Source organism: Bacillus sp. B2-WWTP-C-10-Post-4, from assembly GCF_009183805.1.
Lineage (GTDB): Bacteria > Bacillota > Bacilli > Bacillales > Bacillaceae_G > Bacillus_A > Bacillus_A cereus.
On sequence record NZ_WEII01000043.1, the window covers coordinates 1 to 43,181 of the forward strand.

The window sequence follows — 43,181 nt, forward strand, 5'->3', positions numbered from 1 at the left end:
ATACTTCTCTTCGTGACAAAACATCCAGTTTTCCCAATTTTCAGGACCCGCGTAACTCTCTATCATTTTCACTACATCCCCCTCTTCTAAGCGAATTGGATTAGGATAATTGCTAACATGTGATTTTATAACGATATATTTCATAACAACCTCTAATAATCAGAAAATTAAGTTATAATATCATTATAACTTAAAGAGGAGGAATGCACGCATGTACTACAACACTTCATTCGAAAACGATCAACCTGTAGGCCGTCTATAAACTAAGACGGGCTTATAACACATACACTATGCCTCGTCTTAGGGAACTCATATTACCCTAAAAATAGACGGAGGTACTTCAAATGAAACAAACCATTTTAGGAGCTATATGTTTATCACTAGCAGCAAGTATATGGGGCGGTATGTATGTTGTTAGCAAATACGTACTCGATTTTATCCCACCACTAACACTCGTTTGGCTACGCTTTATCATTGCTTTTGTTGTTTTGTATGGCATTTTGAAACTAGCTGAGAAAAAGCAAAAGAAAAAAGTAACCATTCGCAAAAAAGATTGGCTCCTCTTCGCTTGGATAGGATTTATTGGATATTTCATTTCAATCACATGCCAATTTATCGGAACAAAATTATCCGACGCTCATACAGGCTCGTTAGTTACATCAGCTACGCCTGCATTTATGGTTATATTTGCAGCGCTCATTTTGAAAGAAAAACTAACCGCTCATAGACTTTTATCTACTATAATAGCGACAATCGGTGTCATTATCGTAATCGGATGGGATATTGAAATTGGCTCCTATTTTATCGGAACAATCATTTTAGTTGGAGCCGCTATTACGTGGGCCTTACTATCTATTTATGTAAAAATCGCTTCAATCCAATTTTCATCCTTAGTTATTACAACGTATGCCATATTCTTTTCACTCTTTTTTATTACACCTTTTATGATAGGAGAACTACAAACATCCTCTATCGGAACAGTAAATACGTACGTAATATTAGGCGTATTATACTTAGGAATCGTTTCAACAGCAGGTGCCTTTTTCCTTTGGAATAAAGGATTAGACTTAATGGATGCAAGCATCGGTTCCTTATTTTTCTTCTTCCAACCTATCGTTGGATCATTACTTGGTTGGCTCTTATTAAATGAGACATTAAATAGTAACTTTTTCATTGGTGGTATTCTCATTATATGTAGCGTTTTCATTACTACTTTTGAAAAGAAATAAAAAGCAGGCAGAGATTCTTAGTCTCTGCCTGTTCGCATTATTGGATCTTGGTCGTGAAAACCAATACAAATCGGTATATTACTTTGCACTTCACTACGTACACTTATAAAACTACACAGCGTTTTAGCAATTAAATATAAAGTTACACCGACTGCTTTTTCACTTGTGTCAAAGCCATTTCCATTATACATATCTGCTAATTCTACAGACCCCGGCCCCTCAATATTATATGTCCATTCAGATGCCCAATCATCGTCCTCTTCTTCAAGTGGAATATATTCCTCACAAATATAAAACTGACTATCCCATTCGTTATCAAGGTCATACTCAAAATAAATCGCTTTTGATTCTTCATTAGTAGCCATTTCTACAGCTGCATCCAAACCTACTCGAATACTTTCCTTATATGACTCTATATCAATTGCTTTAATTCGTTCTGCATATTCTGCAGACGCTAACATGCTACAAATTTCAAAATACTTCGCTTCTATTTGCTCTACTGCTAACGAAAAGACATCCTCTTGCATCTCTTCTAAATACTGAAATATATCCACACTAAACACTCCTCACTCTTTACGCACTCCAATGCGATGGACGGGATAACATTTTCGGTAATTTCGTATGCTTATCCCCTTTCGCTGCGTTAATTTGAACTTGCGTCAGAAAAATACTATTTGTAAAATCAGCCCCGCGAATATCTGCATCTCTTAAATCTGCTCCGATAAGATCTGCTCCTCTTAAATTTGCTCCATTTAAGTTAGCCGCAATTAAGTAAGCACCCCTTAAATTTGCACCTTGTAAATTTTTCTTTTTCAAATTTGCTCCCATAAGATCTGCTCCGCGGTGAATGATTCGTTTCTTACGTGCAGTATTCATTTCCTTCCATACTAATTCGCTCGTTTCTAAAAGAAGAATGTTCACCTCTGCCCTATGCATTGGAACATTTATTTTCATTAACTCATCTGGATTTAAATTCGAAAGTCGCTCTGTCTCCTCAATTGCGGTCTCCAGCTCTTTATGAATTGGCTGTGTTGCCTTTAAAAGAATCGCTTCATTCAAATACCAAAGCATTTCATGAAGTTGATGCATAACCGGAAAAGCATCGTACATTTTTCTTGCATGCTTTGCATCTTTCCGCCAATCAATCCCTTTAAACGTACCCTGAGAAATCTTCTGCCCAGCACCGAAACACTCAAATACTGTACAACCTTTATAACCTTTTCCTCTAAGATTTTTATGTATACTACATTTAAAATCTGATTGTAAGTTAGAACATGGTTTACCACCATCTTTATTCACTGCAAAATCTACCGATGCTGCGAACGGTAATGCAACGCAACATAGACCAAAGCATTTTTCGCAGTTTGCTTTTAAATGATCATTATGATTAGTCAAAATCTATACCCCCTGTTGTCTTTTGACTATTTCATAATATTCCAACTGTAATAAATAATCAATTTTAAAATAAACCAGCATCTTTCGTTTCAATTCATAACTTTATCATTCGATTTCCTTTCAATTGAAAAGGACTATTTCTATTTAATGAATTATAATTAAATTATAAATTTTCTAACTAAAAGGAGACTTATTATGGCACTAGAAATGAAAACAAACTGTCAAATTTGCGATCAATCGCTCGAACAAGATTCTGAAGCATACATTTGTGTATATGAATGTACATTTTGCGCACCATGTACAGAAGAAAGACATAACGTTTGTCCAAACTGCGGCGGCGAATTAGTACGTAGACCGAAAAAGAAATAATAAAAAGCAAAGCGATATCGCTTTGCTTTTGTTTAGGCATCTGAAATTATATATTTAAAAACTTCACACAAACAGGCTCTGGCACAACAACATCAGATTGTAAAAGTGTTAACTTACCTGTAGATTCATCTCTTGAAAATAACACAAGATTATGTGACTTTTCATTTGTAGCAACAAGAAACTTTTCAGTAGGATCTAATACAAAGTCCCTTGGCCAATTTCCTTCTGTAGATGTATGTTCCACAAATGTAAGCTGGCCTGAGTTTTGATCTACGCTATAAACAGCGATACTATTATGACCACGATTACCTGCATATACAAAGCGGCCGTCAGAAGAAATATGGATAGCACTGCCTTGACTATTTTCATCAAATTGTTCTGGAAGAGTAGAAATATACTGTAATTCTGTAAAGGATCCTTCTTCCGAGTTATATGTTAGCGCAATAACCTCTGAACTAAGCTCCGTCATTACATAAGCGTATTTTCCATTTGGATGAAAAGCAATGTGTCTTGGTCCACTTCCCGGATTCACAGACAGGCTATTCACTTCTATTAATGTACTATCTTTTACTTCATACGTAATTATTTTATCTATCCCTAAATCAACGCCCACTACATATTTTTCATCAGGAGTGTACCCCGCGTAATGTGCATGTGGTTTTTCTTGTCTTTCTTTATTCGGACCTGAACCTTCATGTGCCATAATAGATGAAGCAGGATTTACAGTTCCATTTTCTTCATTTATTTCAAAAGACTCAATTGTTCCTTTATGGTAATTTGCTGTAACTACTGTATGATTTCCACTATCAACACTAATATGACAAGGAGAAGCCCCTTCTACTACTTGTCTATTTTTCGCTTTTAGTTCTCCAGTATGACTATCAATGGAATAAGCAGCTACACCGCCAGATTCGCCTTCCTTAACAACAGAATAGAGATATTCATTATTTCGGTTAATCGTTACATATGTAGGGTTATCCAGCTTAGCAGTAAGTGTTACATTACCAATTTTTTTTGCTTCCGTGTCTAAAATAAACTTATATATTCCTTCGCTATTTTCTTTCGTGTAAGTCCCAACATATCCGATAAACTCTTTGTTATCCTTCATTTTCATAACCCTCTCTCCCTATATTTTTCGTTCATCATACTTTTTAAAATATTTTATGTTGAAAGAGTATCCTAAAAAATCGGAGTACCCCTTTATACGTTACCATATTTTCTTGGTAAATAGCTTTTAAACCCACTTTTTTTGATACGCTGCTATACTTTCATATTCTTCTTCCAATTGACGGGACAAACGGATATAGATTGGCGTTAAATCTTTATATTTTTCCACACTTTCCATGTTTGGCTCATGATGAAAATCTGCACCTACCATTTCAGAAACTACGGATAATGTATCTATTTCACCTAAACTATATAAACCGAGGATTGCAGCTCCTAAGCAAGAGCTTTCGAAACTTTCCGGAACATATACGTCTTGATGGAAAATATCCGCCATCATCTGTCTCCAAAGTTCCGACCTTGCAAAACCGCCTGTCGCTTGAATTTTTTTCGGTTCGCCAATTAGTTCTTTTAAAGCGAGAAGAACTGTATATAAGTTATAAATTACTCCTTCTAAAACAGCACGTATCAGATGTTCTTTCTTATGATGCAATCCGAGTCCAAAGAAAGATCCTCGCGCATTTGCATTCCATAAAGGAGCCCTTTCCCCCGCTAAATACGGGTGAAATAATAAACCGTCAGATCCCGGATTCACTTTTGCTGCTATTTCAGTAAGCACCTCATATGGATCTTTTCCTAAGCGCTTTGCAAGTTCAATCTCTGAAGTGCCCAATTGGTCACGAGCCCACCTGAAAATCATACCGCCGTTATTAACTGGTCCACCGATTACCCAATGGTCTTCAGTTAACGCATAACAAAAAATTCTACCTTTTGGATCTGTTACAGGACGATTTGTTACAGCACGTATCGCACCGCTTGTACCAATTGTAACAGCCACAACGCCAGGATCTATTGCATTTACACCTAAATTAGATAGTACTCCATCACTCGCTCCTACTACAAAAGGCGTAGAAACAAGTACATTCATCTCTTTGGCAAACTCTTCATCTAATCCTGTTAAACTGTGCGTTGTTGGAACAAGCTTTGAAAGCTTTTCATCTGTAATTCCCGCTACATGTAAAGCCTCTTCATCCCACTTTAAAGATTTTAAATTGAACATTCCTGTCGCTGATGCTATAGAATAATCAATTACATATTCTTTATATAACTTGTAAAAAACATATTCTTTAATAGAAATAAATTTATAACTTTTTGCGAATAACTCTGCTTGCTCATTCTGTAGCCAAACTAATTTCGAAAGTGGTGACATCGGATGAATTGGTGTCCCAGTACGAAGGTAAATTTCATGACCATTCATATCATTCTTTATTTTCTCCGCCCAGCTTGCACTTCTATTATCTGCCCAAGTGATACATCTCGTTAATAGCTCTCCTTTTTCATCTACAGCAATGATACTATGCATTGCCGAACTAAAAGAGACACAAAGAATATCATTCGGCTGTACACTACTTATTCGTACAGTTTCTTTAATCGTATTTATTACTGCATGAAAGATTTCTTCCGGGTCTTGTTCTGCTGTTTCAGGTGTAGGAGAATATAAAGGATATTCAATTCCATGACTAGCAATAACAGATCCATCAGTAGAAAATAGAACTGATTTTGTACTAGTTGTCCCAATATCTACACCAATCATATATTTTGAGCTCACCATCTCTTCCTCCTAACAAAAAATTGCTACAGTATCCCACCATAAAAATACATTCCTTTTATCTATTGATAACGTTGTATGCCACAATTATCTAAATAGAAACATCTTTATCTTAAACAAACATATCGAGTAGTAAAACGCCTCCAAAAGCGATAAATGAAAGTAACGTTTCTAATACTGTCCATGTTTTAAATGTTTCTTTCACTGTTAAGCCTAGGTATTCTTTTACCATCCAGAACCCAGCATCGTTTACGTGAGAAAACATTAACGCTCCTGCACCTGTTGCAATAACGAGTAACTCTAAGTTCACACCTGTCGTATTTTCAACGATTGGCGAAACGATACCGGCTGCTGTTGTTAAAGCGACTGTCGCTGACCCTGTCGCAATTCGAATTAACCCAGCTACTATAAATGCTAATACAATTGGAGATAGAGCTAAATGCTCAGACATTTGAGCAATAGCATTCCCTACCCCACTATCGATGAGAATTTGCTTAAATCCCCCACCAGCACCAATAATCGCAACAATTGAACCAATTGGTAATAAGCTATCTTCTGTTATCTTCTTAATAGCTTTTTTATCGATACCTTGACGAAATCCAAGAAAATAGAACGCCGCAAAACATGCAATCAATAGTGCAATTATAGGACTACCGATTAATGTGACAATCTTCATCAAAGTATTAGAAAGAGGCACATAAGGAGCTGCTGCAGCTAAAACCATTAACATAACAGGTAACAATATAACTAAAAATGAAACTCCTATTCCTGGTAATTTCGTTGATTTTGTATTTACACGAATCAATTCCGGCTCATTTTCAGGAATTACACGTTTGTGAATCCATTTCGCAAATATAGGACCTGCAATAATCGCTGCAAAAAATGTAATAATGAGTGAATACATTAGTACCTTCCCAAGATTCGCTTTATAAATACCAATTGCAACTATGGCCCCTGGATGCGGAGGAACAAGGCCGTGTACGACAGATAGCCCAGCAATTGCTGGTAATGCTATCAATAAAATATTTTGTTTCGTTGTTTTATGAATTGAAATTACTAACGGCAGTAATATTAAAATGCCTACTTCAAAAAACACCGGGATTCCAATAATAAAACCTGCAATTAACATCGCCCATGGTAAGTTTTTTATCCCAAATGATTTAATAAAGAACTCTGCCACTTGCATTCCAGCACCTGACTCTGCCATCATTTTCCCTAAAATTGTACCTAATACTAAAATACCTACTAAATGCCCGAGAACACTGCCGACTCCCGTTTCATAAGCACTCACTATTTTATCCATTGGCATCCCAGACATAATTGCTAAAAACAAACTTGCAATCGTTAAACTAATAAATGCATGCCATCTCCACCACGATACCCCTAAAATAACAATTACGATTGATAATAATGTAATCATTAAAAGGTACATATTCATACGCAGTTCCACCCCTTTATGTAAACCCTTTCAAAATTGCTATACAATTAAGAGAACCTATATAGTTCTTTCATGAGTAAGAATTTATATATCGATATACAAATCATCTTCACAAAATAATAATTTATACAAAAAGAATCTCCCTTATCAGAGATACATGTTAACTCACCTCTCTGATAAGGAGATTTCTCTTCCATAATTATAATGTTATTGTGATAAACGCTTCGCGCGATCAATTTTCCCTTTTTTAAAAGTGAATGACACTTTCTTCTCTTGCTGTTTTCACGTAGTAAGACTACAAACTCAGTATCCACTTTAAACGATGAAGTTACTTAGGATTTGTCTTCTCATGAAAAACAACTTTCGGAAAGCACCTTCACTTTCATAACATTATAATTTAGGCGCTTTCGCCCAATCAGCAGCAAATTTCTCAATACCTTGGTCTGTTAATGGGTGCATAGCAAGTTGTTCAATTACTTTATAAGGGATTGTTGCAATGTGAGCACCTGCCATCGCTACACGAGTTACATGATCTGGATGTCTAACAGAAGCCGCAATAATTTGTGTATCTAGTTGATGAACATCGAATAATTCAGCAATTTTAGCAACTAATAGTACACCATCTTCAGAAATATCATCTAAGCGTCCTAAAAATGGCGAAACGTACGTTGCACCTGCTCGAGCAGCTAAAAGTGCTTGGTTCACCGTGAAAATAAGTGTAACATTCGTTTTCACACCTTTTTCAGTAAGGTAGCGACAAGCTTCTAATCCTGCTAACGTCATCGGAAGTTTAATTGTAACTTTTTCATCGCCACCGTTAATTTTAATCAGTTCTTCTGCTTGGGCGATCATCTCTTCAGCTGTAACAGCATCTGGCGTTACTTCTGCCGAAACAGATTCAACTTTAGGAACTGCCTGACAAATTTCTGCAATACGGTCTTCAAATTTAATGCCCTCTTTTGCTACTAAAGAAGGATTCGTTGTAACACCAGCTAAAACTCCAAGTTTATATGCTTTTTTTATATCCTCAAGATTTGCAGTATCAATAAAAAATTTCATGATTAATTCCCTCCAGTTTTTAAACGTTGATGAGTTACATGTTTAATATGCTTATCCCGTAAAAGCCCGATTGGTGTGGAATGAAGCCCCTACTTATTAAAGTTTCACTTTATTTCTTTTCTACTGCATGTCCGCCAAATTCATTGCGCAGAGCTGCTACAACTTTTCCTGTAAATGTATCATTGTCTAATGAGCGGTAGCGCATTAATAGAGACATTGCGATAACAGGAGTTGCTGTTTGAAGGTCTAATGCTGTTTCTACTGTCCATTTTCCTTCACCAGAAGAATGCATAACACCCTTAATCTCATCCAGTTTTGCATCTTTAGAAAATGCATTTTCTGTTAATTCCATTAACCAAGAACGAATCACTGAACCGTTGTTCCATACTCTTGATACTTTTTCATAATCGTAGTCAAATTCACTCTTCTCTAGAATCTCAAATCCTTCACCAATAGCAGCCATCATACCGTATTCAATTCCGTTATGAACCATTTTTAAGAAGTGACCACTACCAGCTTTTCCAGCATATAAGAATCCATTTTCTACAGCAGTATCGCGGAAGATAGGTTCAACGATGTCCCAAGCTTCTTGATCTCCTCCGATCATGTAACAAGCACCATTACGAGCGCCTTCCATTCCGCCAGAAGTTCCTGCATCCATAAAGTGAATGCCATCTTTCTTTAATTGCTCATATCGGCGGATAGACTCTTTATAATGTGAATTACCAGCTTCAATTAAAATATCTCCTTTTGATAAAAGTGGTGTAACCTCATCAATAACAGAATCAACAACAGCGTGTGGTACCATTACCCAAAGAATTCTTGGTGATTGTAATGACTGAACAAGTTCACTTAAACTAGATGTACCTGTTGCCCCGTACTCTTTCATTTCTTCTACTGCGCTCGTATTTAAATCAAATGCTACTACTTCATGTTTATGATCCATTAAATTTTTCCCTAAATTTAATCCCATTTTACCTAACCCAATTAATCCTACTTGCATAATATAATTCCTCCTCAAATCATCTTTTATTAAAAATCCATATCACTACAATCTGGAATACCTTTCAGCACTGAAATTTTAATATGTACAGAAAGGTATTCACAGTCATAGCTTAAGAATTCAACACATTTTTTGTAATTTGAACAACATTTTCTGTCTTAAATCCAAATAGATTCATGACTTCAGCTCCAGTACCTGAAGCTCCAAATGTTTCAATTGATAGTACTTTTCCTTCTTGTCCTACATAACGTTCCCAACCAAGAGATACACCCATTTCAAGAGATACTCGTTTCGTTATAGAAGACGGAAGAACGGATTCTTTATATTCGTTCGATTGGTGATCGAATAACTCCCAGCTCGGCATTGCAACGATGCGAACAGAAACTTGATCTTCTTCTAATTTTGCTTTCGCACTAGCAGCTAAGGATACTTCAGAACCTGTCGCAATTAAAATCACATCCGGATTTTCATTCGTTTGTGTTAATACGTAAGCTCCTTTAGAGAGATTCTCTATGTTCGCTTTCGTTTCATTAAACACCGGTAAATTTTGACGGCTCAGTACTAAAACGACTGGACCATCCGTTTGCTGTAAAGCATACGCCCAAGCACTTGCTGTTTCATTTGCATCTGACGGACGGATAACTGTTAGACCAGGAATTGCTCGAAGAGCTGCCAATTGTTCAATTGGTTCATGCGTTGGACCATCTTCTCCTACAGCAATCGAATCATGTGTAAATACGTAAGTAACAGGTAACTTTTGCAGTGCAGCCAGTCGAATGGACGGACGAAGATAATCATTAAATACAAAGAATGTACTTACGAAAGGTTTTACTCCTCCATGAAGCGCCAATCCATTCGCTGCAGCGCCCATTGCATGTTCACGTACACCGAAATATATATTTCGTCCAGCATACGATTCTACCGCGTACACAGCTTCACCTTTTATATCTGTCATAGTGGAATGAGAAAGATCTGCACTTCCACCGAAAATAGAAGGAATCGATTTCACATAATAATTAATAGCTTCCCCACTTGCAACACGAGTGGAAATCGTTTTTTCAGTATCAAAAGATAGAATGTCTTTCGCTTCAATTAAAACCTCACCTGTAATCGCTTTTTCTAATTCATCTGCTAGTGTAGGATTCGACTCTCTGTATGAGTTGAACTGCTCATTCCAGTCATTTTCTTTTTCAATACCTTTTTGTTTCAGTTCATTAAAATGAGCTTTTACTTCTTCAGGTACAAAGAAATCTTCCTCATAATCCCAACCATACACTTGTTTTGTCGCTGTCGCTTCTTCTACTCCAAGCGGATTACCATGTGCTTTGTTCGTTCCAGCAACTTTTGGACTTCCATAACCTATAATGGTTCTAATTTCTATAAGAGTGGGTTGATCCGTATTTTCTTTCGCTGATTGAATAGCTTTTGTAATCGCATCAACATCGTTTCCATCTTCAACTCTTACATATTGCCAATGTACAGATTCTGCCCTTTTCTGAATATCTTCAGAGAAAGCAATGCCTAATTCACCATCAAGTGAAATTTCATTTGAATCATACAGTACAATTAACTTGCCAAGTTTCATATGTCCTGCCATTGACATCGCTTCATAAGCGACACCCTCCATTAAGTCACCATCTCCGACTAAAGCATACGTATTGTGATCTATAATAGAGTGACCATCCTTATTAAACTTCGCTGCTAAATGAGCTTCTGCCATTGCCATTCCGACAGCATTAGCAATCCCTTGTCCTAACGGGCCTGTAGTCGCTTCAACTCCAGGAGTATGACCAAACTCAGGATGTCCTGGTGTTTTACTATTTAACTTTCTGAAATTTTTCAAGTCATCAATTGAAACATCATATCCAGCTAAATGAAGTAAGCTATATAACAGACTAGATCCATGTCCCGCCGATAAAACGAAACGATCACGGTTAAACCATTCTGGGTGATTAGGATTGTAATTTAAATGATTCGCCCATAATGCATAAGCCATTGGTGCTGCTCCCATCGGAAGACCTGGATGACCTGAGTTTGCCGCATTAATAGCATCAATCGATAACGTACGAAGTGTATTCACTGCTAATTGATTTATGTTTTGTGTCATAGTAATCGTCCCCCTAAATGCTTTCATTAAAGAAAGTACTTATTTTTCCGTCTCTTGATCTAACCACCATTTAAATCCACTTTCTTGCAACAGTTCATTAGACGCTTCTGGACCATATGAACCAGACTCATATTCATAAAGCGGCAATAAGTTTTCCTCGAACGCTTCAAGAATTGGTTGTACCCATTCCCATGACAATTCAACTTCTCTCCAATGTGCAAAGAATGTAGCGTCTCCACTCACAGCATCATGAATGAGTCTTTCATACGCTTCAGGTACTCCCACATCCGCTTGCTCACAAGTAAAGTTAATACGCATCGGTTCAATTTCTCCATTTTTCAATGGATTTTTACTGTTTAACTGTAATGAAACGTTCTCACCTGGACTAATTTCAATTATTAATAAGTTAGGTGCTGCATTTGGATTACTATCTTGATATTGCTGTTTTAACGTATTTTTAAATTCAATTACAATACGAGTAGACTTTTCTTTCATTCGTTTGCCTGTTCGTATATAGAAGGGAACGCCAGTCCAAAATGGATTATCGATCCACAGGCGAGCAGCAACAAATGTGTCTATGTTAGAAGAAGGATTTACTCCTGGCTCCTCTTTGTATGCTACAACTTGTCCGCCTTTTATCTCACCTGCAGCGTATTGTCCGCGAATGATATGGCTTTGAACGTCTTCTTTTTTCACTTTACGAAGCGTTTCCATTACCTTTCGCTTTTCCTCTCGAATTTCACATGCATTAACCTTTTCCGGCAGATTCATAGCAGTCATCATTAATATTTGTAACATATGATTTTGAACCATATCTCGAATGGCCCCTGCCTGGTCATAATATCCTGCCCTTTCTTCAACCCCAACTGTTTCACTCGCTGTGATTTGCACATTCGCTATATGTTCTTTATTCCAAATTGATTGGAGAACAGGATTTGCAAATTCTAATGCTTCAAGGTTTTGAATCATCGGTTTACCTAAATAATGATCAATACGGTATATCTCGTCTTCTTCAAACGTGCGACTAAGCTTATCATTCAGCTCACGAGCAGATGTAAGGTCGTGCCCGAATGGTTTCTCAATCATCAGACGTTTCCATCCATCCGTTTTATCAAGTCCGCTTTCCTTAATATTTAAAGCAATGGTCTCGAAAAATTCAGGAGCAACGGAAAGATAAAACATTCTATTTCCTTTTATATGTAATTCTTCTTCCCTTTCACGAACGACTTGTAATAACCTCTCATAGTCTTCCGGCTTACTCACATCTAATGGACAATAGCGAAAATTATCTAGAAAACCTTCCAGTTCCGGAGTACCTTCTTCTCTATGACGGGAAAACGTCTCTATTGATTCTTTTATTCTTTCTTGAAAATCTACATGAGATACTTGACGTCTCCCAAGCCCGATAACGGATATTTGCTTTGGAAGCTTTTGATCTCTATATAAATTATATAGTGCTGGGTAAATTTTGCGTTTCGCTAAGTCCCCTGTCGCTCCAAATAAAACAAAGGTCATTGATTCCAATTTCAGTCCCCCTCTTGTTGTATAATCCTTGTCAATATTTTAAAAATGAATTGTACAGAAGCTCATGTTTTATAAAAACAAAGAGTTATCAAATCCCAATTCTTTTTATACCTTTCGCTTTTTAATTGTCCCCAATATTAATAGTGGCAATTCAAAGCATTTCTACCACAACTTACTTATTTATAGAATTTAACGGAACATTTTATATCCGATTACTTTTAGTAATTAAATAATCTTATGTCTAATATATTAACCACATAAATTATTATCGTCAATAAAAATGTCTTGAATTACATACGATTTATTTCGTAATACTTTTCTAAGTGTATTCCTAGTTACCATTCATTTTCAAAGATAATGATCGTTATAATAAATATCATTTTTATCAAAACATTCAATTAATTTAGCGCTAAACTCACGAGCAGACGTTACATTATAACCAAAAGGCTTCTCTATAATAAGACGATTTAATCCTTTTGTAGCTCACAATCCACTTTCTTTCTTTCCTTCATTCATATAAATCTATACTTTTCATATTTCTACTCAAAATTGATAGGCAATACTGTAACACCACATTGTTGCCTATTGTAACCGTTATAACTTTCTTTGTGCTACGAGTGTTATTATAAATCGGCCATAACATGAATAGCAGTACGTACTTTAAAGTGATGTAGGCACTTTAAAATACCTATACTAAGTGAGTAATAATAAACATAATGAATAAATCATGCTGCAAAAATAACATCTACCCTTTCTTCAAAAAGCTTTACAGTAGTTTTTAGAAGTACGTTACATTATTTCATTTCATGCACTTTCCTCTTCTTTATATAAAATTCTCACTAACCAAATTCAAAATATTATACTTATTTTTCGTACTTTGCTATGCTATAACCACAAACAGGAGGTATAAACTATGAAAGCACAAATTATCCATTCTTTTGGGGATTCATCTGTATTTCAATTAGAAGAAGTTTCAAAACCGAAACTTTTACCAGGTCATGTTCTAATCGATGTAAAAGCAACAAGTGTAAATCCAATCGATACAAAAATGCGTAGTGGTGCCGTTTCAGCCGTCGCTCCTGAGTTTCCAGCTATATTACACGGCGATGTAGCTGGTATTGTTATTGAAGTAGGAGAAGGTGTTTCGAAATTCAAATCAGGGGATAAAGTATACGGATGTGCCGGAGGTTTTAAAGAAACTGGAGGTGCACTTGCAGAATTTATGCTTGCTGATGCACGATTAATTGCTCACAAACCTAATAATTTAACAATGGAAGAAGCTGCTGCTCTACCATTAGTTGCAATTACAGCTTGGGAATCTTTATTTGATCGTGCAAATATTAAACCTGGTCAAAATGTTCTCATTCATGGAGCTACTGGTGGCGTAGGACACGTAGCCATTCAACTAGCTAAATGGGCAGGCGCTAAAGTTTTCACAACAGCTTCTCAGCAAAACAAAATGGAAATAGCCCATCGTTTAGGAGCCGATATAGCTATTAATTATAAAGAAGAATCTGTTCAAGAATATGTACAAAAACATACGAACGGAAACGGATTTGAAGTTATATTTGATACAGTAGGCGGCAAGAATCTTGATCATTCTTTTGAAGCTGCTGCGGTCAATGGAACTGTCGTAACTATTGCAGCTCGTTCAACCCATGACCTCTCTCCTTTACACGCAAAAGGACTCTCTCTGCACGTTACTTTTATGGCATTAAAAATATTACATACAGATAAGCGTAATGATTGCGGAGAAATCTTAACGAAAATAACGCAAATTGTAGAAGAAGGAAAACTTCGTCCATTGCTAGATTCTAAACCTTTTACGTTTGATGAAGTTGCACAAGCACATGAATATTTGGAGTCAAATAAAGCAATAGGTAAAATAGTTTTGAAAAACGTTTGGTAACTTTCACTAAATAAAATGTTTGTTGTTGGGAAATAACAGCGAGATCGCTTCGCCTTATCTTTTTCTTAAGAGGCGTGCCACAACCTTAAAAGCTTTCCATCCTTTACAACAAGTAAAAAAATAACAGCTAAATTTTGAGGCGGGGTCTTACTGCCCAGCAAATAGCGGGATAACATTCAAAAAAACCTTGCAGAAAAATTCTACAAGGTTTTTTTCTATAAATACAAATTAATCACTATATTAAAATGAAAGAGTTTGTAATTCATCACAATAATATTAAATATACGCTGCTTTAAAGGCTTGTTGGACAGCTTGTACTTCTAATGAGTCTTTACCATATAAGTTCGTTGCTACACGAATACAAGCTTCTTTTAATTCTTTAAAATCAGAAGTCATATTTAATTCATCCGTATTTGCATAATAGAAAATATCAAACATTTTATCTTCTCCAATGCCATTTACGTTTACTCCATTATGGCTTCCACCACTAGCAATCAAGTAAGCTACTTTATTAATAATGCTAGAGTTCGTGTGTACACCACCATGATCGTGGTCAGCATCAATAGGTAAGTTATTATAATGCCTATAATCCTCTGGATATCTAGAAGAGATAGATGATGGGTTTTTCATATCTCTAAAAATACGACCTGATTGTTCTCCCATTGTCCAATTGAACTTTCCGTTATTGGCATACTTTTCAACGGCTACTCCTAAAATATCAGATAACGCTTCATTAATTGCACCAGCTTCTCCTGCGTACTCAAGTCCAGACTCATTTCTTGTAACTGCGTGTGTAAATTCATGTCCTGCCACATCAAATGCTCTAACAATTGGATCTCCGTATACTAGCATAGCGCCATTACTAAATGCATTAAACCACTGCTTAGGATTTCCTTTATTCGTACCATTTGTGTTCCAACCATGAACGACAGAAATTACTTTTTGTCCGTTATTATCAAAGCTGTTACGTCCATATTTTTCTTGATAAAAATCATATACTTTCGTTGCTAAATAATGGGCACTAACTGCTTTAGGATCTGTAAAATTTGTAGAATTACTTGTTACTAAATCATCGAGATAACCCCATACATTTCTTCTATAATTATTATAATCTTTATAATTAGCAGTATATGTTTCAATTCCCTTACCACGAGAATAATCTGCAAGCATGTACGTTCCATCACTTCTTTGTGTAATTCCAAACGTACGATTAATACCTAAGTCATCTTTTCCTGTACCTGTTAATTTTGAAGGATCTGTTGATTTATTTGATGTCGCAGATTGGACAATACTACTCTCTACTTGTATACCCAATTTTTGAACGAGTTCTTTTAATAGATTACCACCAAAAGCATCAATTAATACTGTACCGGATACATATTCAGGTGTAGATGCACTAAAAGTAATTTGATATGCGTTTGTAGCTTTATTTGTATTTTCATCTACATATACCACTTGTTTAATTTCTGGTTCTTCGATAAATGTTAGATCATTTCCATAGATGTTGAAAAGCTGTTTCTTTGCATCCTCTTCTGATAGAGTAATAGGTTGTTTCAAATCTTCCTGTTGTTGTAAATTTTGGGCACTATCTCCCGAAACGCTCGTAAGTACACCATCATCATTAATATGTGCTGTTAGTTGATATCCGTATACATCACGTCCTTCATACGTTTGTTGAAGACGTACCAATGTAGTACCATCATAAGATTTACGACTTTGCGTAACATTATAATTAACTTTGGATTCCGTATTAACTTGCTTTGATGATAATGCTTGTTCTGTTTTTCCTTTTAGTGCATCCTTTGCTACATTTTCTGCCGAATTTTGAGAAGGTGCTGTTAAATTACCTGTTCGGAACGTATCTTCCTTTGTTTCCACTTTTAAATCTTCTGTTTCCGCATGTACTCCTCCATAAGGCATAATCGCCGATAACACCACTCCTGTAGTTAAACCTACCTTTACGAAATTATTCATATTTTTACCCCTTTATTATCTACTATAGTATACTATGGTTTCGATATAGCTATAGTATACTATGGTTTCGATATAGACTTTGTAAAAGTTGTATATTTTTAATAAAGTGAAACTTTAATCAGTGGGGGTTTTGTTCCTTCCCCACTGATTATTAGTTGAACCAATCGGGCGTTTACTGGCAATTGATCCCCCCTAACTTCTTTGCTTCCGCTGAATTTTGAGGTGGGGGTCTTACCGCCAGTTAATGCGGGATAAAAGGCACCTCTGACGGGGCACCTTTTATTTTCACTCTATTGTACACCATACTGAATATAACTTGGATCGTAGTATATCCATTGATTTGTCCCTAAGCAAAGCCATCCATCTTGCTTACTCCATACTCGATACGATTCACCATGATGTAACTGTCTTATAACATTTCCTTTTAATGATGGAGCGTCACGTAAATTTACATTATCACCAGTAATAGTCGCCACATAATGTTTATACTGAATATAACTCGGATCATTATATACCCACTGATTTGTCCCTAAACAAAGCCATCCATCTTGTTCTCCCCAAACTTCATATGTTTCGCCACGATTCAATTGGCGAATTACACTAGACTGCAAAGATGGTCCACTTCTCAAATTCACATTATCTCCATTAATTATAGCAACCCCGTACACTGGAGTTGCATTATTAGGCGGAGAAACATTCCCTCCACCACTTGCTCCATTCCCTTGTAAAGCTTCTAGTGAAACTGCAGCTGATACATCACAATTTCCTACACCTGAAATTTGTCCAGAATCTGTGTACTGCCATGCTGTCCACGCTGTCCATCCACCAGCATCAGCAGGCGGTGTACTAGAGTATTTAGCAATCCAAAGTGGAATATCACTTAATCCGCTAATTCCGAACTCATTAATATACCAAACTCCTGTATATAACATTACATCTTTTCCAGTAGCCTGTTTCACATAATTTATGAAGCTTCTTGCCCAATTCGATATAGCGCTACCAGTTAAATTACTATTACTCGGATCTTTTGGTGATTCTAAATCCAGAACTGGCATTAAGTCTGTCTGGTTACTTTGTAATATACTCACAAAATATTTCGCCTCTGAAATTGCATCATTTTGTTCTGGATGTGCAAAATGGTATGCACCAATTAATACATTCGCACTTCGGGCTGCTTGTACATTTTTAGTAAAAGTAGGATCAATATAATTTACACCTTCTGTCGCTTTTGCATACGCTGCTGGAATTCCAGATGCCTTCACTGCATTCCAATCAATATTCCCTTCCCAATGAGACACATCAATAAACGTAACATTTGAACTCGATCTGTTTTGCATATAAAATCTCCTATCAATTTTTTTACTTCGTATACATACAATATGTACAAATTTCATAAGAGGACACGACATTTATGCTATAGAAACAAAGAGTAAATATATTTTGTATACAAAATAAAAAAGACCTTGTATTTACAAGGCCTTTTGCAAACTCCCTTTATTTTGTAACAAGTACATATTATAATACAAACCTTGCTCACTTAGTAATTCTTGATGTGTTCCTCTTTCTACTATCTCTCCATCATGCATCACAAAAATTTGATCTGCATCTTGAATTGTAGATAACCTATGCGCAATGGCTATCGTCGTTCTACCTTTTCGCATTTGTTGCAACGCTGTTTGAATAGCCTCTTCTGTTTCTGTATCGATATTAGCTGTTGCTTCATCTAATACTAATACTTTCGGATTCGTTGCTATAGTTCTAGCAAAAGCAATTAATTGTCGTTGACCGCTTGAAAATGCTGCACCTCTTTCTACTACTTCTGTTTCATACTGCTCTGGTAACTTTTCAATAAACGTATTCGCTTGCACAAATCGAGCAGCTTCTTTTACTTCTTCATCCGTAATTTCTTCATTATACATACGAATATTTTGCTTTACATTTCCAGCAAATAAAAATGCATCTTGCAATACGAGTCCTATTTTCTTTCTAATTTCTCGTTCTTCAAATTTTTCTAAATCTACACCGTCTATTACAATATTTCCTGACTTAAGATTATAAAATCGCATTAACAAATTCATAATCGTACTTTTTCCGCTACCAGTATGCCCAACAAAAGCAACCGTTTGCCCTTGTTTCACGTGAAATGATACATTTTTTAAAACGTCACGCTTTCCATCATACGAAAAAGTAACATTTTTAAATTCAATATCTCCATCCACAACTTGAGGATTCTCATTGCCTTTTTGAACCGGTGCTAAATCTTTCTCGTCCATTAAATGAAATACACGTGATGACGAAACAAGTGCCTGTTGGAAAAAGGACAATTTCATCATCATCTCATTTACAGGTTGGAAGAAACGATGTATATAGTTAACAAAAGCATATAAAACTCCTACTTCAACAGGGCTCTTTAAAGCATCAATCCCAAATAAACCTAGTACTAACGCAATAGCTACAATATGTACTAAATCCGTAGCTGGTCGTAAAAGTAATGCGTCTAACTTCAAAGTACGTCGCCCTGCACTATAATGTTTATTATTCACTTCTTCAAACTCTTTTCTCATACGTTTTTCTTGTCTGAACACTTGAACAATATTCATTCCTTGTATGGACTCGTTCAATTTTGCATTTAACACGCTTAGTTGATTACGTACTTCTAAATAAAAAGCTGCACTTTTCCGGCGATATAATACCATAATCGCGAACATTATCGGAATTAATACGAGAGAAAATAACGCTAATTTTACATCTAATAAAAACATCGCTATTAAAATACCTACTAAAAAGACTACATTTTTCACAAATGTTGATAATACACTGACATAAAAATCTTTAATCGCTTCCGTATCATTCGTTATACGAGATACGAGCGTACCAATTGGCGTACGATCAAAGAAACTTAATGACAGCTTTTGAACATGTTCATATACTTCAACTCGCATATCTTGAACAATCTTAAAAGCAATGTTCTGAAAGTACAATAGATTTAAATACGTAAATAATACTTTTAATAAATGAGCAACTATGTAAATTACAAATAAAGTAACGAGTGCTGATCGTTCAAAATCCCGCGGTACTAGGTGTTCATCGAGGAATTGTTTAATTAAAAAAGGCCCCATCATTTCCGTTACTGTCGCACCAACTAAAAAGATAAACGCTAAAGATAGCAACCCTTTATATGGCTTCATATAAGAAAGCAATCTACTTAAATCACTTCGCTTCTTCTCTACCATCATACGCCTCCTTTCTCAACTAAAGCTTCTAATTGCTGACTTTCATACATTTCTTTATACCAGCCGTTTTCCTTCATTAATTCCTCATGTGTACCTCTTTGTACAATTCTACCTTCATCAACAACAAGAATAAGATTGGCATGCTGAATTGCACTTAATCGGTGTGCAGTAATAATCGTCGTTTTCCCTGCTCTTTCCCTCTTTAAGGCACTTAAAATTGTCTCTTCTGTTTTTGCATCTACCGCTGATAAACAATCATCCAAAATTAAAATTTCAGCATTTGTTAATAAAGCACGAGCAATAGAGATTCGCTGTTTTTGACCACCAGATAACGAAACGCCTCTTTCCCCTACTACTGTTTCATATCCTTCTGAAAATTGGAGGATATCATTATGAATACAAGCAATATCTGCAGCTTGGGTAATTTCATTATATGTAGCATCCGCCTTTCCAAAGGCGATATTCTCACCAATACTTGCTGAAAATAAAAAATGATCTTGTGGCACATATGAAATAGCAGAACGGACACCATGAAGTGTTAAATCTCGAATATCTCGCTCCCCAACTTTTAATTCACCATTAAAATGATCATACTCACGGATTAAACATTTTAATAAAGTCGTTTTCCCTGCACCTGTACGTCCTACAACTCCTAGCGTTTCGCCCTTCTTCAAATCAAAGTGAATATCGTTTAAATGTAACAGTTCATTTTTCTTATACGAAAATGAATCAACGGCAAACGAAACATTACCGCTCGCTATCGTATGTACAGCATTTTCTCTATTTACTACATCTGATTTTTGTGAAAGAATTTTTTCTACACGGTCATATGAAGCACGCCCACGCTCCATAATATTGAACAACCATCCAAACGCTAACATTGGCCAAACGAGGGTACCTAAATATGTCGTAAATGTAACGAGATCACCTACTGTTAATTCACCTCTTACAACTAATACCGATCCGTAACATACTGCAATTAAAAAAGAAAATCCAACGATAAGAGCGATTGTCGGATCAAATAACGAATCAATACGTGCAACTAACACATTTTTATGCACAACATCTTCTGATTTTTTTCGAAACGCCTGCAAATCTTCTTTCTCTTGTCCAAGCGATCGAATCACTTTCATTCCACTCATACTCTCTTGCACTTTATCATTAATTTCCGAAAACGATTGCTGTGCTTTATGAAACCTTTTATGTAATAACGTTCCATAATAATTTGTCGAAATGGCTACAATCGGCATCGGAATTAAACTTAACAATGTTAACTTCCAACTAATTGTAAAACCCATCGCTACGAGTACACATCCCCCAACAGCTAATGAATCAACAAGCGTTAAAACACCCGCTCCAGCAGTTTGCTGGAGCGCTTGAATATCATTGGTCGCATGTGCCATTAAATCACCTGTTCGATTTGACTGATAGAAAGATGGACTCATCTTTGTAAAATGTTCATATAAATTTTTTCGTAATTGGCGAGCTAATTTTAACGAAGACCCGAAAATCATAATACGCCATATGTAACGTAATATGTACATCGTAATGCCTACAATTACTAATAGTACAACCCATTTTAGTAACTTATCGGTCGTCAATGTTCCATCATTAATTTCATCTACAACGATTCCAATTACTTTTGGTGCTACAAGTTCTAAAAGTGCAACGCCAAACAATAAAATAATTCCAGTTATGTACGCTCGTTTTTCTTGTTTAAAAAACCACGCTAAATTCATAAACACTTTCATTTTTTTCCTCCTCCCTTAAAATGAGCGATGTTTTCAGTTTACCAAAAATACAGAATTTTTAAAAGTTTTAAAAACTATAACTAACAAAAAGAAAGACACTCTTAGCGAGTGTCTTTTAGCGCTTATTTCATTTGTTGCTTGTTCATTGCGCTCATCATTTGATTGATTTTCTTTTGGGAAGGTTTTTGTCCCATTTGCATCATCATCATTTTTAACATTTGTTCGTTAATTGGTGGATTTTTTTGTAAGTAATTCATCATATATTTGCGGGCAATGAAAAATCCTAACGCCACGCCTGCTACTAGTGCTACTACGCCCACTAGAATACCTAACCAAATTGGCATATATTTTCCTCCTTCATGTTGTCTACCTTACAGTGTACTAAAACCTTTTCAATAAGACAAGATACAATTCGACATTTTTTACACATATGTTCGTACTTGTTTTAGAGGATTCAGCCATCCGTACTTTGTATTTTCATAATCCATAGCTAAAAATGTTAATTCACACTTTCTTAACACCTCAAAGAATGTTGTTTCCATAGAGACATTTCCAGAGGTATTCATACGAATATAGTGCGGTTTCACCATTATTTCGCCGTACTCCGCTCCCGTATAAAGTGTATGTGTATGATGTGTTCTATCATATTTACCAAGAACGCGCAAAGCTTGTTCTAATTTATGATGAATTTTCATTACTTGCAATGGCATCGTTATATACATCATTTGCTTATATAACACTTTTTTCTCCGAAAGGGACCCAGATTCTGAAAATCGAGCAAATAAATCAAAAAACAAATATTCACGACCAAAATAAGCTTTCGCAATATCCTCTTGAATTAAATACAATTCATACGTTTTCATTTTTCCACTCCCAATCTGGACAACCTTTTCTCTTCATTATATATAAGAAAATTTGCAATGATTGTCTGACTGCGGAGAGATAAAAAACTTTTTCTGTCGAAAAAACTCATTTACATAGAAAAACCTCTCCATGCCGGAGAGATTTTTCTGAAATCATTAAAGCATTTCTTTTACTTTACGAACAACGTTCTCTACAGTAAATCCATACTCTTCCATAATCTTCTCACCAGGAGCAGAAGCACCGAACGTATCGATACCTAACACATCTCCTTCAAGACCTACGTAACGGTGCCATCCGAATGTAGCACCCATTTCGATTGCGAAACGTTTTGTTACTGCTTTTGGTAATACAGATTCTTTGTACTCTGCAGTTTGAGCTTCGAAGCGATCCATAGATGGCATGCTGACAACAGCTGCGTCAACGCCGTCTACTGCTAATGCTTTTTGAGCTTCAACAGCTAGGCTTACTTCAGATCCAGTTGCAAGTAAGATTACATCAGCCGTTTCTTTCTTGCTTGCAGAAACTACATATGCACCTTTTGCTACTTTTTCATACGTATCATCTTTTGCACCTTCTAATGTTGGAAGGTCTTGACGAGTTAATACTAAAGCAGTTGGTTTGTTTGTAGATTCTAAAGCAAGTCTCCAAGCTGCAACAGATTCGTTACCATCAGCAGGACGGATAACAGAAACGTTTGGCATTGCACGAAGCGCTGCTAATTGCTCGATTGGTTCATGTGTTGGACCATCTTCACCAACAGCGATACTGTCATGTGTGAATACATACGTTACTGGCAATTGCATTAATGCTGCAAGGCGAATTGCTGGACGTAAGTAATCAGAGAATACGAAGAACGTACCACCGTAAGTTTTTAAACCACCATGTAGTGCAATACCGTTCATTGCTGCACCCATTGCGAACTCACGTACACCGTACCAAATGTTTTTACCGCTGTAATCATCTCTTGTAAAGTCTTTTTCGTTATTCATGTATGTTTTGTTAGAACCAGCAAGGTCAGCAGATCCACCGAAGAATGATGGTACAGACTCTGCAATTGCATTAATTACAGCACCAGAAGAATTACGAGTTGCTGCTTTTGATCCTAATTCATAAGTTGGTAGGTTTTGCTCCCAACCTTCTGGAAGTTGACCGTTCATTGCTGCTTGGAATTCGTTTGCTAATTCTGGGTATGCTTGTGCATATTCACCTAGCATCGTGTTCCACTCAGCTTGCGCAGTTTCACCAACATCTTGTACTGTTTTACGGAAGTTGTCATATACTTCTTCTGCTACGTGGAAGTCTTGCTCAGCAGTCCAAGCATATGCTTCTTTCGTTAATTTTGTTTCTTCTACACCAAGTGGAGAACCATGTGAAGCTGATTTTCCTGATTTGTTTGGAGAACCGAAACCAATTGTCGTTCTTACTTCAATTAGCGTTGGGCGTTTTTCGTCAGCTTTCGCTTCTTCAATTGCTTTCGCGATTGCTTCAATATCGTTTCCATCCTCAACACGGATTACTTGCCATCCGTATGCTTTGTAACGATCTTCTACACTTTCAGAGAATGAACGATTTAAATCGCCATCTAATGAAATATCGTTTGAATCATAAAGCACAACAAGACGACCTAATTGTAAATGAGCAGCTAATGAAGATGCTTCAGCAGAAACGCCCTCCATTAAATCTCCATCACCACAAATAGCGTATGTATAATGATCTACTACATTATACGCATCACGGTTATATTTAGCAGCTAAATGTCTTTCAGCCATTGCCATACCTACAGCAGTTGCAATACCTTGTCCAAGTGGACCAGTCGTTGCATCTACACCAGCTGTATGACCGTACTCAGGATGTCCTGGAGTTTTGCTTCCCCATTGACGGAAGTTCTTTAAGTCATCCATTGTTACATCATAACCAGATAGGTGAAGTAGGCTGTATAATAACATTGAACCATGACCTGCAGATAATACGAAACGATCACGGTTAAACCACGTTGGGTTATTTGGATTGTGTTTCATAAATTGAGTCCATAATGTATAAGCCATTGGTGCTGCACCCATTGGCATTCCTGGGTGACCAGAGTTTGCTTTTTCAATCGCATCGATGGATAATGTGCGAATCGTGTTGATAGAAAGTTGTTCGATTGAATGTGACATGCTATTCTTCCCTTCGCTTATATTAGTAAACGTTTTATACATTTATATGATAGCTTCCCACGCAAGATTATACAACATGTATCGACAAATATGTTGATATTTTTTTGATTTTTTATAAAAAAATCAATGTTTCCGGGAATGTATGGGCATTCAATATGACATACTTTTTCATTATTTTTATTTTAAAAAGAAAGGGAATTATCTGTATATTTATACAATTTTCTTCTATACTTACGTTTTTAAAAACATAAAAAAGCATCTAACTTCGATGCTTTTCAAATAAGTTAAACAATCCTTTTCCGAATCGAACTTGAAATCAAATCAATTATAATTACCATTAAAATGATACCTAATAAAATAATCCCAACACGAGACCAATTCCGTGAACTCAGCGCAAAAATTAAAGGTGTACCAATCCCTCCTGCTCCAATAACCCCTAAAATCGCAGCGGATCGTACATTAATTTCAAATCTGTATAACGTATACGATAGAAAATCCGGTAACACTTGTGGTAACACTGCATACCAAAGTATTTGAAAACGGTTTGCTCCTGTTGCTAGTAACGCTTCCGTCGGTCCATTATCTATGTTTTCAATTCCTTCTGAATATAGTTTCCCTAACATTCCAATAGAATGTAATCCTAAGGCCAATACTCCTGCAAAAGAGCCTGGACCAACAGCTTTTATAAATAAAAGAGCCATAACTAATTCAGGAAACGTACGAACAAAACTAAGTACAAATTTCCCAGATCCTGAAGTTAATTTTCCACTACTCATATTCGTTGCCGCCCAAAAGGCAAACGGAACAGATAAAAATGCAGAAATAAATGTACCTAATATTGCAATTGCCAACGTATCAATTAATCCATGTAATAAATCTTCACCATCTGGCAAAGATACATACGACCAGTCTGGATTCAATATCCCTGTCATAATTGCTTTCGTAATTTCACCTGCTGTGTCCTTTATCCCCTCTAATGGCACTCCTGAAAAGGCCCATGCATATACAACTGTAAGTGCTATTAAAATAATCCAGCGATATATACTCGGTTTCTTCGGTTTTGGCACAATCATCGTCGTTCTATTCATTATAGTTTCTCCCGCAACAATGTACTAATGTAGTCAATTAACAAAACAACAATAAGGGTATAAATAATTATAGAAGCAGTTTGTTTATATTGTAAAAATCCAAGTGTACGATCATAATATAATCCAATACCACCTGCTCCTACTAAACCTAGGACAGCCGCTGCACGTACATTCACCTCAAATGTATATAGTACATAGGAAACAAAGTGTGCTTTTACTTGTGGAATGACTCCATAAACAATCCATTGCACCTTATTAGCCCCTACAGCTGTCATCGCTTCTAGTGGGCCCGGGTCAATTGATTCAATTGATTCATACAACAATTTCGCCACGAGCCCAATTGAGAAAAAAGTAAGAGCTAAAATACCCGGAAGTGGTCCTATTCCAAAAATAGCTACGAAAATTGCCGCTAATAATAAATCTGGTATCGTTCGAATAAAATTTAAAATCAATCGAGCTGGACTGTATAAAAATGTACTAGTAAACACATTACTTGCCGCAAACAGTGCAAGTGGAATAGCTAAAATCGCTCCTAAAGTCGTCCCAATAATCGCCATACGTATTGTATCTAACATTGCTGTTGTAATAACTTGAAAATAACTCCAATCTGGCGGCACCATTTCTTTTAACAAATCCATCATATTAGGAAAACCAACTACTAGCTTTGAAAATGATGCGTCGACCTGTATACTACTTCCCCACAACAGTAAAATGACTAGAATAAACGTTAACATATGTTTTAACTTACTCGGCGGCTTCGGTATCGATTTCGAATATATCGTTACGTCACTCATTTAACTGCCACCTCTAACAATTCATTTTTCTGTGCTACATCTCCATAAATTTCAGCAAATTTTTCATCTGTCGCCTCTTCTACTGAACCATCAAAAACAATTTCTCCTGCATGTAATCCAATAATACGTGTCGCATATTGCCTAGCTAAATCAATAGAATGCAAATTCACAATTGTTGTAATTCCAAAATCTTCATTGATTTTTTTCAAATCATTTAATACTTGCTTTGTCGTAAGTGGATCTAACGATGCAACAGGCTCATCTGCCAATATGATTTTTGCTTCTTGTGCCAATGCTCTAGCTATTGATACACGTTGCTGTTGTCCTCCTGATAATTCATCAGCACGTGCATATGCTTTTTCTAAAATATTCACTCTTTTTAACGCTTGAAATGCGAGCTCCACATCTTCTTTCGGAAACAAACCTAACGTTGTACGTAATGTGGAATGATATCCAATACGACCAGCTAATACATTTTTTAATACTGTTGATCGCTTTACAAGATTAAAACTTTGGAAGATCATACCGATATCCCGGCGCATACGCCTTAATTCTTTTCCTTTCGCAGCAGTAATAGACTCACCTTCAATAATGATTTCTCCTTCGGTAATCTCATGAAGACGATTTACGGATCTGAGAAGTGTAGATTTTCCAGCTCCAGACAGCCCTACCATTACAACAAACTCACCTTTTTGAATTTTCAAGTTTATATTATTCAATCCTTTTGTACCATTTGGATACACTTTGGAGACATTTCGAAACTCTATCACACATCTTACCTACCTTCTATGTATTCAAAATGGCAAACTAACTGAAAACATCCCCTTTCAGCTAGCTGCCATTTTCATATGTATTATTGCGTTTTTACTTTCTTCCCATATTCACGAACGATATCAAATTTACTATCATCAGATTTAACATATCCTTCATGTGAATATACTTCTTTAATGATTTTGTGACCTTCCTCATTCTTTCCAATTTCAATGAAAGCATCTTGTAATTTCTTGCTCCACTCTGCATCTAAATCAGATCGTACAGAAATTGTATCGTTCGGAATTTTCTCAGTAAATTTCACTATTTTCGTTTGATCAAATATATTCGGATAATCTTTTTTTACAATATTACGAGCATCTTGGAATACAACAGCCGCATCTACGTCACCATTTAAAAGAGCAATAAGCGACTGATCGTGACCTTTTAATGTAACAGGTTTCACATCTTTTAACGGATCAATTTCCTCTTTTAATAGAACAGCTGCAGGCCATACATACCCTGCTGATGATGTTACATCTTGATAACCAATCTTTTTACCTTTTAAATCTTTTACACTATTTATATTAGAGTCTTTTTTAACAACAAACTCAGATTTATAATAATCTACTAAATCTTTTGTAGGAGCTCCCGTTTCATCATCTACTCCAAAACGTTGTGCTTGTAAAATTACATTTGCAGCCTTCTTTTCATGTGCTAATACGTACGCTGTTGGCGGTAAAAATCCTACATCTACTTGTTTAGATGCCATCGCTTCTACAATTGTATTGTAGTTCGTTGAAATACTAACTTTTACTGGAATATTTAACTTATCACTTAATAGCTTCTCAAGCGGTTTTGCCTTCGCCTCTAACGTATCCGCATTTTGAGAAGGAACAAATTGAACATTTAAAGTCTTCGGTACATACCCTTTTTTCGTATCTTCATTTTTACTTGCACTTGACTCTTTCGTCCCGCAGCCACTTAATAATCCCGCTGCTAGTACAACTGTTGTGCTCATTGCAAAAACTTTTTTCAACATGTTAATGCCTCCATTTTTCATTGTTATAAAATAACCTTTCATAAACATGAAGAAATATATCACATATTTTTACAAATAATTGATTATTTACAGAATCTTTACACATTCTATACACTCACATTAAAATTCTCTTCACATATTTGATATGATGAATTGGAAGATAACAATAGAAAAGGTGAGTCATATTGGAACAAAATCAAACTGTAACTTTAAACATCTTATTAACAAGCGATATACATGGCACTGTTTATCCTATTCACTACCAAGATAACTCCCCAGCAGAACTTGGTTTAGCTAAAATTTCTACTCTTATAAAAAAAGAACGTTCCAAAAATAGAAACGTTCTTTTAATTGATAATGGCGACTTTATTCAAGGCACACCATTTACTTATCATTATGTTACATACGAAAAAAACAAAAAAAACCCAATGTCCTTATTAGCGAATTACTTACAGTATGACGCTGCAATTATCGGCAATCATGAATTTAATTACGGGATGGATATATTAAATAATGCTGTGACTACTGCGAACTTCCCGTACCTATCAGCAAACATTTTAGATAAAAACAGTAAAAAACCTTATTTCGGGAAACCATATGTAATAAAACATATTGAATCAAATATAAAAATTGCTATTTTAGGGGTGACAACGCATTACATTCCCAATTGGGAACAACCCCATCACATTAAAGATTTACTATTTGAAGATGCATTAAAGACTACAAAAGAATGGGTTTCTTACATTCGCAAACATGAGAAACCAGATTTACTAGTCGTAGCGTATCACGGGGGAGTTGAACGAGATTTACAAACCGGGGTACCGACTGAAGTGTTAACAGGAGAAAACCAAGGATATGCAATGTGCCATGAAATTGAAGGTATAGATCTTTTACTAACAGGTCATCAACACCGAGAAATTTCTCACACAATGGCTAACGGTGTAACAATTTTACAGACTGGATGCAATGGACACTCAGTTGGAAAAGTAAAAATAACATTCGAAAAAACAAAACATAAATGGGTGAAAAAAGAGAGTTCTTCTGAATTATTATCTGTACAAGGAGTTGAGGCGGACCAAGATGTACTTTCATTGGTAGCCGATTACGAAGAGAAAACACAAAAGTGGCTTGATCAACCTATTGGAATCATTCAAGGGGGCATGCAAATTTCAGATGCTATGCAAACTCGTTTGCATGATCATCCTTTTATCGAATTCATAAATAAAATACAGATGGATATAGCTAATGTATCAATTTCTTGTACAAGTTTGTTCCATAATACATCTCCAGGTTTCCCGGAACATGTAACAATGCGTGACATCGTTTCTAATTATATTTATCCAAACACATTAAAAGTAATTAGAATAACTGGAGCAGATATAAAAAACGCTCTTGAACTCTCTGCTTCTTATTTCACATTAAAAACAGATGGATCCATCACCGTAAGTCCTACCTACATAGAACCAAAGCCACAACATTATAATTATGATATGTGGGAAGGGATTTCATACGTATTAAACATTTCAAAACCAATTGGTGAAAGAGTAGAATCTTTACAGCATGACAGTGCTCCTCTTAATATGAATGAAGAATATGACGTTGTAATGAATAATTATCGTGCAAGTGGCGGGGGAAATTTCTTTATGTTTCAAAACAAACCAGTAGTAAAAGATATACCCACAGATATGTCTGAACTTATCGCTAATTATATATTGGAACATAAAACGATAGAAGCAACAGTTAATAACAACTGGAAAGTTATTAAATAACGATTTTTACAAATAAAAAAGATGGGCTTCGCCCATCTTTTAATTTAATTTTGCATTATCTTGCTTTTTTAAAGCTTTTAATTTCGTCGGTGTAACATCTGTACCTTCTTCGTTAACAACTTTAATACCTTTAAGTTCGTTTAACATATTTTGACGAAATCCTTTTAAATATTGTTCACGTAGCGATTGACGCTCACGTTGCTCTTCTTCAGTTAAACCTTCAGCTTTTGCTTTTTTCGCTAAGAAGTTAATGCGTTCAACGAGTTCGTGATTAATCATCTCGAATCCCCCTTCTAATCAAAACTGATTATTATCATACAATAGTTACTCTTCTTTATCAAGCAATTGCTTCGTATACTCTACATATCTACGATGTACAGTTGCCTTTGAAACATTATGACCAAATCCACGTAATGTTGCTGCAATTTCTTCAAACGTGAGTTCACTTTTTCGCAAACGTACAATTTCCTCAATTGGCACTTCTTTTTTCTCTCTTCCTACACTTAAATGACGATTTTTTAAATTTTTTTCTGGACGATAACCTTTTTCTACTGCACGTTGCATACCTCGTTTAATTTTCATATTATGAATCTTTCTTTGATATTCTTCAACAATACCAATAATATCTAATACCATCGAATCAGAATCCGACAATTGTAATTCACCATTATGTGTATGCGTATATACTTTTATGCCTTCTTTATGTAAACAATGCATTAACGCGATCTTCGCATTTCCTCTACCAAGACGCGTTTCATCTTGTATAAGTAACACATCAATTTGTTCGTCTCGAATTGTATCCAACACCTCTAATATACCGTCACGTTCAATTGTATATCCACTAGCCTGCTCTTCAATCACCTTAGTAACATTCATTTGATAGCGCTCAGCTAAATGCAATAATTCATCTTTTTGACGTAATAATGATGTTTCTTGCGCTTCTTTCGTTGTACTCACACGTGCATAAATAATTGCATTCATTTTGAACCCCTCTTTCTCCCTATTATTTCCCTATAGTGTAACATAAATCCGCCATTTGTTCGAACTTATGTTTGTAGAATGTTTTTTCACATGTTATACTTATTAATAAGAAAAATGAAAGAAAACGAGGTGTTAGAAAACATGGAAAAGTTAACGAAACGCCAGCAAGACATTCTCGACTTTATTAAGCTAAAAGTACAAGAAAAAGGATATCCACCTTCCGTACGTGAAATTGGTCAAGCAGTCGGCCTCGCTTCTAGTTCTACAGTGCACGGACATTTATCACGATTAGAAGAAAAAGGATACATTCGACGCGATCCAACAAAACCACGTGCCATTGAAATTTTAGGTGAAGACCGAATGGATACGGAAACACAATCTGTTATTCAAGTTCCAATTGTCGGAAAAGTTACTGCTGGTTTACCAATTACAGCGGTCGAAAGCGTAGAGGAACATTTCCCACTTCCAGCTAGTATTGTTGCTGGAGCAGACCAAGTGTTCATGTTACGTATTTCTGGAGATAGTATGATTGAAGCTGGTATTTTCGATGGAGATTTAGTTGTTGTTCGCCAACAACAGTCTGCATATAATGGTGAAATTGTAGTCGCTTTAACAGAAGATAATGAAGCAACTGTTAAACGTTTCTATAAAGAAAAAGACCATTTCCGTTTACAACCAGAAAATTCTTCATTAGAACCTATCATTTTAAAACAAGTGTCAGTTATCGGGAAAGTAATTGGCGTATATCGTGATTTACATTAAAAAATAATAAAAAGAAGATAATTACCTTATTTATATACGGTAATTATCTTCTTTTTTGTATTTTGATAGATTTCCATGCATTCTATTTCTTATTAACGAGTTTTAATCGTCACATCTCCAGCAGCCGTTTTACCACTAATCTTTTTACTACCATTTCCAATTGTTACGTTTTTATTTTCTTCATTAAAAATTGTTACATCTCCGGCAGCACTTTGCCCAGTAATTACCGCATCTTGTGGTTTTTCCGATAAAGTAATATCTATATCTCCCGCAGTTGAACTTGCTTCTAGATTATACTTAGAATCATGATCTTGAATATTTATTTCCCCACTTGTTGTTTTTGCGGTCACTTTCCCTAATACCTTCTTAAAATTCACCTCACCAGCTTTTGTCGATCCCTCCACATTCTTAGCCGTTATTTGTTTCAACTCTACTTCTCCAGCAAGTGTTCTAACACTTACGCTATCACTTTTCACATCACTCATTTCGATTTGTCCAGCAGATGAATTTACTTTTACATCTTGGTAAGAGCGTTCGGGCACAAGGAGAGTCAATTTAGACGTTTGAAACCTAAAATCGTAAAAAGAAAAATCAAATGAAGCACCTTTTTCTCTTTCCCCAATAACTTTTAATGTGTCACCATCTTCTGCGATACGAATCTCTTGTTTACGCACATCTCCTGATTGCTTGATATAAAAAGAAGAGTCAGGAGATTTTTGGACAATAATATCCCCGGCATCTAACTTAACTTCTATATTTTTTAATGTTTCGTTTTTAATTACATTTTCTTTATCACCTTTTGTAGCAGTTTGTACTGCTTTTTCATATGTTTGGGAAATTCCTATTACTCCAATAATGATACAAGCAATAGCGATTAAAAATAGTTTTTTCATCATTTACTCTCCTTTTATCATTTTGAAGTTCCATATTACATATCGTACACACAATCTCTTAAACCACTTTGTACTATAAAAAGCGATAATACATAACAATAAACCTACTCCAACAAACGTTATACTAACGAAAAGATCCAACCATATAAAAGTACCCATAAATACTTTTCCAATAACGAAAAATGGTGTTACTACACTAGCAATACCACCGATCCAAAAAGAAAATATAAAAGCAATAATTGCGACTAACGGTCCTAACACAATAATAAAATTAAACAAACTAAGTCCAATCGCTGCCATAACAGCTCTTGTCACATTTGAAGTCGATGGATTTTTTTTCATTTCATCGAAGCGATACATCGCAAGTAATTCTTTCGCTATTACTTTCGGAGAACCAAGGCCTTGTATTATTTCTGATTCAGTTTTCCCCTCTTCTAGTCCAAACTGAAAGTGCTCTTCATAATCCAATAAAATATCTTGCCTCTCTTCCTCTGGTAACTTTCTAAGATAACTTGATAATTCTTTAAGAAACCCTTCTTTACTCATCCCATTCCACCCCTTCAATAATTTCTTGTACCCCTTTCGCAAAATCACACCATTCTGTTACTAACAAATGAAATTGCGTCTCCCCTTGCTCTGTTAATTGATAATATTTACGAGGTGGCCCTTCCGTAGATTCCTTTAAATACGTCTGAAAATACCCTTCTTTCGTCAAACGACGTAATAAAGGGTATACTGACCCTTCCGATATTAAAAATTTATTAGAAATTTGCTGAACAAGTTCATAACCGTAACTATCTTTACGTTTTACAAGTGCTAATACACAAAGTTCAAGCACACCTTTTTTAAACTGAACGTTCAAGTGCCATCCTCCTTCCCTATCTTAGTACTGTTCAATACACGGTACCTGATTTATCCATAATATACCACTTAGTATTGTTTATTGCAAGGTACTAAGCTATATTTATTCCCTAAATTTAGAAAATGAACTAACGAAATTCTGAATAAGACTGTGTTATAACTGAGCATCATTACGTTAATATCATTGAGTAATAATCTGATTCACAAGCCACAAACTTATAGCCTTGCAGATGAGGACATAAAAATCATCGCTCGCGTTGTACAAGGCAGTAAAGAATTATTAAGTTTTAGCACAAGTGATTAAAAAAGATAAGATCAATTCTTTTGAAAAGATTTTCTTAGTAACATGATTCAAAATAACCAAAAACAATCCATTATCTAGTAGTTAACATATCCAATAACTTCACTAAAAAAACCCTGATACCGTAGTATCAAGGCTTTTTCATTTCACAAATTATATAAAACTTACATTTATCTGATAATGTTTTTCTATGATATCACTACTTGTTATTAATTATTGGCTTTTATGTGGCTGTTTTTCATTTTGCAACCATATAAAATTGTAATAATAGGGAATTAAAAAACCCTTGATACGAGTTGTATCAAGGGTTCAAGCCTCTTAGTAAAGAGACATATATTGATCGCGTTCCCATTGGTGAACTTGTGTTCTAAAGATATCCCACTCAATCTCTTTCGCTTCGATGAAGTGCTCAAGTAAGTGTTCTCCTAGTGCACCGCATACTACTTCATTAGATTGTAATGTAACTAACGCTTGCGCTAATGTTGCTGGTAAGTCAATGATACCTGCTTCTTCGCGCTCTTCTTTTGTCATTACATAGATGTTACGGTCTACTGCAGCTGGTGGAGTTAATTTGTTTTTAATTCCATCAAGACCTGCAGCTAATAATGTAGCCATTACTAAATATGGGTTTGCAGCTGGGTCAACACTACGTACTTCTACGCGTGTACTAATACCACGAGATGCAGGGATACGTACTAACGGGCTACGGTTTTGTGCAGACCATGCTACGTAACAAGGCGCTTCATATCCAGGTACTAGACGTTTATATGAGTTTACAGTTGGATTTGCTATCGCTGTAAATGCTGGTGCATGTTTTAAAATACCTGCGATGAAGTGACGAGCATCATCACTTAGTTGTAAGTCACCGTTTGCATCAAAGAATACGTTCTCACCATTTTTAAATAATGATAAGTTACAGTGCATACCTGAACCGTTCACACCGTATAGTGGTTTCGGCATAAATGTTGCGTGTAAACCATGTTTACGAGCAATTGTTTTTACAACAAGTTTGAATGTTTGAATGTCATCACATGAGCGAATTGCATTTGCATATTTAAAGTCAATTTCATGCTGCCCTGGAGCAACCTCATGGTGAGATGCTTCAATTTCAAATCCCATTTCTTCAAGTTCAAGAACGATATCACGACGACAGTTTTCCCCTAGATCCATCGGCGCAAGGTCGAAGTATCCACCGTTATCGTTTAATTCTAATGTTGGATTTCCTTTTTCATCAACCTTAAATAGGAAGAATTCTGGCTCTGGTCCAAGATTGAAGTCTGAAAATCCTAAAGCTTCCATTTCTTTTAACACACGTTTTAAGTTGTTACGTGGGTCTCCATCAAATGGAGTGCCATCTGCATTGTAAATATCACAGATTAGTCGAGCTACTTTACCTTTTTCAGCTGTCCAAGGGAAAATTACCCAAGTGTCTAAATCAGGATATAAATACATATCAGATTCTTCAATACGTACGAAACCTTCAATCGAAGATCCATCAAACATCATTTTGTTATCAAGAGCTTTCGTTAATTGTCTCACTGGAATCTCTACGTTTTTAATTACCCCTAAAAGGTCCGTAAATTGTAAACGGATATACTTTACATTCTCTTCTTTCGCCAAACGGAAAATATCTTCTTTTGTGTATCTAGACATTATAAATTCCTCCTTAGTCCCTCTAATCGCCTTCAGAATCAGTTATCTTTAGTGAAAAAATCTTGAAATGTCACCTTGTCGCAATGAAGTTCGATTGAATCTACCTGTATGTTGTAGTTCATCTCGAAGTATTTTGCGAAGCTCAGTTTTTGAAATTTCTTTCGTTTCTTCTTTTACTTTCACTGCTTCTGTTTGATTTTCTTTCATTAGTAACACTTGCTTAATACCAGCCATATTCAAGCCTTGATCTAACAAATCTTTAATCTCTAACAACTTATCTACATCGTTAAATGAAAATAATCTACGATTCCCCTTTGTACGGGTTGGAGAAACAAGATTATGCTCTTCATAGTAGCGAATTTGACGTGCAGACAATTGTGTTAAATCCATAACAATACCAATTGGAAACAGCGGGGCAGAACGTCTATCTTCTTTCATTTTTCAGTTCCTCCTTCGCCTTAACTGCTTCTCATTTTATAACATGTTATGTTTAGTGTCAATAGATGTTAGCTTTTCTTACATGATTTTTTATAAATTTTTTCATTCTTTTTTCTAATCGCAGAAATCGTTACTTTTATACGAAAAAAGCTGCCGATATCGACAGCTCCCCTTTAAGAAATTGTTAATAAATTCTTTTCAATCAATTCATCAATCGCAGAACAAATCGCAATTTTAACATGCGAATACGTTAATCCACCTTGCACATATGCAACATACGGTGGTCTAATCGGACCATCAGCAGACAATTCAATACTTGCACCTTGAATAAATGTTCCCGCCGCCATAATTACATCATCTTCATAACCTGGCATATAGTTTGCATACGGAGTAAAATGCGAATTAATTGGAGATGCATATTGAATCGCTTGGCAGAAGGCAACCATACGGTCTTTATCATCAAATTGAACAGATTGAATTAAGTCTGTTCTTGGTGCATTCCACGCTGGTGACGTGTTCATTCCTAACTTTTCTAAAAACGCAGCTGTAAAAATCGCACCTTTCAGCGCTTGTCCTGCAACATGTGGCGCTAAGAAGAACCCTTGATACATTTCTTGCAGACTGTATAAAGACGCTCCAGCTTCCGCACCAATTCCCGGAGATGTTAAACGATATGCACACGCTTCAACATACTGTTCTTTACCGACAATGTAACCACCAGTTTTTACAATTCCCCCGCCTGGGTTTTTAATAAGCGAACCCGCCATTAAATCTGCACCAACATGACACGGCTCTTGCTCTTCAATAAACTCCCCATAACAATTATCTACAAACACAACAACATCAGGTTTAATTTCTTTAACAAACGCGATCATCTCTTTAATTTGAGAAATAGTAAACGATGGACGAGTAGCATAACCTTTCGAGCGCTGAATACCGATCATTTTCGTATTACTATGAATCGCTGCTGCAACAGCTTCAAAATCAACAAGCCCACCTTCAGTTAGCGGAACTGCATTGTAACCAATATTATATTCTTTAAATGAACCTACACCTTTCCCACGCACACCAACGATTTCCTCTAACGTATCATACGGTTTCCCAGTAATGTACAATAACTCATCTCCTGGACGTAAAATACCGAATAACGCTGTAGAAATAGCGTGAGTACCTGAAATAATTTGCGGACGAACAAGTCCAGCTTCCGCCCCAAATACATCAGCATACACTTTTTCTAACGTATCACGGCCAATATCATCATAACCATAACCTGTCGTCGGGATAAAATGCGAGTCACTAATTTTATGTTTACGAAAACTTTCTAATACACGAAACTGATTACTTTCAATTACTTCATCCGCACGTTTATGTACTTCTGTAATCTGATTCTCTACTTCTTTTACGATTGGAGCAATTTTTTCTCCATTTTTCAAACGATCAAACATTTTTATTTTCTCCTTCTTCCACTAAAAATCTCTTTAATTGCACATTAAGCGATGAATGAGTAAAAATATACCCTGCACAATCATATACAAATTTATCTTCCAGAAACTCCATCTTTGCTAATAGCGTTTCCGTCTTTAAAAGCGTTAATAACTTACCTTCACTCGGAGGGATTTCTACTCGATAACGATCCATTTCTTTCTTCATTTTCATTTCTATCGCTTCTTTTATACGCAATAAATCACTTTCTTCAAAAGCACTAGTCATTAAGAAATCACTTTTCGGAAACGGAATAAAGTTTTGATGTAATTCATCTTTTTTATTATATAACGTAATAATAGGAATATGATTAATTTCAAGTTCTGATAATAATCGTTTTACTGTTTTTTCATGCCCTATGTAGTTAGGATCCGCAGAATCAACTACATGTAAAATAACATCTGCTTCCCCCGCTTCTTCCAGTGTTGAACGAAAAGCAGCAATTAATGAAGTGGGTAAATCTTGTATAAAACCAACAGTATCAGTTAGTAATACTGTATAACCAGAAGGTAACGGCATCTTCCTCGTCGTTGGGTCTAGTGTTGCAAACAGAAGGTTTTCTTCAAACGTATTAGCTTCCGTTAATCTATTAAACAGTGTCGATTTCCCTGCATTTGTATAGCCTATTAATGAAATTTGAAATACTTTATTGTCTTTTCTTCTCTCACGATATCTTTTTCGGTGTTCCACAACAACTGCAAGTTGTTTCTTTATTTCATCAATACGCGATCGAATATGACGACGATCCGTCTCAAGTTTCGTCTCACCCGGTCCTCTCGTTCCAATACCACCACCAAGACGTGATAAGGACAACCCTTGCCCCATAAGACGTGGCATTGTATATTGCAACTGAGCTAATTCCACTTGAAGCTTACCTTCCCTCGACTTCGCACGTTGCGCAAAAATATCTAGTATTAGTTGCGTTCGATCAATTACTCTCGCATCTAATACTGAGGATAAATTCCGAATTTGACTCGGCGTTAATTCATTATTAAATATAATAACATCCGGCTCTAATTCTTCAGTTAGCATTGTAAGCTCTTCTAATTTCCCTTTACCTATGTAAGTTGCCGGATGAAACTTTGGTCGTTTTTGCGTTGTTGAAGCTAACACTTCCGCTCTCGCAGTCTTAGCTAGTGATGCAAGCTCTTTCATGGAATGCATAAATTTTTCATCATCATCTTGCGGCAATTGACAGCCTACTAATATGACTTTTTCTTTTTCTTCCATCAAATATGTTCACTCATCCTTTTCGAAATTTAAACCTTCTAATATAATAGCAGAGGAAGCACATTTCATCTAGTTAGCGGGGGAGAAAATTCATGGCATGGGAGATTTTTAGCATCATAGGCACAATCGCTTTCGCACTAAGCGGAGCCATTGTTGCAATGGAAGAGGATTATGATATTTTCGGGGTGTATATTTTAGGAATGGCAACCGCATTTGGGGGAGGTGCCCTTCGTAATTTATTAATCGGTTATCCGATTGTCGCGTTTTGGCAACAAGACATGTTATTCCAAATCGCACTTTTATCAATGACTATTATTTTTCTTTTTCCAAATAAGTTAATTAGTCATTGGAAAAAGTGGGAAAATATCACTGACGCTATCGGCTTATCAGCATTTGCTGTACAAGGAGCATTATATGCTCAAAAATTAAATTTACCAATTAGTGCCACAATCGTGGCAGCTGTTTTAACTGGTATCGGCGGCGGTATCATTCGCGACCTTTTAGCCCGCAGAAAACCTCTCGTTCTTCGAGCTGAAGTATATGCCTTTTGGACAATTTTAGCAGGTTTCTTAATTGGCGCTCAAATTATTGTTAGCGATTGGGCCCTTTACATTTTATTCATTTTAATTGTTTGCTTCCGCATGGTTTCTATTCATTACAAATGGCATTTACCGCACAGACGTATCGAAACGAAAGAACGTTCAATGCATAAATAGCAATCTAACCTCTTTACATATCGTAAAGAGGTTTTTCTTTTCTAACGATTTTTTCTTTATATAATGTTTATACTAATTTTTAAAGTGAGGTGAATACAAATGACAAACCACGTTAATAAAGGAGCTCAAAAAAGTTCAGTAAACCAATTTGGACACGACCCTAATTCAGCACACGAAAAGAGCGCTAAAATGGAACGCTTCCATAAAGCGCACCAAGAAAAAGCAAAAAAAGAGTAAACGAACTTATACACAAAAATAGACGCACAGTTTATGTACTGTGCGTCTCCTCTTCGAGCATCAAATCCATACTCGATATTCCAATTAAATCATTTTTATCATACGTATCTTCTTGCAACAACCGCATCGCCTGTGTACGAATTGATTTTTCAACAATATTCCGTACATATCGCCCATTACTAAACGATGTAATTTGCGACGAATACTTCACCGCATGTAAATGATCCCTAAATTTCCATTCAGCTTCTTTTGATAACTGATATTCACGATCTTCATACATTCTCTTTCCAATTTCCAATAGCTGATTTACCGAGTAATCCGCAAATTCAATAATAAATGGAAAACGAGATTGCAGCCCTGGATTTAATGAAAGAAAGTGATTCATCTCTCTTGAATATCCAGCTAAAATCAATACAAAACCATGTTGTTTATCTTCCATATGTTTTACAAGCGTATCAATTGCTTCTTTTCCAAAGTCCTTCTCTCCTCCTCGAGCTAAAGAATACGCCTCATCAATAAACAAAATACCTCCCATTGCTTTTTTTATTAAGTCTCTTGTTTTTTGAGCTGTATGGCCGATGTACTCTCCTACAAGATCAGCACGTTCAGCTTCAACCAAGTGGCCTTTCGATAGAATATTCATCTCAAACAGCAATTTTCCTATCATTCTAGCAACAGTTGTCTTCCCTGTACCCGGATTCCCTTTAAACAGCATATGAAGCACTTGCTTCTCAGACTTCAATCCCTTCTCTTGTCTTTTTTTATTCACATAAATCCAAGCATATATTTCTTTTATTATCTTTTTTATATCATCCATCCCAACAAGCTTCCCCATCTCTTCTTCAATTCTCTGCAGCATTTCATGTTTAATGGTAGTTTCATTTGAAATTACCGTTTTATTTTCTGCGGCTGGCAAAGAAATTTTCTTTCGATGGTTTAACACAATATTAATTTGATTGTTGTTTTTCTTTCGCATCGATTGTTCCATACAATCACCTCATTTTATCCCGCTATTTGCGAGCAGTAAGACTCCCACCTCGACATTCAGCAAACGCTTGGTATTTAAGCGGGAGATAACCACCCGTAAATGCCCGATTGGTTCAACTAATAATCGCAGAGGATGAACAAAATCCCCACTGATTATAGTTTCACTTTATCCACTCACCAAATATTATTATTCCTGTCCCCCTTGTAAATGCCTATTTTCAGAAAAGTTTGCTATAATATAAGAAATAATTAAGGTGGTGGGACTATGGAGACAACGGAATTCCATGATACAATACAAGCCTTTTCTATTTTTTTATTGAATAAAGGCCGAAAACCCTCAACTATTAAACGTTATGTTTATGACGTTGAAGACTTCGGACATTGGTTAGAAAAAAACAAAAAGCTCCCTTCCAGTAATATATGGGCTACACTTTGTACAAAAGACTACGAAGATTACTTTTCCGATTTAAAAACGAATCGACATTACTCAGAAAAAACGATGCATCGTGTATTTACTGTATTAAATAGAATGCATCACTTTCTAAACATTCCCAATCCATTGAAGAATATGGAAATATCTATTCAACCAGACCGTACACTTCGTAACGAAGATTTCATTTCACCTGATGAAGAAAAAAGATTAAAGTATATAGTCACTTCATTAGAAGGACTTTCAGAAAAACAACTTCCTGTGCGCCCTTTATTAATGGATCGCAATATTGCTATTTTAAATCTATTGATAGACTACGGTTTATCCTTACAGGAACTTACAGCATTAACAATGCATCACGTTCACTTTGAAACTAATACATTATCAATCCCAGCAACCGCAGGTGTAGAAAGAACAATTACATTAGTAAAAGAAGACAAAAAACAACTATATACTTATTACAAAAGCATCCCAGAACCAGTTCGTCCTAAATACCATAGTGATGATCCATTATTTGTCGCATTCGATTTTAACCGTGGAACATACAGGTGGGTATATGAAAATGATGCACCAAAGGCATTAACGGAAATTGCTATACAAAAAATGATTCGCCTCGAAGTGGCTAGAGCCAATTTACGTAAAGGAATTTCAGGACAACATTTTCGTAACACCTATATTTTAAACTTAATAAAAAAAGAAACTCCTGAATCAGAAATTATAAAACTCGCTGGATTCAAATCAAAAATTTCCTTAAAGCGATATTATCAATACGCAGAAAATAGAAAAAACGCCTTATTGTAAGGCGTTTTTTCTATTTTTTCTTTAAACAAACGATTTTACTATGACCATTTAACTAATTTCTGCATCTACTATGATGAGTTTCGTTCACATTTTCGTGAGAAAGGAGAGATTTAATGTCTCGTTATAACGACAATCAAAACAAATTCTCCAAACCATGCTTTCCAAGTAGCGCCGGACGAATCCCGAATACTCCATCAATCCCAATTACTAAAGCTCAACTTAGAACATTTCGTGCGATTATTATTGATTTAACAAAAATAATCCCAAAACTTTTCGCAAATCCATCTCCCCAAAATATTGAAGACCTAATCGATACATTGAACCTACTGAGTAAATTTATTTGTTCACTAGACGCTACTTCCTCCCTGAAAGCACAAGGGTTAGCTATTATTAAAAACTTAATAACTATATTAAGAAATCCAACCTTTGTAGCAAGCGCTGTATTTATTGAGCTTCAAAATCTCATTAACTATTTACTATACATTACAAAATTATTCCGAATTGACCCTTGCACACTTCAAGAGCTCCTTAAATTAATAGCAGCATTACAAACTGCTCTAGTTAATTCTGCTTCGTTCATTCAAGGACCTACCGGACCTACTGGACCAGCAGGCGCTACTGGTGCCACTGGGCCTCGAGGTAACACGGGCGCTACCGGCGCTACTGGGCCTCGAGGTAACACGGGCGCTACCGGCGCTACTGGGCCTCGAGGTAACACGGGCGCTACTGGCGCTACCGGTGCCACTGGACCTCAAGGTAACACGGGCGCTACTGGCGCTACTGGACCTCAAGGTAACACGGGCGCTACTGGTGCCACTGGACCTCAAGGTAACACGGGCGCTACTGGCGCTACCGGTGCCACTGGACCTCAAGGTAACACGGGCGCTACTGGCGCTACCGGTGCCACTGGGCCTCAAGGTAACACGGGCGCTACTGGCGCTACCGGTGCCACTGGGCCTCAAGGTAACACGGGTGCTACTGGTATAGGAGTTACCGGACCTACTGGACCTTCTGGCGGGCCTCCTGGACCTACTGGACCTACTGGACCTCAGGGACCTCAAGGTAACACAGGTGCTACTGGACCTCAAGGTGTTCAAGGTAACACAGGTGCTACTGGTGCTACTGGTGCCACTGGACCTCAAGGTATTCAAGGTAACACAGGTGCTACTGGCGCTACTGGAC

The 43,181-nt window shown here is 36.2% G+C and carries 40 protein-coding genes and 1 pseudogene; 9 read left to right on the forward strand and 32 right to left on the reverse strand.

Annotated elements, in window-relative coordinates:
• Positions 1-144, reverse strand: a 144-nt coding sequence (locus tag GBN78_RS17195) for an SH3 domain-containing protein (protein ID WP_264298952.1), incomplete at its 3' end; no start/stop codon positions are given.
• Between the two features lie 200 nt (positions 145-344).
• On the opposite strand from GBN78_RS17195, the gene GBN78_RS17200 reads away from it, so the two are divergent.
• The gene (locus GBN78_RS17200) at positions 345-1,229 is read left to right on the forward strand and encodes a DMT family transporter (protein WP_000814730.1); all 885 of its coding nucleotides are present in this window, start codon (positions 345-347) and stop codon (positions 1,227-1,229) included.
• 17 nt (positions 1,230-1,246) lie between these two features.
• On the opposite strand, the gene GBN78_RS17205 is transcribed toward GBN78_RS17200, so the two are convergent.
• Both GBN78_RS17205 and GBN78_RS17210 read right to left on the reverse strand, forming a co-directional pair.
• Positions 1,247-1,783, reverse strand: a complete 537-nt coding sequence (locus GBN78_RS17205) for a hypothetical protein (protein WP_000350928.1) — start codon at positions 1,781-1,783, stop codon at positions 1,247-1,249.
• 19 nt (positions 1,784-1,802) lie between these two features.
• Positions 1,803-2,624 (reverse strand): pentapeptide repeat-containing protein, encoded by an 822-nt coding sequence (locus GBN78_RS17210; protein WP_000181431.1) that lies wholly within the window; start codon positions 2,622-2,624, stop codon positions 1,803-1,805.
• Positions 2,625-2,819: 195 nt separating this feature from the next.
• Between GBN78_RS17210 and GBN78_RS17215 the strand changes: the two genes are divergently transcribed.
• Positions 2,820-2,993 carry a DUF1272 domain-containing protein gene (locus GBN78_RS17215; protein WP_001162788.1) on the forward strand — a complete coding sequence of 58 codons (174 nt, stop codon included), beginning with the start codon at positions 2,820-2,822 and terminating at the stop codon, positions 2,991-2,993.
• A 46-nt stretch (positions 2,994-3,039) separates the two neighbouring features.
• On the opposite strand, the gene GBN78_RS17220 is transcribed toward GBN78_RS17215, so the two are convergent.
• The 8 genes and pseudogenes from GBN78_RS17220 to GBN78_RS17255 all read right to left on the reverse strand — a co-directional run.
• Complete coding sequence (locus GBN78_RS17220) at positions 3,040-4,107, reverse strand: lactonase family protein (RefSeq protein ID WP_065845315.1); 1,068 nt, start codon at positions 4,105-4,107, stop codon at positions 3,040-3,042.
• A gap of 120 nt (positions 4,108-4,227) precedes the next feature.
• The gene (gntK, locus tag GBN78_RS17225; protein WP_000254928.1) at positions 4,228-5,769 is read right to left on the reverse strand and encodes a gluconokinase; all 1,542 of its coding nucleotides are present in this window, start codon (positions 5,767-5,769) and stop codon (positions 4,228-4,230) included.
• A gap of 109 nt (positions 5,770-5,878) precedes the next feature.
• Positions 5,879-7,204, reverse strand: coding sequence for a gluconate permease GntP (gene gntP, locus GBN78_RS17230; RefSeq protein ID WP_001057623.1), 1,326 nt, complete (start codon positions 7,202-7,204; stop codon positions 5,879-5,881).
• A 390-nt stretch (positions 7,205-7,594) separates the two neighbouring features.
• Positions 7,595-8,263, reverse strand: coding sequence for a fructose-6-phosphate aldolase (gene fsa / locus GBN78_RS17235; RefSeq protein ID WP_000667676.1), 669 nt, complete (start codon positions 8,261-8,263; stop codon positions 7,595-7,597).
• Positions 8,264-8,372: 109 nt separating this feature from the next.
• On the reverse strand, positions 8,373-9,266 hold the full coding sequence (gnd, locus tag GBN78_RS17240; protein WP_001195925.1) for a phosphogluconate dehydrogenase (NAD(+)-dependent, decarboxylating): 894 nt from the start codon (positions 9,264-9,266) through the stop codon (positions 8,373-8,375).
• 112 nt (positions 9,267-9,378) lie between these two features.
• Complete coding sequence (gene tkt, locus GBN78_RS17245) at positions 9,379-11,373, reverse strand: transketolase (protein ID WP_000193047.1); 1,995 nt, start codon at positions 11,371-11,373, stop codon at positions 9,379-9,381.
• Between the two features lie 39 nt (positions 11,374-11,412).
• Positions 11,413-12,897 (reverse strand): glucose-6-phosphate dehydrogenase, encoded by a 1,485-nt coding sequence (zwf, locus tag GBN78_RS17250; protein WP_000445364.1) that lies wholly within the window; start codon positions 12,895-12,897, stop codon positions 11,413-11,415.
• A 348-nt stretch (positions 12,898-13,245) separates the two neighbouring features.
• A pseudogene (locus tag GBN78_RS17255) lies at positions 13,246-13,398 on the reverse strand (glucose-6-phosphate dehydrogenase); the annotation flags it as partial.
• 412 nt (positions 13,399-13,810) lie between these two features.
• Here GBN78_RS17255 and GBN78_RS17265 point away from each other — a divergent pair.
• Complete coding sequence (locus GBN78_RS17265) at positions 13,811-14,806, forward strand: zinc-dependent alcohol dehydrogenase family protein (protein WP_000647253.1); 996 nt, start codon at positions 13,811-13,813, stop codon at positions 14,804-14,806.
• 276 nt (positions 14,807-15,082) lie between these two features.
• Here GBN78_RS17265 and GBN78_RS17270 read toward each other — a convergent pair whose 3' ends face one another.
• The 11 genes from GBN78_RS17270 to GBN78_RS17320 form a co-directional block, all read right to left on the reverse strand.
• Complete coding sequence (locus GBN78_RS17270) at positions 15,083-16,780, reverse strand: M4 family metallopeptidase (RefSeq protein WP_088046451.1); 1,698 nt, start codon at positions 16,778-16,780, stop codon at positions 15,083-15,085.
• Positions 16,781-17,070: 290 nt separating this feature from the next.
• The gene (locus GBN78_RS17275; protein ID WP_001181400.1) at positions 17,071-18,117 is read right to left on the reverse strand and encodes a GH25 family lysozyme; all 1,047 of its coding nucleotides are present in this window, start codon (positions 18,115-18,117) and stop codon (positions 17,071-17,073) included.
• Between the two features lie 132 nt (positions 18,118-18,249).
• On the reverse strand, positions 18,250-20,013 hold the full coding sequence (locus GBN78_RS17280) for an ABC transporter ATP-binding protein (protein WP_000229518.1): 1,764 nt from the start codon (positions 20,011-20,013) through the stop codon (positions 18,250-18,252).
• The gene (locus tag GBN78_RS17285) at positions 20,013-21,764 is read right to left on the reverse strand and encodes an ABC transporter ATP-binding protein (RefSeq protein WP_152127560.1); all 1,752 of its coding nucleotides are present in this window, start codon (positions 21,762-21,764) and stop codon (positions 20,013-20,015) included. The genes GBN78_RS17280 and GBN78_RS17285 overlap by 1 nt, the downstream gene beginning before the upstream one ends.
• 122 nt (positions 21,765-21,886) lie before the next feature.
• Complete coding sequence (locus tag GBN78_RS17290; protein ID WP_001123317.1) at positions 21,887-22,108, reverse strand: YneF family protein; 222 nt, start codon at positions 22,106-22,108, stop codon at positions 21,887-21,889.
• Between the two features lie 78 nt (positions 22,109-22,186).
• A complete protein-coding gene (gene sirA / locus GBN78_RS17295; RefSeq protein ID WP_000860645.1) occupies positions 22,187-22,627 on the reverse strand; it encodes a sporulation inhibitor of replication protein SirA in 441 nt (146 codons plus the stop codon).
• Between the two features lie 156 nt (positions 22,628-22,783).
• Positions 22,784-24,784: a transketolase gene (gene tkt / locus GBN78_RS17300; RefSeq protein WP_000019766.1), complete on the reverse strand. Its 2,001-nt coding sequence runs from the start codon at positions 24,782-24,784 to the stop codon at positions 22,784-22,786.
• Positions 24,785-25,068: 284 nt separating this feature from the next.
• On the reverse strand, positions 25,069-25,872 hold the full coding sequence (gene phnE / locus GBN78_RS17305) for a phosphonate ABC transporter, permease protein PhnE (RefSeq protein WP_001082386.1): 804 nt from the start codon (positions 25,870-25,872) through the stop codon (positions 25,069-25,071).
• A complete protein-coding gene (gene phnE, locus GBN78_RS17310) occupies positions 25,872-26,666 on the reverse strand; it encodes a phosphonate ABC transporter, permease protein PhnE (RefSeq protein ID WP_047386637.1) in 795 nt (264 codons plus the stop codon). The genes phnE (GBN78_RS17305) and phnE (GBN78_RS17310) overlap by 1 nt, the downstream gene beginning before the upstream one ends.
• A complete protein-coding gene (gene phnC / locus GBN78_RS17315; protein ID WP_000569246.1) occupies positions 26,663-27,436 on the reverse strand; it encodes a phosphonate ABC transporter ATP-binding protein in 774 nt (257 codons plus the stop codon). Before phnC ends, phnE (GBN78_RS17310) begins: the two co-directional genes overlap by 4 nt.
• An 83-nt stretch (positions 27,437-27,519) precedes the next feature.
• Entirely contained in the window at positions 27,520-28,458 is a 939-nt protein-coding gene (locus GBN78_RS17320; protein WP_000915057.1) for a phosphate/phosphite/phosphonate ABC transporter substrate-binding protein, read from the reverse strand.
• Between the two features lie 185 nt (positions 28,459-28,643).
• Between GBN78_RS17320 and GBN78_RS17325 the strand changes: the two genes are divergently transcribed.
• Positions 28,644-30,227 (forward strand): bifunctional metallophosphatase/5'-nucleotidase, encoded by a 1,584-nt coding sequence (locus GBN78_RS17325; RefSeq protein ID WP_000437440.1) that lies wholly within the window; start codon positions 28,644-28,646, stop codon positions 30,225-30,227.
• 39 nt (positions 30,228-30,266) lie between these two features.
• Here the strand turns inward: GBN78_RS17325 and GBN78_RS17330 are convergent, their stop codons facing one another.
• Entirely contained in the window at positions 30,267-30,506 is a 240-nt protein-coding gene (locus GBN78_RS17330; protein WP_000607015.1) for a DUF896 domain-containing protein, read from the reverse strand.
• A gap of 45 nt (positions 30,507-30,551) precedes the next feature.
• Positions 30,552-31,208, reverse strand: coding sequence for a YneB family resolvase-like protein (locus GBN78_RS17335; protein WP_000991472.1), 657 nt, complete (start codon positions 31,206-31,208; stop codon positions 30,552-30,554).
• A 141-nt stretch (positions 31,209-31,349) separates the two neighbouring features.
• Between GBN78_RS17335 and lexA the strand changes: the two genes are divergently transcribed.
• Complete coding sequence (gene lexA / locus GBN78_RS17340; protein WP_000413738.1) at positions 31,350-31,970, forward strand: transcriptional repressor LexA; 621 nt, start codon at positions 31,350-31,352, stop codon at positions 31,968-31,970.
• A gap of 92 nt (positions 31,971-32,062) precedes the next feature.
• Here lexA and GBN78_RS17345 read toward each other — a convergent pair whose 3' ends face one another.
• From GBN78_RS17345 to hflX, 7 genes are all read right to left on the reverse strand, one after another.
• Positions 32,063-32,866, reverse strand: a complete 804-nt coding sequence (locus GBN78_RS17345; RefSeq protein WP_000976241.1) for a DUF4097 family beta strand repeat-containing protein — start codon at positions 32,864-32,866, stop codon at positions 32,063-32,065.
• Positions 32,867-33,409, reverse strand: coding sequence for a DUF1700 domain-containing protein (locus tag GBN78_RS17350; RefSeq protein WP_000031383.1), 543 nt, complete (start codon positions 33,407-33,409; stop codon positions 32,867-32,869).
• Positions 33,402-33,725: a PadR family transcriptional regulator gene (locus GBN78_RS17355; RefSeq protein ID WP_001102627.1), complete on the reverse strand. Its 324-nt coding sequence runs from the start codon at positions 33,723-33,725 to the stop codon at positions 33,402-33,404. Before GBN78_RS17355 ends, GBN78_RS17350 begins: the two co-directional genes overlap by 8 nt.
• Positions 33,726-34,343: 618 nt before the next feature.
• Positions 34,344-35,678, reverse strand: coding sequence for a type I glutamate--ammonia ligase (glnA, locus tag GBN78_RS17360; protein ID WP_152127561.1), 1,335 nt, complete (start codon positions 35,676-35,678; stop codon positions 34,344-34,346).
• A 48-nt stretch (positions 35,679-35,726) separates the two neighbouring features.
• Positions 35,727-36,116: a transcriptional repressor GlnR gene (gene glnR / locus GBN78_RS17365; protein ID WP_000656783.1), complete on the reverse strand. Its 390-nt coding sequence runs from the start codon at positions 36,114-36,116 to the stop codon at positions 35,727-35,729.
• A 173-nt stretch (positions 36,117-36,289) separates the two neighbouring features.
• Positions 36,290-37,561, reverse strand: coding sequence for a methionine gamma-lyase family protein (locus GBN78_RS17370; protein WP_000460282.1), 1,272 nt, complete (start codon positions 37,559-37,561; stop codon positions 36,290-36,292).
• Entirely contained in the window at positions 37,554-38,828 is a 1,275-nt protein-coding gene (gene hflX, locus GBN78_RS17375) for a GTPase HflX (protein ID WP_000391411.1), read from the reverse strand. Before hflX ends, GBN78_RS17370 begins: the two co-directional genes overlap by 8 nt.
• Before the next feature lie 92 nt (positions 38,829-38,920).
• On the opposite strand from hflX, the gene GBN78_RS17380 reads away from it, so the two are divergent.
• Positions 38,921-39,544, forward strand: a complete 624-nt coding sequence (locus GBN78_RS17380; RefSeq protein WP_000312274.1) for a trimeric intracellular cation channel family protein — start codon at positions 38,921-38,923, stop codon at positions 39,542-39,544.
• A gap of 99 nt (positions 39,545-39,643) precedes the next feature.
• On the forward strand, positions 39,644-39,781 hold the full coding sequence (locus GBN78_RS30235; RefSeq protein ID WP_000181505.1) for a hypothetical protein: 138 nt from the start codon (positions 39,644-39,646) through the stop codon (positions 39,779-39,781).
• A 31-nt stretch (positions 39,782-39,812) separates the two neighbouring features.
• Here GBN78_RS30235 and spoVK read toward each other — a convergent pair whose 3' ends face one another.
• Positions 39,813-40,769, reverse strand: coding sequence for a stage V sporulation protein K (gene spoVK, locus GBN78_RS17385; RefSeq protein ID WP_000438177.1), 957 nt, complete (start codon positions 40,767-40,769; stop codon positions 39,813-39,815).
• A 264-nt stretch (positions 40,770-41,033) separates the two neighbouring features.
• Here spoVK and GBN78_RS17390 point away from each other — a divergent pair, with 264 nt between their 5' ends.
• Both GBN78_RS17390 and GBN78_RS17395 read left to right on the forward strand, forming a co-directional pair.
• Positions 41,034-41,999 (forward strand): tyrosine-type recombinase/integrase, encoded by a 966-nt coding sequence (locus tag GBN78_RS17390; protein WP_152127562.1) that lies wholly within the window; start codon positions 41,034-41,036, stop codon positions 41,997-41,999.
• A 113-nt stretch (positions 42,000-42,112) separates the two neighbouring features.
• Positions 42,113-43,181, forward strand: a 1,069-nt coding sequence (locus GBN78_RS17395; protein WP_152127563.1) for a collagen-like repeat preface domain-containing protein, incomplete at its 3' end; no start/stop codon positions are given.

Bases quoted from the DNA above. Each gene is read 5' to 3' on its own strand.
- gntK (WP_000254928.1), bottom strand. From the start codon at position 5,769: ATGGTGAGCTCAAAATATATGATTGGTGTAGATATTGGGACAACTAGT.
- spoVK (WP_000438177.1), bottom strand. From the start codon at position 40,769: ATGGAACAATCGATGCGAAAGAAAAACAACAATCAAATTAATATTGTG.
- hflX (WP_000391411.1), bottom strand. From the start codon at position 38,828: ATGGAAGAAAAAGAAAAAGTCATATTAGTAGGCTGTCAATTGCCGCAA.
- GBN78_RS17265 (WP_000647253.1), top strand. From the start codon at position 13,811: ATGAAAGCACAAATTATCCATTCTTTTGGGGATTCATCTGTATTTCAA.
- GBN78_RS17215 (WP_001162788.1), top strand. From the start codon at position 2,820: ATGGCACTAGAAATGAAAACAAACTGTCAAATTTGCGATCAATCGCTC.
- lexA (WP_000413738.1), top strand. From the start codon at position 31,350: ATGGAAAAGTTAACGAAACGCCAGCAAGACATTCTCGACTTTATTAAG.
- GBN78_RS17285 (WP_152127560.1), bottom strand. From the start codon at position 21,764: ATGAAAGTGTTTATGAATTTAGCGTGGTTTTTTAAACAAGAAAAACGA.
- GBN78_RS17220 (WP_065845315.1), bottom strand. From the start codon at position 4,107: ATGAAAATGAAGGATAACAAAGAGTTTATCGGATATGTTGGGACTTAC.
- GBN78_RS17345 (WP_000976241.1), bottom strand. From the start codon at position 32,866: ATGATGAAAAAACTATTTTTAATCGCTATTGCTTGTATCATTATTGGA.
- GBN78_RS17330 (WP_000607015.1), bottom strand. From the start codon at position 30,506: ATGATTAATCACGAACTCGTTGAACGCATTAACTTCTTAGCGAAAAAA.
- phnE (WP_047386637.1), bottom strand. From the start codon at position 26,666: ATGAGTGACGTAACGATATATTCGAAATCGATACCGAAGCCGCCGAGT.
- GBN78_RS17270 (WP_088046451.1), bottom strand. From the start codon at position 16,780: ATGAATAATTTCGTAAAGGTAGGTTTAACTACAGGAGTGGTGTTATCG.
- GBN78_RS17280 (WP_000229518.1), bottom strand. From the start codon at position 20,013: ATGGTAGAGAAGAAGCGAAGTGATTTAAGTAGATTGCTTTCTTATATG.
- GBN78_RS17390 (WP_152127562.1), top strand. From the start codon at position 41,034: ATGGAGACAACGGAATTCCATGATACAATACAAGCCTTTTCTATTTTT.
- GBN78_RS17350 (WP_000031383.1), bottom strand. From the start codon at position 33,409: ATGAGTAAAGAAGGGTTTCTTAAAGAATTATCAAGTTATCTTAGAAAG.
- tkt (WP_000019766.1), bottom strand. From the start codon at position 24,784: ATGTCACATTCAATCGAACAACTTTCTATCAACACGATTCGCACATTA.
- sirA (WP_000860645.1), bottom strand. From the start codon at position 22,627: ATGAAAACGTATGAATTGTATTTAATTCAAGAGGATATTGCGAAAGCT.
- GBN78_RS17200 (WP_000814730.1), top strand. From the start codon at position 345: ATGAAACAAACCATTTTAGGAGCTATATGTTTATCACTAGCAGCAAGT.
- GBN78_RS17335 (WP_000991472.1), bottom strand. From the start codon at position 31,208: ATGAATGCAATTATTTATGCACGTGTGAGTACAACGAAAGAAGCGCAA.
- fsa (WP_000667676.1), bottom strand. From the start codon at position 8,263: ATGAAATTTTTTATTGATACTGCAAATCTTGAGGATATAAAAAAAGCA.
- GBN78_RS17275 (WP_001181400.1), bottom strand. From the start codon at position 18,117: ATGCAAAACAGATCGAGTTCAAATGTTACGTTTATTGATGTGTCTCAT.
- GBN78_RS17370 (WP_000460282.1), bottom strand. From the start codon at position 37,561: ATGTTTGATCGTTTGAAAAATGGAGAAAAAATTGCTCCAATCGTAAAA.
- glnA (WP_152127561.1), bottom strand. From the start codon at position 35,678: ATGTCTAGATACACAAAAGAAGATATTTTCCGTTTGGCGAAAGAAGAG.
- tkt (WP_000193047.1), bottom strand. From the start codon at position 11,373: ATGACACAAAACATAAATCAATTAGCAGTGAATACACTTCGTACGTTA.
- gnd (WP_001195925.1), bottom strand. From the start codon at position 9,266: ATGCAAGTAGGATTAATTGGGTTAGGTAAAATGGGATTAAATTTAGGG.
- GBN78_RS17320 (WP_000915057.1), bottom strand. From the start codon at position 28,458: ATGTTGAAAAAAGTTTTTGCAATGAGCACAACAGTTGTACTAGCAGCG.
- GBN78_RS30235 (WP_000181505.1), top strand. From the start codon at position 39,644: ATGACAAACCACGTTAATAAAGGAGCTCAAAAAAGTTCAGTAAACCAA.
- GBN78_RS17290 (WP_001123317.1), bottom strand. From the start codon at position 22,108: ATGCCAATTTGGTTAGGTATTCTAGTGGGCGTAGTAGCACTAGTAGCA.
- phnE (WP_001082386.1), bottom strand. From the start codon at position 25,872: ATGAATAGAACGACGATGATTGTGCCAAAACCGAAGAAACCGAGTATA.
- gntP (WP_001057623.1), bottom strand. From the start codon at position 7,204: ATGAATATGTACCTTTTAATGATTACATTATTATCAATCGTAATTGTT.
- glnR (WP_000656783.1), bottom strand. From the start codon at position 36,116: ATGAAAGAAGATAGACGTTCTGCCCCGCTGTTTCCAATTGGTATTGTT.
- GBN78_RS17380 (WP_000312274.1), top strand. From the start codon at position 38,921: ATGGCATGGGAGATTTTTAGCATCATAGGCACAATCGCTTTCGCACTA.